The 57,671-nt window shown below is 68.1% G+C and carries 40 protein-coding genes and 1 pseudogene (2 of these 41 only partly in view); 25 read left to right on the top strand and 16 right to left on the bottom strand.

All coding sequences use genetic code 11. The features are described 5' to 3' along the window. On the top strand, nt 1–485 hold the 3' portion of the coding sequence (locus IEV93_RS04380) for an HAD family hydrolase (RefSeq protein ID WP_188487263.1). Its footprint begins 346 nt before the window's first position; the window shows 485 of its 831 coding nt (coding positions 347–831); its start codon lies beyond the left edge, outside the window; the stop codon is at nt 483–485. Nucleotides 486–536: 51 nt separating this feature from the next. Further along, nucleotides 537–929 (top strand): hypothetical protein, encoded by a 393-nt coding sequence (locus IEV93_RS04375; RefSeq protein ID WP_188487261.1) that lies wholly within the window; start codon nt 537–539, stop codon nt 927–929. Nucleotides 930–932: 3 nt separating this feature from the next. On the opposite strand, the gene IEV93_RS04370 is transcribed toward IEV93_RS04375, so the two are convergent. After that, nucleotides 933–3,122: an N-acetylmuramoyl-L-alanine amidase gene (locus IEV93_RS04370; RefSeq protein WP_229704883.1), complete on the bottom strand. Its 2,190-nt coding sequence runs from the start codon at nt 3,120–3,122 to the stop codon at nt 933–935. Nucleotides 3,123–3,331: 209 nt separating this feature from the next. On the opposite strand from IEV93_RS04370, the gene IEV93_RS04365 reads away from it, so the two are divergent. From IEV93_RS04365 to IEV93_RS04300, 14 genes are all read left to right on the top strand, one after another. Continuing rightward, nucleotides 3,332–4,978: a SpoIID/LytB domain-containing protein gene (locus IEV93_RS04365; RefSeq protein WP_188487256.1), complete on the top strand. Its 1,647-nt coding sequence runs from the start codon at nt 3,332–3,334 to the stop codon at nt 4,976–4,978. A 26-nt stretch (nt 4,979–5,004) separates the two neighbouring features. Beyond that, on the top strand, nt 5,005–6,198 hold the full coding sequence (gene glf / locus IEV93_RS04360; RefSeq protein ID WP_188487254.1) for a UDP-galactopyranose mutase: 1,194 nt from the start codon (nt 5,005–5,007) through the stop codon (nt 6,196–6,198). A gap of 2 nt (nt 6,199–6,200) precedes the next feature. Next, on the top strand, nt 6,201–8,093 hold the full coding sequence (locus IEV93_RS04355; protein WP_188487252.1) for a glycosyltransferase: 1,893 nt from the start codon (nt 6,201–6,203) through the stop codon (nt 8,091–8,093). Beyond that, entirely contained in the window at nt 8,074–8,709 is a 636-nt protein-coding gene (locus tag IEV93_RS04350; RefSeq protein WP_188487249.1) for a phosphatase PAP2 family protein, read from the top strand. The genes IEV93_RS04355 and IEV93_RS04350 overlap by 20 nt, the downstream gene beginning before the upstream one ends. Beyond that, nucleotides 8,706–9,626: a decaprenyl-phosphate phosphoribosyltransferase gene (locus IEV93_RS04345; RefSeq protein ID WP_188487247.1), complete on the top strand. Its 921-nt coding sequence runs from the start codon at nt 8,706–8,708 to the stop codon at nt 9,624–9,626. The genes IEV93_RS04350 and IEV93_RS04345 overlap by 4 nt, the downstream gene beginning before the upstream one ends. 25 nt (nt 9,627–9,651) lie before the next feature. Continuing rightward, a complete protein-coding gene (locus IEV93_RS04340; protein WP_229704882.1) occupies nt 9,652–11,562 on the top strand; it encodes an arabinofuranosyltransferase AftB family protein in 1,911 nt (636 codons plus the stop codon). A 238-nt stretch (nt 11,563–11,800) separates the two neighbouring features. Further along, a complete protein-coding gene (locus tag IEV93_RS04335; protein ID WP_188487245.1) occupies nt 11,801–12,811 on the top strand; it encodes an alpha/beta hydrolase in 1,011 nt (336 codons plus the stop codon). A gap of 204 nt (nt 12,812–13,015) precedes the next feature. Beyond that, a complete protein-coding gene (locus tag IEV93_RS04330; RefSeq protein WP_188487243.1) occupies nt 13,016–14,884 on the top strand; it encodes an alpha/beta hydrolase-fold protein in 1,869 nt (622 codons plus the stop codon). Between the two features lie 149 nt (nt 14,885–15,033). Then, nucleotides 15,034–15,555 (top strand): DUF732 domain-containing protein, encoded by a 522-nt coding sequence (locus IEV93_RS04325; protein ID WP_188487241.1) that lies wholly within the window; start codon nt 15,034–15,036, stop codon nt 15,553–15,555. A gap of 7 nt (nt 15,556–15,562) precedes the next feature. Beyond that, the gene (locus IEV93_RS04320) at nt 15,563–16,576 is read left to right on the top strand and encodes a cutinase family protein (protein ID WP_188487238.1); all 1,014 of its coding nucleotides are present in this window, start codon (nt 15,563–15,565) and stop codon (nt 16,574–16,576) included. A 181-nt stretch (nt 16,577–16,757) separates the two neighbouring features. After that, nucleotides 16,758–17,759, top strand: coding sequence for an LLM class F420-dependent oxidoreductase (locus IEV93_RS04315; RefSeq protein ID WP_188487236.1), 1,002 nt, complete (start codon nt 16,758–16,760; stop codon nt 17,757–17,759). Nucleotides 17,760–18,042: 283 nt separating this feature from the next. Then, nucleotides 18,043–19,938, top strand: a complete 1,896-nt coding sequence (fadD32, locus tag IEV93_RS04310) for a long-chain-fatty-acid--AMP ligase FadD32 (protein ID WP_188487233.1) — start codon at nt 18,043–18,045, stop codon at nt 19,936–19,938. Between the two features lie 14 nt (nt 19,939–19,952). After that, on the top strand, nt 19,953–25,304 hold the full coding sequence (pks13, locus tag IEV93_RS04305) for a polyketide synthase Pks13 (protein ID WP_188487231.1): 5,352 nt from the start codon (nt 19,953–19,955) through the stop codon (nt 25,302–25,304). 7 nt (nt 25,305–25,311) lie between these two features. Further along, the gene (locus IEV93_RS04300; protein ID WP_188487229.1) at nt 25,312–26,862 is read left to right on the top strand and encodes an acyl-CoA carboxylase subunit beta; all 1,551 of its coding nucleotides are present in this window, start codon (nt 25,312–25,314) and stop codon (nt 26,860–26,862) included. Nucleotides 26,863–26,865: 3 nt separating this feature from the next. On the opposite strand, the pseudogene IEV93_RS22480 reads toward IEV93_RS04300, so the two are convergent. Next, nucleotides 26,866–27,069 (bottom strand): annotated as a pseudogene (locus tag IEV93_RS22480) (acyl-CoA desaturase); the annotation flags it as partial. Between the two features lie 184 nt (nt 27,070–27,253). On the opposite strand from IEV93_RS22480, the gene IEV93_RS04295 reads away from it, so the two are divergent. Together IEV93_RS04295 and IEV93_RS04290 are read left to right on the top strand one after the other, a co-directional pair. Beyond that, nucleotides 27,254–28,207: a ferritin-like domain-containing protein gene (locus tag IEV93_RS04295; protein ID WP_188487226.1), complete on the top strand. Its 954-nt coding sequence runs from the start codon at nt 27,254–27,256 to the stop codon at nt 28,205–28,207. Nucleotides 28,208–28,325: 118 nt separating this feature from the next. Next, a complete protein-coding gene (locus IEV93_RS04290) occupies nt 28,326–30,086 on the top strand; it encodes a cytochrome c biogenesis protein CcdA (protein WP_188487224.1) in 1,761 nt (586 codons plus the stop codon). On the opposite strand, the gene IEV93_RS04285 is transcribed toward IEV93_RS04290, so the two are convergent. The 4 genes from IEV93_RS04285 to IEV93_RS04270 form a co-directional block, all read right to left on the bottom strand. Beyond that, a complete protein-coding gene (locus IEV93_RS04285; protein WP_188487223.1) occupies nt 30,065–30,529 on the bottom strand; it encodes a hypothetical protein in 465 nt (154 codons plus the stop codon). The genes IEV93_RS04290 and IEV93_RS04285 overlap by 22 nt on opposite strands. After that, nucleotides 30,526–31,209 carry a molybdopterin-dependent oxidoreductase gene (locus IEV93_RS04280; RefSeq protein ID WP_188487220.1) on the bottom strand — a complete coding sequence of 228 codons (684 nt, stop codon included), beginning with the start codon at nt 31,207–31,209 and terminating at the stop codon, nt 30,526–30,528. Before IEV93_RS04280 ends, IEV93_RS04285 begins: the two co-directional genes overlap by 4 nt. Further along, nucleotides 31,206–31,892: a cytochrome b/b6 domain-containing protein gene (locus IEV93_RS22645; RefSeq protein ID WP_188487218.1), complete on the bottom strand. Its 687-nt coding sequence runs from the start codon at nt 31,890–31,892 to the stop codon at nt 31,206–31,208. The genes IEV93_RS04280 and IEV93_RS22645 overlap by 4 nt, the downstream gene beginning before the upstream one ends. A 124-nt stretch (nt 31,893–32,016) precedes the next feature. After that, complete coding sequence (locus IEV93_RS04270; protein WP_188487216.1) at nt 32,017–33,099, bottom strand: glycosyltransferase family 4 protein; 1,083 nt, start codon at nt 33,097–33,099, stop codon at nt 32,017–32,019. Between the two features lie 139 nt (nt 33,100–33,238). On the opposite strand from IEV93_RS04270, the gene IEV93_RS22710 reads away from it, so the two are divergent. Both IEV93_RS22710 and IEV93_RS04260 read left to right on the top strand, forming a co-directional pair. After that, nucleotides 33,239–34,171, top strand: a complete 933-nt coding sequence (locus IEV93_RS22710) for a glycosyltransferase family 2 protein (RefSeq protein WP_188487214.1) — start codon at nt 33,239–33,241, stop codon at nt 34,169–34,171. Continuing rightward, entirely contained in the window at nt 34,168–34,968 is an 801-nt protein-coding gene (locus tag IEV93_RS04260) for a glycosyltransferase family protein (RefSeq protein WP_188487212.1), read from the top strand. Before IEV93_RS22710 ends, IEV93_RS04260 begins: the two co-directional genes overlap by 4 nt. 6 nt (nt 34,969–34,974) lie before the next feature. Here IEV93_RS04260 and IEV93_RS04255 read toward each other — a convergent pair whose 3' ends face one another. From IEV93_RS04255 to IEV93_RS04235, 5 genes are all read right to left on the bottom strand, one after another. Beyond that, complete coding sequence (locus IEV93_RS04255) at nt 34,975–36,801, bottom strand: ABC transporter ATP-binding protein (RefSeq protein WP_188487210.1); 1,827 nt, start codon at nt 36,799–36,801, stop codon at nt 34,975–34,977. A 63-nt stretch (nt 36,802–36,864) separates the two neighbouring features. After that, nucleotides 36,865–37,836, bottom strand: a complete 972-nt coding sequence (locus tag IEV93_RS04250) for a cytochrome c oxidase assembly protein (RefSeq protein WP_229704880.1) — start codon at nt 37,834–37,836, stop codon at nt 36,865–36,867. Between the two features lie 120 nt (nt 37,837–37,956). Beyond that, nucleotides 37,957–41,337 (bottom strand): arabinosyltransferase domain-containing protein, encoded by a 3,381-nt coding sequence (locus IEV93_RS04245; RefSeq protein ID WP_371873792.1) that lies wholly within the window; start codon nt 41,335–41,337, stop codon nt 37,957–37,959. Continuing rightward, nucleotides 41,330–44,641 carry an arabinosyltransferase domain-containing protein gene (locus IEV93_RS04240; RefSeq protein ID WP_188490363.1) on the bottom strand — a complete coding sequence of 1,104 codons (3,312 nt, stop codon included), beginning with the start codon at nt 44,639–44,641 and terminating at the stop codon, nt 41,330–41,332. Before IEV93_RS04240 ends, IEV93_RS04245 begins: the two co-directional genes overlap by 8 nt. Nucleotides 44,642–44,709: 68 nt before the next feature. Next, on the bottom strand, nt 44,710–48,090 hold the full coding sequence (locus tag IEV93_RS04235; RefSeq protein ID WP_371873828.1) for an arabinosyltransferase domain-containing protein: 3,381 nt from the start codon (nt 48,088–48,090) through the stop codon (nt 44,710–44,712). A gap of 108 nt (nt 48,091–48,198) precedes the next feature. On the opposite strand from IEV93_RS04235, the gene aroQ reads away from it, so the two are divergent. The 4 genes from aroQ (at nt 48,199) to IEV93_RS04215 (ending at nt 51,812) form a co-directional block, all read left to right on the top strand. After that, a complete protein-coding gene (gene aroQ / locus IEV93_RS04230; protein ID WP_188487208.1) occupies nt 48,199–48,645 on the top strand; it encodes a type II 3-dehydroquinate dehydratase in 447 nt (148 codons plus the stop codon). Nucleotides 48,646–48,904: 259 nt separating this feature from the next. Next, the gene (locus IEV93_RS04225) at nt 48,905–49,807 is read left to right on the top strand and encodes a phosphatase PAP2 family protein (protein WP_188487206.1); all 903 of its coding nucleotides are present in this window, start codon (nt 48,905–48,907) and stop codon (nt 49,805–49,807) included. Beyond that, nucleotides 49,804–51,378 carry a hypothetical protein gene (locus IEV93_RS04220; protein ID WP_188487204.1) on the top strand — a complete coding sequence of 525 codons (1,575 nt, stop codon included), beginning with the start codon at nt 49,804–49,806 and terminating at the stop codon, nt 51,376–51,378. Before IEV93_RS04225 ends, IEV93_RS04220 begins: the two co-directional genes overlap by 4 nt. 35 nt (nt 51,379–51,413) lie before the next feature. Next, nucleotides 51,414–51,812: an SRPBCC family protein gene (locus IEV93_RS04215; protein ID WP_188487202.1), complete on the top strand. Its 399-nt coding sequence runs from the start codon at nt 51,414–51,416 to the stop codon at nt 51,810–51,812. Here IEV93_RS04215 and IEV93_RS04210 read toward each other — a convergent pair. From IEV93_RS04210 to IEV93_RS04200, 3 genes are read right to left on the bottom strand one after another with little or no spacing between them, the layout of a single operon-like run. After that, a complete protein-coding gene (locus IEV93_RS04210) occupies nt 51,809–52,327 on the bottom strand; it encodes a hypothetical protein (protein WP_188487200.1) in 519 nt (172 codons plus the stop codon). The genes IEV93_RS04215 and IEV93_RS04210 overlap by 4 nt on opposite strands. Further along, the gene (locus IEV93_RS04205) at nt 52,324–52,716 is read right to left on the bottom strand and encodes a hypothetical protein (protein WP_188487198.1); all 393 of its coding nucleotides are present in this window, start codon (nt 52,714–52,716) and stop codon (nt 52,324–52,326) included. Before IEV93_RS04205 ends, IEV93_RS04210 begins: the two co-directional genes overlap by 4 nt. 34 nt (nt 52,717–52,750) lie before the next feature. Next, complete coding sequence (locus tag IEV93_RS04200) at nt 52,751–53,647, bottom strand: AurF N-oxygenase family protein (RefSeq protein ID WP_371873791.1); 897 nt, start codon at nt 53,645–53,647, stop codon at nt 52,751–52,753. A gap of 136 nt (nt 53,648–53,783) precedes the next feature. Here IEV93_RS04200 and IEV93_RS04195 point away from each other — a divergent pair, with 136 nt between their 5' ends. Then, on the top strand, nt 53,784–55,364 hold the full coding sequence (locus tag IEV93_RS04195) for an adenylate/guanylate cyclase domain-containing protein (RefSeq protein ID WP_188487193.1): 1,581 nt from the start codon (nt 53,784–53,786) through the stop codon (nt 55,362–55,364). On the opposite strand, the gene IEV93_RS04190 is transcribed toward IEV93_RS04195, so the two are convergent. Both IEV93_RS04190 and IEV93_RS04185 read right to left on the bottom strand, forming a co-directional pair. Next, nucleotides 55,319–56,074: an MBL fold metallo-hydrolase gene (locus IEV93_RS04190; protein WP_188487191.1), complete on the bottom strand. Its 756-nt coding sequence runs from the start codon at nt 56,072–56,074 to the stop codon at nt 55,319–55,321. The genes IEV93_RS04195 and IEV93_RS04190 overlap by 46 nt on opposite strands. After that, nucleotides 56,071–57,671 carry the 3' portion of an arabinofuranosyltransferase gene (locus IEV93_RS04185; protein ID WP_188487189.1) on the bottom strand. It continues 340 nt past the right edge of the window, so 1,601 of the gene's 1,941 nt are visible here — the last part of the coding sequence; its start codon lies beyond the right edge, outside the window; it ends in the stop codon at nt 56,071–56,073. Before IEV93_RS04185 ends, IEV93_RS04190 begins: the two co-directional genes overlap by 4 nt.

Here is a 57,671-nt window from a genome sequence, read left to right as displayed (position 1 = left end):
GGGTGGGGGAGAGCGCCCACGACGCCGCGACGCCGCCGTTCGTCGCCTCGACGGGTTACGAGCACGCGTGGCTGAACCCCGACCACATCGAGGTCGGCGACGACGAGGTCGTCTCGGCGCCCGCGGTCAAGCTCCTGGTGCGCAAACCGGACATGGCCAGCGGTGAGATGGCCCGACGACTCTCCGAGGTGGTCGGAGACCTCGCCGCGGTGACGTTCTCCACCGACAACGGGCTCGTCGAACTGGCGCTGCCGGGCATCAACAAGGCGTCGGGACTGAAGAAACTCGCCGACATCGCCTCACTGCCCACCGACGCGGTGATCGCGTTCGGCGACATGCCCAACGACATCGAGATGCTGCGCTGGGCCCACCGCGGGGTCGCGATGGCCAACGCCCACCCGGCGGCCAAGGACGCGGCCGACGAGATCGCCACCAGCAACGACAACGACGGTGTCGGGCGAATCCTGATGCGCTGGTACGGATGATTCATCGGGCGTACGTGGACACGACGTCCGAATTCTTGGGACACTGATCACATGACCACGAACACAAACCGCCGCAATCCTGCCCGTTCCATCGTCCTCGGCCTCACCGCCTCGGCCGCCGTCGTCGGCATCGGGATGGTGGGAGCAGGCGCCGCGTCGGCGGCCCCGACCACCACCGACCCGGGTGCCTCGGCCGCGGTCGCCGGTACCTACGACAAGAAGTTCGTCTCGCGCTACTACCCGACCCCGCAGAGCGCGGTCATCGGCGCGCAGATCAACCTCTACCTCTTCAACTCGGTACGCCTCAACGGCAACCAGGCCTGCTCCGAGCAGCCCAACCCGGTGGTCAAGCCGGACACACCGACCGGTTGGACCGCGATCATCACCGCGACCTGCCTGTCGGACGCGGGCACGTCGCGCTCGACCGCTCCCGTCGGTCAGTAGCCCTCAGCCGACCGGCCCGGTGGTGGGCACCGGGACTGGTGCCCCCGCCGGTGGCGTGGTGGCCGCGGCCGGTGGCGTCGCCGGCCGGGCGGCCGGGCTCAACTGGTCGCGCATGCTGCGGGTGAACTCGTCGACGAACGCCTTGATCACCTTCACCACGACGCCGGTCGTCTTGTTGAACACCAGCGACCCGAACTGGAACGCCTGGGTGATGATGCCGGTGACGGCGTCGGTCTCGCCGGAGACCGGCATGCCCAGCGCACTCTTCTCGAACCCGGCCGCGCCCCACGCCTTCTCGATGGCGCCCTGCACGACCTGCGCGCCGGTCTCCTTCGACCAGTAGATCTTGCCGTCAGAGAAGTTCACGTACTTCGCGGTGCCGTCGGGCGTCGTCATCTCCGGTGTCTGCGCCTGGCCCAGGGTGCCGGTGGCGCCGCCCAGCGACAGCCACTTCTTCGCGATGGCGCCCACGTCGGTCGTCGACAGGACGTCGGCGGCCCCCGGTGAGGTGCTCGGCGCACCCGGCGCGACCGAGGAACTCGGCGCCGTCGGCGCCGCACTCGGGGTGCCCGCGGCGGCGAGGTTGCCCGCGGCCACGTCCCGGATCTGCGGCAGGGCCGCGTATCCAAGGGTCCCGGGGCACTCGGTGTTGTCGTAGTCGCGGTGGCCGCTGATCATCGGCAGGTTCGACGTCTCGCCGGCACCGAACTTCGCGGTGTCGAATCCGATCGACGTCAGCTGTGCGTTGGCCTTGGGGTCGAGTCCGGCGAGCTTGAGTCGCCACCCGAGGAAGCTGCCCACCGACCGGATGGTCTCCGGCGAGGGCGCCACCTCGTTGTAGTTGCCGATCATGGCCACGCCGACGGTGTCGCGGTTGAACCCGCCGGTGTGGGTGCCCTGCACGTTCTTGTCCAGTCCGCCGAACGCGCCCTCGAAGATCTGGCCATACTTGTCGACGAGCGCGTTGTATCCGATGTCGCACCAGCCCAACGTCTGTGCGTGGTACGCGTAGATGCCGCGCACGATCTCGGCCGACTGCTCGGCGGTGTAGTCGTTGTTGCCCGCGGTGTGGTGGACGACCGCGGCCTTGAGGCCGGGATCGTAGGTCGGCTGCTGGCAGCGCTTGGACTCGTCGGCACCCCACTGTGCGCGGGTGATGATCGGCGGCTGCTGTCCCGGTAGGACGGCGGGGAGGCCGAGTCCACCCGGTGCGCCACCGGCACCCGGGTCGATGAGGGCGGCCTTGAGCGTCGAGACGACCTTCTCCAGCGCGTTCGGCGTCGAGGGCGTCGTCATCGGGGCCGGGGCCGAGGCGGTGGTGGTCGGTCCGGGCGGTGCCGGTGTCGCCGCGGGGGCCATCGGGTCGCCCTGCACCGGGGCACGGGGGACGGTGAACGCGCGTGGGGCGATCTCGCCCGGTGCCACGGACATCTCGGGAACGGTCGTGGTGGCCGTCGCGCCCGCCGACGGTGCCGGCTTCGCGCCCTCGACGCCCGGGGTGGCGACGCCGTCCTTGGTGACGACCACCTGGACCGCCTTGGTGTTGCCCACCCAGACCGGCTCGGTGCCCTGGCTGGTCGGCGCACGTCCGGCGCGTACCGCCGGGCCGCCGTCGACGGGGTCGGCGGAATACCACTTGCCCCACGAGCCGTCGGGCTGACGGGCGCGGACGAAAGCGGTCGTGTCGGACAGACCGTCCCAGGTCAGGGCGATCATGCTGAACGGGTCCTTGCGGGTGATCTCCTTGACGACCGCACCTGCGGGCACGGCCGCCGAGGCGGGCGTGCGACCGGCGCTCGGCGCGGGACCAGTGGTGGACGGGGCCGTTGTGGACGGCGCCATGGTGGACGGGGCCGTGGACGGGAGCAGCTCGGGCGGGATCAGGCCGGTGGGCAGCACGCCGGGCGGCAGGGCGCGCGCGATGTCGGGGATCTGCAGCTTGAGCAGGTCGAGCGGCGGGAGCGTCACGCCCACCCCGGCCAGGCCGGAGCGGACGAGGTCGAGCACCGTCGACGGGACCGTGTCGAGGCTCACCTGGCGGATCGTGGTCGAGATGGCGTCGGACGCCGGTGTTCGCTGGTCGACGGCATTGTCGGGGGCGCTGCCGCCCACGAGAACGGCCACCGGGCTCGCGACGACGACCGCCGCGACGGCCGCCATCACGATCGACGGCCTCGGTCGGCGATAGCGCACTGTGGATCTCCCTCGTTCGGCCCGCCGAAATCCGACAGACCGCCACATCGTGTCGGCGGGAGGGTGCGAAGTCCACGACCACCGACGGCGTGGCGTGTAACTCGTGATGCTGTTGTGACATGAGTTCACTGTTGTGACTTCAATTCGGTCACTACAGTCGCTTGAGTCCCACCAGTTACCTGACCCCAACCACAGATGAAGGATCGCCGATGGCACGTCGAGCCACCGACCGCAGAACGCTCACCTCGATCACGTTGGGGTTGGCTCCTGCTCTGGTGGTCTCCGCCATCGGCGTCGGGGCGTTCGTCGCGCACGAGTCGTCCATCGATGAGCCGGTGTCGCTCTCGGTCGGCGCCCAGGTGACCCTGATCGGTCACGGGCTCGGCCACGGACGCGGGATGGGACAGTACGGCGCCTTCGGATACGCGAAGAAGGGCTGGAAGTACGACCAGATCCTCGGCCATTACTACGGCGGCACGACCGCGGGGAAGACGGACAAGGCCGTGACGGTTGCGCTCACACGCAACACCACGGCGAATGTGCGTGCGGACGCCGGGATGAGGGTCGGTGGCCAGACGGTGGCCCCCGGACAGGCAGTTCGTCTGTCCGGGACCACCGCCACCGTCACCGCCGGATGTGGCGGCGCCGTGGTGCGCACCATCCCGGTGACCCCACCGAAGATCGACCCGATCAACATCACCCCCAACCGGCCCGCCAACGAGTGGCTGAAGTTCTGCGGGTCGAACGACGCCTACCGCGGCTCGATCGGCCTCGACGGCGGACGCGCGGTCAACATCCTGGCCGTCGACGACTACGTGAAGGGCGTGACGCCCAAGGAGAGCCCCGCGCGCTGGGCGGATCAGGGCGGCGCCGAGGCACTCAAGGCGCAGGCGGTGGCCGCGCGCACCTACGCACTGGCCGCCACCGACAAGGGCAAGAAGATCGACGACACGATGATGTCGCAGGTCTACGGCGGAGCCGGCGCCGAGGATCCACGTACCAACACCGCAGCCGACGCGACCGCGGGCCAGATCCGTGTCGTCAACGGTGCGCCGGCCTTCACCGAGTTCTCCTCCTCGACCGGCGGTTACACCGCCGGCGTCAACTTCCCGGCCGTCGTCGACGACGGCGACACCGAATCCCCGAACCACAACTGGACCACCACGGTCGGATCGAGCAGTGTCGCCTCCGCCTTCGGCGTGGGGTCGCTGACCGGCATCCAGGTGATCGAGGCCAACGGACTCGGCCCCGACAACGGTCGTGCGACCAAGGTGCGGATCAGCGGCACGTCCCGGACGGTCGAGGCCACCGGCGACGACGTCCGCACGAAGCTCAAGCTCCGCTCGGCGTGGTTCACCGTGCAGGGTCAACCCAAGCCCCGCATCGTCGCGCCACCCGCGGGCGTCGGTCCCGGTTCGCCCTCGGGGACCGGTGTGACCGCCCCCGGTGGCGTCCTGCCCTCGCTGGTCGACTCCCTTCTCGGTGCGGTCGGTGGCGGCAGTGCACCCGCCACGCCGACGACACCCGGCGCCCCCGCGTCCCCGAGCACGACCGTCCCGGGTGAAGGTGCCCTGCCGAGCACCCTGACCGGTCCGCTGGCCGATCTGCTGAAGACCGCGATCGCCGCCATCGACGCGAAGATCGCCGAACTCGGCGGCCCGTCGGGCCTGCTGGGGCAGGTCCTGGGCCCGGTCATCACGATCGCGGGCGGTGCCGTGCAGAAGTTCGCGGGCGGCAACGTCTACTTCAGTCCGACCACCGGGGCGCACGTGCTCGCCGGCGCCGCTCTGAAGGACTTCGTGGCCAAGGGTGCCGAGGGGGCTCTCGGGTTCCCGTCCGCCGACGCCGGACTGTGAGTCCGGTTCGGTTACCCTGAACCCCCGTGGCAGTCGATACGCGGTATGACCTGATAGTCGTCGGTTCCGGTTTCTTCGGACTCACCATCGCCGAGCGGGCGGCCTCCCAGCTGGGCAAGCGGGTCCTGGTCCTCGACCGGCGGCACCATCTCGGCGGCAACGCGTACTCCGAACCCGAGCCGACCACCGGCATCGAGATCCACAAGTACGGCGCGCACCTGTTCCACACCTCGAACACGAAGGTGTGGGACTACGTCAACCAGTTCACCGATTTCACCGGCTACCAGCATCGCGTCTTCGCGCTGCACAAGGGGCAGTCGTACCAGTTCCCCATGGGGCTGGGCCTGATCTCGCAGTTCTTCGGCAAGTTCTTCTCGCCGGAGCAGGCACGCGCGTTGATCGAGGAGCAGTCCGGGGAGTTCGACTCCAAGGACGCGCAGAACTTCGAGGAGAAGGCGATCTCGTTGATCGGCCGCCCGCTGTACGAGGCGTTCATCCGCGATTACACCGCCAAGCAGTGGCAGACCGATCCCAAGGAACTGCCCGCGGGCAACATCACCCGGCTGCCGGTGAGATACACCTTCGACAACCGCTACTTCAACGACACCTACGAGGGCCTGCCGGTCGACGGCTACACCGCGTGGCTCGAGAACATGACGCGCGACGAGAAGATCGAGGTGCGCCTGAACACCGACTGGTTCGACGTCCGTGACGAACTGGTCGCGCAGAACCCGGACGCGCCGATCGTCTACACCGGCCCGCTGGATCGTTACTTCGACTACGCCGAGGGCGAACTAGGCTGGCGCACGATCGATTTCGAGACCGAGGTGCTGCCGGTCGGCGACTTCCAGGGAACGCCGGTGATGAACTACAACGACGGCGACGTGCCGTTCATCCGCATCCACGAGTTCCGCCACTTCCACCCCGAGCGGGACTACCCGACCGACAAGACGGTCATCATGCGCGAGTTCTCGCGCTTCGCCGAGTCCGGCGACGAGCCGTATTACCCGATCAACACCCCCGAGGACCGCACCAAGCTCGCCCGCTACCGCGAACTGGCGAAGTCCGAGACCTCCACGCGCAAGGTGCTCTTCGGCGGACGGCTGGGGACCTACCAGTACCTCGACATGCACATGGCCATCGCGAGCGCACTGACGATGTACGAGAACACCGTGGCGCCGCACCTGGCCGACGGCGCACCGCTCGCCGAGTCGGAGTGACGATGACCGTCACCGCCGACACCCTGCTGCAGCGGGTCATCTTCCCGCGTCCGGGCGAGCCGCTCGACGTGCGGTCGCTCTATCTCGTCGAGGCCGAGACCAACAGTCGCCGGGCGCATTCGCCGAGCCGGACCTCGGTCCTGCTCACCGCGGAGTCCGAGGCCGGGTTCGGCTCGTACTTCAACGCGTTCGCCGCGTCGTACTGGCGTCGCTGGAGCGTCTTGCAGTCCGTGATCCTGCGCGTCGAGGTCATCGGCACCTGCCGGGTCGACCTCTACCGATCGAAGGTCGACGGCGCGCGCATCGGCCTCGGCGGCGACCTGGTGCCCACCGACGACGACGGCCACGGCGTCATCGAGTTCGAGCTCGACCTCGGTCCGTTCGAGGACGGCGGCTGGATCTGGTTCGACGTCACCACCGACACCGACACCGAGATCGTCAGCGCCGGGTGGTACGCCCCCATCCCCGCGCCCGGCGGACGCGAGAAGGCCCGGGTCACCGTCGGCATCCCGACGTTCAACCGACCGACCGACGCCGTGGACGCCCTGCGCGCGCTGACCTCCGACCCGTTGGTCGACGGCGTCATCGACGCGGTGCTGATGCCCGACCAGGGCAACCGCAAGGTCGTCGACGAACCCGGTTACGACGCCGCACGTGACGCCCTCGGCGACCGCCTGCACATCTTCGACCAGCCCAACCTCGGTGGCTCCGGTGGCTACGCCCGCATCATGTACGAGGCGCTGCGACTCACCGACAGCCCGTACGTCCTCTACATGGACGACGACATCGCGATCGAGCCCGACTCGATCCTGCGCGCGCTGGCGCTGTCGCAGTACGCGAAGACCCCCATGCTCGTCGGCGGACAGATGCTCAACCTGCAGGACCGCAGCCACCTGCACTGCATGGGTGAGGTCATCGACCCGCACACCTTCATGTGGACCGCGGCGCCCTACGTCGAGTACGACCACGACTTCGCCAAGTACCCCCTCACCGACCGCGACAACTCCAAGAACCTGCACCGCCGCATCGACGTCGACGGCAACGGCTGGTGGATGTGCATGATCCCGCGGGAGTGCGCCGAGACCATCGGTCTGCCCATGCCGCTGTTCATCAAATGGGACGACTGGGAGTTCGGGCTGCGTGCTGCGAAGGCCGGGTACCCCACCGCGACCGTCCCCGGTATCGCGATCTGGCACATGGCCTGGAGCGACAAGGACGACGCCATCGACTGGCAGGCGTACTTCCACCTGCGCAACCGTCTCGTCGTCGCGGCGATCCACCACGACGGGCCCATCGGCGGGATAGTGCAGTCGATGGCCAAGGCCACGGCGAAACACCTGCTGTGCCTGGAGTACTCGACGGTGGCGATCCAGAACGAGGCCATCCGCGACTTCCTCGCCGGGCCGCACCACATCCGTGAGCTGCTGCCCACGGCGCTGCCCAAGATCGCGGGTATGCGCAAGCAGTACCCCGACGCGGTCGTCCTGCCGTCGGCGACGGTCCTGCCGCGCACCAGCGGCGAGGCCACCGCGCTCGGGATGTTCGAACCACGCAACCCGGTCCGCAAGCTCACGGCCCTCGCCGGCGCGGTCATCAACAACGCCCGCCCCGCCGATCCCCGGCACCACGAGGTGCCGCAGGCGAACTACCCACCGCTGCAGGCGAGATGGTTCAGTCTCGGACGGGTCGACGGTGTCACCGTGACCACCGCCGACGGCCGCGGCGTCGTGTACCGCCAGCGTGATCGCGCGAAGATGATCGCCCTGGCCAAGGAGTCGGCGTCCCTCGTCCGCGAACTCAACAACCGGTTCCCCGAGATGCGCGCAGAGTATCGCGCGGCGCACGCGGAACTCACGAGCAAGGAGAGCTGGGCACGTGTCTTCGGACTCGACTGACCACGCACGCGGCGAGGACGCGGTCCTGGTCGCCATCCAGAACGCGATCGCAGATCGGCCCGGCGTCCTGCCCGCCGCGCGCGGTCTCTCGCACCTCGGCGAGCACGCACTCGGGTGGACGGGGTCGGCCGCGGTCGGTCTGGCCGTCGCCTTCGCCCGCGACGACCTGCCCGCCCAGACACGATGGGTGCAGGCGGGCATCGGCGCGTTCGGCGCCCACGCGGCGTCGGTGATCGTCAAGCGCGTCGTGCGCAGGAAGCGCCCTGCCCACCCCGACATCCGGGTGGGCGTGTCCACTCCGAGTCGGCTGAGCTTCCCCTCGTCGCACGCCACCTCGACCACTGCGGCGGCGATCCTGTTGGGGCGCGCCGCGGGTCTGCCCGCCGGTGTCCTCCCCGCACTGATCGTCCCGCCGATGGTGGCGTCACGCCTGGTCCTGGGCGTCCATTACCCGAGCGACGTCGCCGCCGGAGCCGTGTTGGGTGCAGCCTGTGCGCTGGCGGTCACCCGTGATGACAGACTGTTCGCGCACCTGACGGCCAGATTGTCGCGCGAGGCGAGGACAATGCTGCGGTGTCGCGGGCAGGCGCCGGTGTTGAACTTAGGAGTGCGATGAGCGAGGAACCGATCGAGACCACCGACGTGAAGGGGCCGCCGAAGAACCTGGTGGCGGGCCTGATCAAGGCCGTCCGCCCTCGACAGTGGGTCAAGAACGTCCTCGTGCTCGCCGCGCCACTGGCCGCCGGAGCCGTCGACGACGGTGACGTGCTGGCCCGCGCGGCCATCGCCTTCGTCGCGTTCTGCCTGGTCGCGTCCTGCGTCTACCTCGTCAACGACGCACTCGACGTCGAGGCCGACCGTGCGCACCCCACCAAGCGGTACCGCCCCATCGCCGCGGGCGTGGTCCCCCGAAACCTCGCCTTCGGCCTCGCCGTCGTGCTCGGTGTCGCCTCGCTGGCGATCTCGTTCCTGGCGAACTGGCAACTCGCGCTGGTGATCGGCATCTACCTCGTGATCCAGCTGGGGTACTGCTTCGGGCTCAAGCACCAGGCGGTCGTCGACATCTGCATCGTGTCGTCCGGATTCCTCCTTCGCGCGATCGCCGGCGGCGTCGCGGCGGAGCTGCCCAAGGGTCTGTCGCAGTGGTTCCTGCTGGTGATGGCGTTCGGGTCGCTGTTCATGGCCGCGGGCAAGCGGTACGCCGAGCTGCAGTTGGCCGAGCGCACCGGCGCCAAGATCCGCAAGTCGCTGGAGTACTACACGGCCACCTACCTGCGATTCGTGTGGACACTCTCGGCGACCGCGGTCGTGCTCTCCTACGGACTGTGGGCGTTCTCGCGCGACCACGACACCAACGTCTGGTACGCCATCTCGATGGTTCCGTTCACCATCGCCATCCTCCGATACGCGGTCGACGTCGACGGCGGTGAGGCCGGTGAACCCGAGGAGATCGCGCTCGGGGACCGCGTCCTCCAGTTCTGCGCGGTGGCGTGGCTAATATGCGTTGGTGTCGCGGTCTACTTCGTCAGCTGAGGCTGACCCCACCGATCGCGCAGCGATGACGTCCGATCGGTCCTCCCATGCGGTTCCGCGCGTCAGTCGGATCCGTGCCGGTCTCCCGGCAGCCACCCTCGCCATCAGCGCGCTCGTCGTCGGCATCCTGTTCGCCGGGGGCGCCTGGCAGCGTCGTTGGATCGCCGACGACGGCCTGATCGTCCTGCGGACCGTGCGCAACCTGCTCGCGGGCAACGGCCCGGTGTTCAACAAGGGTGAGCGTGTCGAGGCCAACACCTCCACGGTGTGGACCTACCTGATCTGGTTCTGGACCTGGGTCACCGACGCCGAACCCGAATACGTCGTGCTATGGATCGCGTTGGTGCTGTCGGTGACGGCGCTGCCTCTGGCCATGTACGGCACCTACCGGATGCTCGGCTTGCGCGGCCGCGACGGATGGACGATCCTCGTGCCGCTCGGCGCGCTGGTCTACATCGCGCTGCCGCCCGCCCGTGACTTCGCCACCAGCGGCCTCGAGGTCTCGCTGTGCATCTTCTGGATCGCAGTGCTGTGGTGCCAGGTGATCTCGTGGAGCCGCCGCGATCCCGACCGGCCCGGCGGAACGACGTCGCTGCTGCTGCTCGGGTTCACCGCGGGTCTCTCGCCGCTGATCCGACCGGAACTGGCCCTGCTCGGCGGCCTCGTCCTACTGATGGTCTTCGCCACCCACATGACCTGGCGGCTGCGCGTCGTCTTCGTCCTCGTGGCGGCGATCACGCCGGTGGCCTACCAGATCTTCCGGATGGGGTACTACGGCCTGCTGGTGCCGAACACCGCGGTGGCCAAGGACGCCAGCGGGTCGAAGTGGAAGCAGGGCTTCACCTACCTGGGCAACATGTTCAGCCCGTACATCCTGTTGCTGCCGCTGCTGGTCGCGGCGGTCGCTGCCCTGCTCACCTGGTACCTGCGCCGTCGCGCCGCCGACCGGGTCGCTTTGGCGTCGGTCGGTCGGGTCGAGCGGTTCCGCCGCCGCCTGCGCTCGCCGGGCGCGGTCGTGGTGGTCATCGTGGTCGCCGGGTTCATCGAGTCGGCCTACTGGATCCGCCAGGGCGGCGACTTCATGCACGCCCGTGTGCTCCTCGTCCCGCTGTTCATCCTCATGCTGCCGGTGATGATCATCCCGATCGCGCTGCCGTCGAGCCTGGGCCGCGCATCGGCGGTCCCGATCGTCGGCGCCGTCCTGAGCACCGCGTTCTTCGTCACCACGGTCGTGTGGGCCGTGGCCACGTCGCATTCGCCCGGGATGAACAACGGCACCGACATCGGCCGCAGCGGCATCGTCGACGAACGTCGCTACTACATCCAGAACATCGGGGTCGAGCACCCGATCACCGCCGAGGACTACCTGAACTACCCGCGTATCCGGGCGATGGTCGATGCGATCAACGAGCACTCCGCGCAGGGCGGTGTGCTGCTGCCGTCGGCGAACTACGACGAGTGGTACTTCGATCCGCAGCCGGACACCCTGCCCCCCGGCGTCCCCCGACAGCTGACGGTCTTCTACCTCAACCTCGGTATGACGAGCATGAACTCGTCGCTCGACGTCCGCGTGATCGACCAGGTCGGCCTCGCGTTCCCGATCGCCTCCCACACCGAGCGGCTGCCCGACGCCCGCATCGGCCACGACAAGGACCTCGACTCCGAGTGGGTGATCGCCGAGGCCGGAGCCGTGCCGTTCCCGCCGCTGCTCCCCGGTTACCTCGATCCCGACTGGGTCCGACAGTCGCGCGAGGCGTTGAAGTGCAAGCCGACCCAGGACCTGATCGCGTCCTTCGAGGCGCCCATGAGCTTCTCCCGGTTCCGCAACAACATCCGACAGTCGTTCTCGTTCAACAGTTATCGGATCAACCGAGTGCCGCTGTACGAGCTGCAGCGGTGCAAGCTGCCGATACCGCCGCCGGTGTTCGACCGCTGACCGTCCGGCGATTGCCGATCGCAAACATCTCGGTTGTGTAACGCCACGGGCTCGCCGACCGATAATGTGCGACGAGGCAGAATCGGCAGGTCACGAGCGTGCGACGGACGGTCAACGATCGCAGTCCAACGTTTGTCAGACCGAACGGCATCCAATAGGCTCCGTTCGGCGCTCGCGGACCTTTTCGGTGCGCCATTGGTCGCCCGCGGCCTACCGACGAGAAAGAAGGCAACAGTCGATGCGTGCTAGCAGTCCGAGAAGAACCGGCTCCAGGGTGTCCGACCCGGCCCGGAGTCAGGTCTCCATCGGAAGGCGGCTGCTCGCCGTGTTCCTCGCCACCGCCACGTTCGCCGGCCTGGGCATCGCCGTCGGTTCCGGTGGAACCGCCTCGGCCGCTCCCCGCGTCCAGCAGATCACCCTGCAGGACTCCTGTGGCATGCCCCCGGTGAAGGTCCGCATGTGGACCCGCCCGGGCAACTACAAGACCGTCATCGCGCTCGACGGCCTGCGCGCCACGAACGACGTGAGCGGCTGGGAGAAGAACACCCGGATCCAGGACATGGCCGACTCCGGCGTCAACGTGGTCCAGCCCGTCGGTGGTATCGCGAGCTTCTACAGCGACTGGAACGCGCCCAGCAACTTCAACAACCAGAAGTTCCGTTACCGGTGGAAGTGCCTCATCGACCAGAAGCTGATCCCCGAGCTCGACCGTCGCAAACTCAACGTCGGACCGCGTGGCCAATACGCGATCATGGGCATCTCCATGGGCGGCAACGCGGCCATGGTGCTCGGCGCCAACAACCGTCGTATCTCGCACCTGTTCTCGCTGTCGGGCTACCTGAACCTCTCGGCCCCCGGCATGCGTGAGGCCATCCGCATCGCGCTGCTCGACGCGGGCATCGAGGCCGGCGTCGGACCGTTCAACTCCGACTCGATGTGGGGCCCGCCCACCAGCCCCCGCTGGCTGGAGAACGACCCGTTCGTACAGATCGGCAAGATGCGCAACAAGAAGGTGCGCGTCGCCGCGGGCAGTGGCCTGCAGGGTCGCTTCCCCGTCAGCCCGATCGGTCTGATCCAGGGCTCGCCGCTCGAGGCGCTCTCGCTGGCGCAGTCGCGGGCCTTCCAGGTGCAGGCGCTGATCAACAACGTCCCGATCACCTCGGACTTCCCGTCCACCGGTATCCACGACTGGGGCTACTGGTCGGACATGGTCTTCCGCGCGAAGAACCAGGGCTGGTTCCGCGACTGACCTGATTCACCGCTCGTGAGATCCACGCCACCGAAGGTGGTCACAGAAACCTCACGAGTCACACGAATTCACACACGCCACAGTGTGGCAACGTCACATCGGGACGCCCTACGTGTAGACACACACACGTAGGGCGTTCTGCTGTTCGCCGGGACAAACGTCTCGGGACCGGCAGAACCGTTGGTGGCGAAGGAGATCGGTCAGATGCGGCAGTGGCGGCGTGGGGTTCTATCGGTGACAGCGCCTGCGGCGGCGCTGCTGATGGTGCTCGGCACCGGGGTGGCGGTCGCAGCACCGGACTCGTCCGACGCGCCGGCCGCGTCGGCCGCCCCGGCGGCATCGCCCGCCCCCGCCGTGACGCCGGTGTCGGGGGTCAAGGTGACCAACACCAAGTGGTACTCCGATCGACGCGTGGCGGTGTGGGTCTACTCCCCGTCGATGGGCCGCAACATCCAGGTGCAGATCCTGTTGGCGCGCGACTGGAACCAGTCGCCCGAGGAGCGGTTCCCGCAGCTGTACATGCTGGACGGCCTGCGTGCGCAGGACGACCAGAACGGCTGGATCATCAACACCGATGTCGAGAACTTCTACAAGGACAAGAACGTCAACGTCATCCTGCCGGTGGGCGGCGAGTCCAGCTTCTACACCGACTGGCAGAAGCCGGACAACGGCAAGAACTACCAGTGGGAGACGTTCCTGACCAAGGAACTCCCGCCGGTCCTGCAGGGACAGTGGCGCTCGACCGACGTCCGTGGCGTCCAGGGGTTGTCGATGGGCGGCAGCGCGGCCATGATGCTCGCCGAGCGCATCCCGGGCTTCTTCCGCTACGCGGCCTCGTTCTCCGGGATCCTGCAGCTCAGCTCGTTCGGTATGCCGCAGGCCGTGCAGTTCGCGGTCCGCGATGCGGGCGGATACGACTCGGCCAAGATGTTCGGGCCCCCGTCGGACCCGGCGTGGAAGGAACACGACCCCTTCCTGCACGCCGACAAGCTCAAGGGCATGAGCCTCTACGTGTCCTCGGGCAACGGTCTGCTCGGTCAGTACGACACCCCGTCGACGCTGCCGTACCTGGCCACCAACTACGCCGGCGTCGGACTCGAGGTCCTCTCGCGGGTGACCTCGACCCAGTTCGCCACCAAGCTCAACCAGCTCGGCGTGGCCGCGCAGGTGGTCTACCGCCCGTCGGGTACGCACACCTGGAAGTACTGGGAGTTCGAGATGCACCAGGCGTGGCCGCAGGCCGCCCGCGCCCTGGGAATCGCCGCCGACACCCCGAAGTGCGGCGTGGCGGGCGCGATCAAGCCGGTCGCGGCCAAGCACTCCGAGCTCGGCGAGTGCATGACGCCTGAGTACGGCGTCCCGGGCGGACGCGCGCAGGACTTTCGCGGCGGACGCGTGCTGTGGTCGGGCAAGACCGGCGCCCACGTGGTCGCGGGTGCCATCGGTGGCGCCTACGTCGCCGCGGGCGGTCCCGGCGGATACCTCGGCTTCCCGGTCAGCGACGAGCTCGGCACCCCGGACCGCAAGGGCCGGCTGAACAAGTTCGAGCGCGGCTCCGTCTACTGGACCCAGGGCACCGGTGCGCACGCGGTCGCCGGCGCGATCCTCGCCGACTGGGGCAAGGCCGGCTACGAGCGCGGACCGATGGGCTACCCGACCGGCGACGAGGTCGACACCCCCGACAACAAGGGACGCGTGCAGGGCTTCTCCCTCGGTGCGTACTACTTCTCGGCGGCGACCGGTGCGCACTCGGTGCAGGGGCGGATCTTCGACAAGTACGGAAAAACCGGTTACGAGGGCGGTTACCTCGGGTTCCCGACGTCCAACGAGATCGGCGCGGCCCGTGGCGGACGCTTCAACCGGTTCTCCGGCGGCAACATCTACTGGACCGCGGCCAAGGGTGCGTTCGCGGTCCCGTCCGGACCGATCTTCGACGCCTGGGCGACCGTGGGCTTCGAGGGTGGTCGGCTCGGCTACCCGATCAGTGATCAGTTCCAGATCACCGGAGGCAACAGGATCAACTTCGAGAAGGGCTACATCGAGGTGGTCGACGGCACTGCCGTCATCCACTGACCGATGATGTGTGGTTTCGGCGAGACAACCTGCAGGTGGGTGTCGCCGAAACCACACATTTCCGGGTTCTGACGGTTGCTTCGGTAGCGTGGCCGAGGTCCTGTCGGGGCACATGACGGTTCTTCACGACGATGGCGAGGGAAATGGCAGTGAGCGGACTCTGGGTGCGGATCGTGACGGCGGCGGCGGGATTGACGCTGACCGTCGGGATGGCGACCGCGTGCGGGAGCGGCGACTCCACGGTCAGCGCCCCGTCGAGCAGCGACGCACCGACCAGTTCGAGTGCGCCCGCGTCATCGTCGGCGTCGAGCAGCGCCCCGTCGTCCGGTGCGGCGTCGAGTGACTCGAGCCTGCCCGCCACCGCGCCGCAGGACACCCCCGCGCCCTCGAACTTCCCGGGTGGGGCGGCACCGGCACCGCAGGGCAGCAAGGGCGCCGCGTACCTGGCCGAGCTCAAGCGCCAGAACGTGACGATCCCCAACGACCCGGACAACTCGATCGCGCTGAGTTCCGCGGAGTTCGTCTGCTCCGAGCGGGCCAAGAAGAGCCCGGCGTCCCAGATCAAGACCTTCGTGACGGCCATCGTCGGTTCCGGGACGACCGACCCGACGGCTGCCGCCGCGACCGCCGACAAGGTGATCGCCGCCGCGTCGTCGACCTACTGCAAGTAGCGCAGAGGTGCCCGGAAGCAGACGCTCGGCCCGCGGGCGGACCGCGGCGCGCAAACCCCGCAGGCGCAAGCTGGTGATCGCAGGCATCCTCGGGGTCATCGCCCTCGCGATCCTCGCGATCATCCTGGTCGTGATCCTGGTGATCAGCCTGCTGCGGCCGGGCCCCGTCGGTCCCGGTGGCGGACCGGGGGCGCCGTCGAGCACGTCGCAGCGTCCGACGGCACAACCCGCGGACTGTCCCGACGTGCAGACCATCGTGATCCCCGGGACACTCGAGTCGTCGGCCACCGACGATCCGTACAACCCGACCGCGAACCCGAACTCCTTGATGCTCAAGGTGTCCCGGCCGTTGGGTGAACAGTTCCCGTCGTCGCGGGCCGACGTCTACACCGTCCCCTACGTCGCGCAATTCCGTAATCCGACGAACCTCGCCGACCGCCAGGTCGACTACAACGTCTCGCGCGCACAGGGCAACGCCCGCGCCAAGGGCAAGATGACCGAGGTCAACCGGCGGTGCCCGCTGACCGGATTCGTGCTGATGGGCTTCTCGCAGGGCGCGGTGATCGCCGGCGACATCGCCTCCGACATCGGCAACGGTCGGGGCCCGGTCGCGCAGGATCTCGTGCTCGGGGTCGGGCTGATCGCCGACGGCCGCCGCCAGAAGGGGGAGGCCAACGACGTGGGACCCAGCCCGAACGGTGTCGGTGCGGAGATCGCGCTCGGCGGGTTCGGCACGCTGGTGCCCGGGATCGCGATGACCGGTGCACGTGCGGGCGGGTTCGGTGACGTCAAGGACCGCACCTACGCGATCTGCGCCTCCGGCGACCTGATCTGCGATTCGCCGACCATCCTCAACCCGATCGACGCCATCGGAAAGATCGCCGGGGCACTGAACAACCCCGTCCACGCGCTCTACAACACCACCCGGTACTGGGACGACGACGGCGCCTCGGCGACCCGGTGGATGTTCGGCTGGGCGCGCTCGGTCATCGAGAAGGCCCCTCGTCCGAAACACAACTGAGTTGATGCTGGTGGCCCGCTCTCGCTCCGGGCCTCGCTGCGCTCGATCCTCACTCGGCGACCACCAGGCCACCCTCGTAGATGTGACAGACCACGAATGGTTTGGGTACGTACAGGTGACGCACGTATCGTGTCCACGTTCGCCCGATCCCCGTGCCCCACGACACACCTGAGGAGAGCAGATGACGACCGACGCAGCCGCGACGACGCCGGCCTTGCGCCCGTTCCGATTCGCTGCCGGCGGTGAGGGCAATCGTGACGAGGGCGGGGCCCGCAAGTTCGTGGCCCTGGCGCAGAAGGCCGAGGAGTACGGCTTCGACACCTTCGCCATCCCTGATCACCTGGAGAACCAGGTGGGGCCGCTCGCAGCGCTGGGTGCGCTGAGCCAGGCGACCAGCACGATCCGTCTGGCGACCACGACCCTGGCCGCCGGGTTGCGACATCCCGTGGTGCTCGCGAAGGAGGCCACCACCATCGACGTGCTGTCGAAGGGGCGGCTCGAGTTGGGCATCGGGGCGTCCTGGCTGCGTGAGGACTTCGAGGCCGCAGGCATCCCGTTCGGCACGCCCGGGGAGCGTCTGCGCCAGCTCGACGAGGCGTTGACGATCCTCGACGGCCTCATGCGCGGCCAGGAGGTCACCTTCTCCGGCGAGTTTTACGACGTGAAGGGTGTCGTGGGCACCCCACGCCCGCGGCAGGGACCCCGACCGCCGATCCTGGTCGGCGCGGGCGGCCCGCGGATGCTCGAGCTCGCGGCGAAGCACGCCGACATCATCTCCATCGCCACCGGCAGCACTCCTGACGGCAAGCTGAAGCTCTCGGACATGACCATCGAGAAGACCATCGACCGCGTGGACCGTGTGCGGCGTGCGGCCGGCGATCGTTTCGACCAGATCGAGCTGAACTGGACCATCGCGACCATCCTCGTCACCGACGACCGTGTGTCGACCGCGGAGATGGTGCTCGGCGCGATCGACAGCGGCTTCCCGCCCAACATGGCCAAGGACGCCGATCTGACCGTCGAGGACATCCTGGCCTCGCCGTACATCATGTGCGGCACGTTCGAGGAGATCGCGGAGCAGGTTCGCTCGGTGCGCGAGCGGACCGGTATGTCCTATGTCGGGGTCTTCCCGACGCAGATGGACGCTTTCGCGCCGATCATCCCGATCCTGCGGGGGGAATGAATGATCGTTGACCCAGGTAACCACCCGGCCGTGCAGTTGGGGCCGTTAGGATACTCAGAGTTTGTCCCACCATCGATGACGTCGGCCGCGGGGAACCGAGCGTATCGAGGGCAGGATTCTGCAAGGTGACGTACCGAGCAAGGCACGCTTGGGGGGCGGATCCGGGACCGGGTAGACATATCCGGTCGTCGGATCCCGATCGTCGACGACGGTCGTCGAGCCGCCCAGTCGGAGCGACGAAGCGAATCGACGATCGGGGCTAGCAATGCCAACAGGAGTACGAATGAAGACCGCGTTTGACGAGTTCCTCGACGAGTCCGGGAATCTGCACTTCAGTGAAGAAGACACCCTGGTCGACTACGTCGAGCGCAATGTCCGCGAGAAGGCCGACACGTTGGCCTACCGGTTCATGGATTACAGCCGTGAGCGCGACGGCGAGGCGATCGAGCTCACGTGGGCCCAGTTCGGCAAGCGTCTGCGTGCGATCGCTGCGCGCCTGCAGCAGGTCACCAAGCCCGGTGATCGCGTCGCGATCCTGGCCCCCCAGTCACTCGAATACGTCATCGGCTTCTTCGGCGCCCTGTACGCGGGCAACATCGCCGTCCCGCTCTTCTCACCCGACGAGCCGGGTCACACCGACCGTCTGCACGCCGTCCTCGGCGACTGCACACCCAGCGCGATCCTCACCGCGACCAAGTCGGCCGAGGCCGTCCGCGACTTCTTCAAGCACCTCCCCGCAAAGGAACGTCCCCGCGTCATCGCGGTCGACGCCGTCCCCGACTCGGTCGGCGAGACCTGGCGCAAGCCGCAGCCCAAGCTGCACGATGTGGCATACCTGCAGTACACCTCCGGTTCGACCCGGACCCCGGCCGGCGTCGAGATCACCTATGAGTCGGTCTCGGCCAACGCCCTGCAGATGATCGACGCGATGAACCTCGACGAGTCGTCGCGCGGCGTCACGTGGCTGCCGATGTTCCACGACATGGGGCTGCTGACGATCATCATCCCGGCGCTGGGTGGCAAATACATCACGATCATGAGCCCGGCCGCGTTCGTCCGTCGTCCCGGCCGGTGGATCAACGAGCTGGCCGCCCTGTCCGACGGTGCAGGCACCTTCGCCGCCGCACCGAACTTCGCCTACGAGCACGCCGCTGTCCGCGGTCTGCCCCGCGAGGGCGAGAGCCTCGATCTGAGCAACGTCATCGGACTGATCAACGGCAGCGAGCCGGTCACGGTCAGCTCGATGGAGAAGTTCAACGCCGCGTTCAAGCCCTACGGGCTGAGCCCGACCGCGATCAAGCCGTCCTACGGCATGGCCGAGGCGACGCTGTTCGTCTCCACCTCCCGGCGCGACACCCCGGCGAAGGTCATCTACGTCGACCGCGACGCGTTGAACGCCGGGCGGTTCGAAGAGGTCCCCGAGGATGCCCCGGGCGCGGTCGCCCAGGTCTCGTGTGGCCAGGTGTCGGTGAGCCAGTGGGCCGCCATCGTCGACTCCGAGACCGCCACCGAGCGTCCCGACGGTCACGTCGGTGAGATCTGGCTCAACGGCATCAACCTCGGCCACGGCTACTGGGGCAACGACGCCGAGACCAAGAACACCTTCCGCAACAGCCTGGTGCACCCGCTGGAGTCGGGCAGTCACTCCGTGGGGGCCCCGGACAACGACCGCTGGTTGCGGACCGGTGACTACGGCGTCTGGTACGACGACGAGCTCTACGTGACGGGCCGCGTGAAGGACCTGGTCATCGTCGACGGACGCAACCACTACCCGCAGGATCTCGAGTTCAGCGCCCAGGAGGCGAGCAACGCCCTGCGCCCGGGCTTCGTCGCCGCGTTCGCGGTGCCCGCCAACCAGTTGCCCGCCGAGGTGTTCGCCTCCGCCGCGAGCGGTCTGAAGTTCGACGCCCACGACAGCTCCGAGCAGCTGGTGATCGTCGCCGAGCGGAACGCAGGCAAGCGGGTCGACCCGCAGGACGTCTCCGACACCGTCCGGGCGGCCGTCGCACAGCGTCATGGTGTGATGGTCCGAGACGTGCTGTTGGTCCCGGCCGGGTCCATCCCGCGTACCTCCAGCGGCAAGATCGCCCACACCGCCTGCAAGAACGCCTACATCGACGGGACGCTGCGCGGCGGCCACACACAGACCGCGTTCCCCGATGCACCTGATGCCACGTAACAGTCTGGATATAGATGTCTGAGCACGACCCGACGACCGCACCCACCGCCTCGGACAGTCACATCCCTGCCGCCTCCGACGGGGAGACCGTGGGTGACCTGACCGTCGCCGAACTGCGTGACTGGTTGCGTCAGTGGGTCGCGACGGCGACCGGGATGCCGGTCGATCAGATCTCCGACGACCGTCCGATGGAGGAGCTGGGTCTCGCCTCGCGCGACGCGGTGGCCATGGCCGCCGACATCGAGGACAAGACCGGTGTCCTGCTGACCGCGACGGTGGCCTACCAGCACCCGACGATCGCGTCGCTGGCCAAGCGCATCATCGAGGGCGATCCCGACGAAGGGCTCGTCACCGACGAGGACGCGACGTTCTACCAGCGGGAGCGGGCCGCCGACGACGACATCGCGATCGTCGGTGTGTCGACGCGGTTCCCCAAGGCCGGGCACACCCCGGAGTCGACCTGGGACATGCTCATCAACGGCGGCGACGGCATCACCGACCTGCCCGAGGACCGCTGGACCGAGTTCAAGGACGTACCGCGGATGGCCGAGGTGATCGCCGAGGCCAACGTGCACGGCGGCTACCTCGACGACGTGAAGGGTTTCGACGCCGACTTCTTCCAGATGTCGCCGCGTGAGGTCGAGATGGTCGACCCGCAGCAGCGCCTGGCGCTCGAATTGACCTGGGAGGCGCTCGAACACGCGCACATCCCGCCGAGCGACCTCAAGGGTGGGGAGGTCGGTGTCTTCATCGGCAGCTCCACGAACGACTACCAGATGCTCGCGGTCTCCGACCCCGAGGCGATGGGCGACACCGCGGCTTACGCGCTGACCGGTACCTCGACGTCGATCGTCGCCAACCGCGTCTCCTACTACTACGACTTCCACGGGCCGTCGGTCGCGATCGACACCGCGTGCTCGTCGTCGCTGGTCGCCGTACACCAGGCGGTGCGCAGCCTCCGATCGGGTGAGACCGACGTCTGCCTCGCCGGTGGCGTCAACATGCTCATCACCCCCGCGGCGACGCTCGGCTTCGACAGCATCGGCGTGCAGGCCAAGAACGGTCGTATCAAGGCGTTCTCGGCCGACGCCGACGGCATGATCCGCTCGGAGGGTGGCGGTCTCGTCGTCCTCAAGCGCGTGGCCGACGCCCGTCGCGACGGCGACACGATGCTCGCGATCATCGCCGGGTCGGCCGTCAACTCCGACGGACGGTCCAACGGTCTGCCCGCCCCGAACCCCGAGGCCCAGGTCAAGGTCCTGCGCAGCGCCTACCGCGATGCGGCCATCGACCCCAAGGACGTCGACTACATCGAGGCCCACGGCACCGGCACGATCCTCGGCGACCCGATCGAGGCCGACGCGCTCGGCCGGGTGATCGGTCGTGGACGACCGGTCGACAAGCCGGCCCTGCTCGGTTCGGCGAAGACGAACTTCGGTCACCTCGAGGCCGCAGCCGGCTCAGCCGGGCTCATCAAGCTCGTGCTGTCGATGCAGAACGACAAGCTGCCCGCCTCGCTGAACTACACCGGCCCCAACCCCTACATCCAGTTCGAGGCGACGCGGCTGCGCGTCATCCCCGAGTCGACCGACTGGCCGCGGTACAGCGGCCACGCCGTCGCGGGTGTGTCCGGCAACGGTTTCGGCGGAACCAACGCCCACGTGGTGGTCCGCGAGGTGCTGCCCGGGGACCTCGTCGAACCCGCCGACGCACCCGTCGGCGACGCGCACGACACGCGCGTCGGAGACGCCCACGACACGACCGCGGACTTCGACCGGGCCGATCTGGAGCACTCCTCGCTCGATCGGGCGGACCTGGGCCTCGACTTCGACGACCTCGATGATGACGACGAGTACCTGACCGACGCCGAGAAAGCCGCCGCGGGACTGTTCGCGCACACGGCGCCCGCAGCGGCCGAACCGGTTGTCGCCGAGACGGACCCGCTCGCCGACTACGCGCCCTGCGCCGTCGAGGGCATGGTCGTGCCGCTGGTGATCTCCGGCTTCCTGCCGTCGCGCCGCCGCAAGAGCGCCGCCGACATCGCCGACTGGATCGACTCCGACGCCGGTCGCGCCACCCCGTTGGCCGACATCGGTCGCGCCCTGGCGCACCGCAACCACGGACGCTCACGTGCCGTGGTGATGGCGAACGATCACGACGAGGCCGTGCGCGGAATGCGTGCGGTGGCCGAGGGCAAGAACAGTCCGCTCGTGTTCAGTTGCGACACCCCCGATCCCACGTCCGCGGTGTGGTTGTTGTCCGGCTTCGGCTCGCAGCACCGCAAGATGGCCAAGCAGCTCTACCTCGAGAACCCGGTGTTCGCGAAGACCCTGGACGAGATCGACACCTACGTCCAGAACGAGCTCGGCTACTCGATCGTCGAGATGTTCACCGACGACGAGCAGACCTACGGCATCGAGACCGCGCAGGTCGGCATCTACACGATCCAGGTCGGACTGACCGAGCTGCTGCGCCACCACGGCGCCGAACCCGGTGTGCTGGTACCGCATTCGATGGGTGAGGCCTCGGCCGCCTACATCAGCGGCGGGCTCTCGCTCGAGGACGCCACCCGGGTCATCTGTCAGCGTTCGCGCCTGATGGGTGAGGGCGAGGCGAGCCTGGTCGGTGACGACATCCGTCTCATGGCCCTGGTCGAGTACAGCGCCGACGACATCACCGGCGTCCTGGCCGACTACCCCGATCTCGAGATCTGCGTCTACGCCGCGCCGACCCACACCGTGATCGGCGGACCCGAGGGGCAGGTCGACGCGATCGTCGCCCGTGCCGAATCCGAGGGCAAGCTCGGCCGCAAGCTGCAGACCAAGGGCGCCAGCCACACCGCGCAGATGGATCCGCTGCTCGGCGAACTCGCCTACGAGCTCACCGGCATCGAGCCGCTGCGGCCGACGGTCGGCTTCTACAGCTCCATCGACCGGGAGACGTTCTACCGTCCGGGCAGCGAGCCGGTCCACACCATCGAGTACTTCACCAAGGGGCTCCGTCACAGCGTCTGGTTCTCGCAGGCGATCGCGAAGTCGGTCGAGAACGGGCACCGCACCTTCATCGAGCTCTCGCCCAACCCGGCCGTCCTGATCTCGGTCGCTGCGGTCACCTTCGCCGCCGGCCTGCACGACGCGGAACTCATCGAGACGCTGCGCCGCAAGGAGGACGAGAACCTCGGTGTCGTCACGGCGCTGATGAAGCTCTACGTCCACGGTCACTCCGCCGACATCGCGTCGCTGTTCGGCCCCGGCCCGTTCGCCGACATCCCGCGCACCCGGTTCGAGCGCAAAGAGTTCTGGATGCGGGCGCAGGTCAACGGCGGTTCGGGCACCAACCGGATCCCGGGCGCGCACGTCGCGCTGCCCGACGGCAGGCACGCCTGGGAGGTCGCCGCATCGGTGGTCACCGACCCGCGTGAACTGGTCGCGGCCGCGGCCGCGCAGGTCCTCACCGAGGTCCACGTCGGTGCGGTCGAGGCGCGTGGCGCGGTGCCGTCGGTCGGGACGGTGACCACCACACTCAACCCGCACCCCGGTGGTGCCTCGCTCCAGGTGCACTCCAAGGCGGTCGACGGGTCGTTCGCCCTGCTGCTCGATGCGGTCGTCACCGCGGGTGTCCCGCTCGGCGGCACCGCCGTCGACGGCGAGCCCATCACGACCCCGACTCCCGCCGAGGCCGCGCAGGCGTCCGGGTTCGTCGACACCAAGGTCGTCGTCGAGCCGGAGATCATCGACGACATCGGGGCCCGCTGGGACCCGGAGAGCGGTCAGAGCGTCGACGACCGCGTCGCGCTGATCATCGCCGAGTCGATGGGCTACGAGGCCGAGGACCTGCCGCGGGAGATCCCGCTGATCGAGCTGGGTCTCGACTCGCTGATGGCCATGCGGATCAAGAACCGCGTCGAGTACGAGTTCGACATCCCGCAGCTCCAGTTGCAGGCGATGCGCGAGGCCGACCTGCGTGACGTGACCAAGTTCGTGACGTATGCCGTCGAGCACCGCGAGGAGGTGGCGGCGCTCGCCACCGACGCAGCCGGTGGCGGGGAGATCGACACCGCTGCCATCGCGCAACTGATCGACGCACCGTCCGCACCCACCGAACCGACCACCCCGTCGGAGCCGGAGCCGGAGCCGGAGTCGCAGTCGGCCGCTGTCGCCGAGATCCCGGACCCGACGCCTGCCGAGCCGACGCCTGCCGAACCGGCGGCCCGGCCCGCCGCGGCCCCGGGTGACCTCATCAGCCAGGCGGCCGTCGCCGCGGCCGCCGGGGCCGACGTGCCTCCGCGCGATGCCGCCGAGCGGTTGACGTTCGGCGTGTGGGCCATGGTCACCGGCAAATCCGCGGGTGGCATCTTCACCAAGCTGCCGGTCCTCGACGAGGACACCGCGGAAAAGCTGACCGAGCGACTCTCGGAGCGTGCCGGCGGCGAGATCGACATCGAGGACGTCCTGGACTCGGAGACGATCGAGGACCTGTCGAGCTATGTGCGCGATCAGCTCGAGGGCGGTGCGGTGGATGGTTTCGTCCGTTACCTGCGCACCGTCGAGGGTTCGACCCGTCCGCCGCTACTCCTGTTCCACCCCGCGGGTGGTTCCTCGATGGCGTACGAGGCGCTGCTCAAGCGTCTGCCCGAGGACGTGCCCGTGATCGGTTTCGACCGTGTCGAGGGCACCATCGCCGAGCGCGTCGAGCAGTATTTGCCCAAGCTGCGCGAGGTCGTTCCGCACGGGCCGTACCTGTTGGCGGGCTGGTCGTTGGGCGGCGCACTGGCGTACGGCTGCGCGCAGGGTCTGCGTGCGGCCGGCGAAGAAGTCGCCCTGGTCGCGCTGCTGGATGCGGTCCGCCCCAATGGTTCTCCCGAGGAGAGTCAGGACGAGAAGCGTGCCCGGCTCGAGCGTTACATGACGTTCGCCAAGCGCACCTACGGCGTCGACGACGTCCCGGTGCCGATGGACCGTCTGGTCGAGGCCGACGACGAGGGACAGTTCCGGATCATCATGGAGCTGCTGTCGATGAGCAACGCCAAGATCCCCGGCGGCATCATCGAGCACCAGCGGACGTCGTTCCTCGACAACCGTGCGCTGTCGACCATCACCCCGACCCGCTACGACGGCAAGGTGGTCCTCTACCGCGCCGACAAGATGCAGGACGGCGCCATCGAACTCGAACCGCGCTGGGCCGACATCCCGCGCGACGGACGGTGGGGCGAGGTCGTCGACGACCTCGAGATCGTCCACATCGGCGGCGATCATCTGGCGATGATCGACGAGCCGTACATCGGGCGGATCGGGGCCGACCTCACCCGGCGTCTGACCGATCTGCTCTCCGCGCAGCACAGCGGTGCGGGTGCATCGAAGGAATGAGCACACAGTGACGAATACGACTGCGGGCAAGCTGGCCGACCTCCGGGCGAAGCTGGAGGCGTCGAAGGAGCCCGGCGGCGACAAGGCTGTCGCCAAGCGTGCCGCGAAGGGGATCTGTTCTCCGCGTGAGCGTTTGACGATGCTGTTCGACCCGGGGACGTTCGTCGAGATCGGCGCGCTGGCCAAGATGCCCGGCACCGATTCCAGCGGGTACGGCGACGGTGTCGTCACCGGGCACGGCCTGGTCAACGGTCGGCCGGTCGCCGCGTTCAGCCACGACCAGACCGTCTTCGGCGGGACCGTCGGAGAGGTGTTCGGGCGCAAGGTGTCCGGGCTCATGGAGTGGGCGGGCAAGATCGGGTGCCCCATGGTGGGCATCAACGACTCCGCGGGTGCCCGAATCCAGGACGCCGTCACCTCCCTCGCCTGGTACGCCGAGATGGGCCGTCGTAACGATCTGCTCTCCGGTCTGGCGCCGCAGGTGTCGATCATCCTGGGCAAGTGCGCGGGCGGCGCGGTGTACACGCCCGCCAACACCGACATCCTGGTGGCGGTGAAGGATTCGAGCTACATGTTCGTCACCGGCCCGGACGTCATCAAGCAGACCACCGGCGAGGAGATCGACGCCGAGGATCTCGGTGGCGCCCACAACCAGGCGCGCTGGGGCAACATCCACCACATCGCCGACACCGAGGCCGACGTGTTCGCGTGGGTGCGTGATTATCTCGAGTACATGCCGTCGACCTGCCACGAGCAGCCGCCGGTGATCAACCCCGGCCTCGAGCCGGAGGTCACCGCCAACGACCTCAAGCTCGACGACTTCATGCCCGACAACGACAACGCCGGGTACGACATGCACGACATCCTCATCAACATCTTCGATGACGGTGCGTTCCACGAGGTGTCGGAGATCTTCGCGCCCAACATCATCACCGGGTTCGCCCGCGTCGACGGTCACTCCGTCGGCGTCGTCGCCAACCAGCCCAACGTGATGGCCGGCGTGCTCGACACCGACAGCTCGGAGAAGGCGACGCGGTTCGTCCGGATCTGCAACGCCTTCAACATCCCGCTGGTGTTCCTCGTCGACACCCCCGGCATCCTGCCGGGCGTCGTCGAGGAGTCCAAGGGCACCATCCGGCGGTCGGGCAAGTTCCTGTTCGCCTACGTCGAGGCCGACGTGCCCAAGGTGACCGTCGTCCTGCGCAAGGCCTACGGCGGCGCGTACGCGACCATGGGGTGCAAGCAGCTCGGCTGCGACATCAACTTCGCATGGCCGACCGCGAAGATCGCCGTGATGGGTGCCGAATCGGCGGCCGCCGTGTTGACCCGTCGGCAGACCGAGAACGCGACGCCCCAGGAGGCGGACAAGATCCGCACCGACTTCATCAACTTCTACAACACGATGATGGCGACGCCGTATCTCGCGGCCGAGCGCGGTTACATCGACGCGGTGATCGAGCCGTCGTCGACGCGTCTGCACCTGCGCAAGGCGCTCGCGCAGTTGCGGGACAAGAACGTCCACCGCACCCCGCGCAAGCACCTGCTCATCCCGGTGTAGCTCTCAGGCGGCCTCGCCGAGACGCCATCGCGTGCCGACGACGGTGTCGGGAAGCGAGAGGCGATGCAGCGTGCCGAGTACCCGGAGGTATTGCCGCGGAAGCGATCCCGTCGTGTACGGGAGGTCGGGGAACAGGTGGTGCCCGATCTGGTAGCACAGGTGTCAGCTGATGATCGCCAGAATCGGGCCGGCGTGAAAGTTGGCGCTGTCGCGAGACCAACAGCGTCAGACGAGCGAGCCAAATGTTACGGAATCGGGAGCAGTGCCGTCGTTTCCTTTCCGTTATCGGTCCGAGACGCTACTGTCTCCTCAAGATCGGCTAACGAACGCCATCTTGCGATCAGCGATGCTTTGACTTCGCTGTCGTGCCGCAACGCCACGGGGAGTCCGAATGTTCGACAGAGCTTTCATCAGCAATGCCATCGCACGGAGTTCGGAGAACGCCCTGGACCGTCGTCGCTTCATGCGCGCGGCCGCGATCACCGGTGTCGGTGTGGGCGTGGGCGGGGCTGTCGCCGCGGGCACCGCGAACGCCGCACCGTTCCCCCCGGGGGCGGGCAGCTCGATGCCGGAGCCCGCGGGTCAGATCAGCGACGGTGCGATCCTCAACTTCGCCCTCAACCTCGAGTACCTCGAGGCCGAGTTCTACCAGCGCGCCGTCAACGGTGTCGGCCTGCCCGGCAACCTGCTCGGCGGCAAGGGCCGTCCCGGTGGCGTCACGGGTGGCCGCAAGGTCAACTTCACCTCGCCGGCCGTCCGCGCGTACGCCAAGGAGATCGCGGCCGACGAGCTCGACCATGTCGCCTTCCTGCGCAAGGCGCTCGGTGGCGCGGCCGTCGCCCGCCCGGCCATCGATCTCGACGCCAGCTTCACCGCGGCGGCCAAGGCTGCCGGCCTGATCAGTGGAAACCAGAAGTTCGATGTCTTCGCCAACGAGAACAACTTCCTGTTGGGCGCGTTCATCTTCGAGGACGTGGGCGTCACGGCCTACAAGGGTGCCGCTCCGCTGGTGCAGAACAAGACCTACCTCGCCGCCGCCGCGGGCATCCTCGCGGTCGAGGCCTACCACGCAGGCATCGTGCGCTCGAGCCTCTACAACAAGGGCCTGATCAAGGAGGCCAACGCGATCTCCGACGCGCGTGACAGCCTCGATGGCGGTTCGGACCTGGACCAGGGGATCACGCTCGGCGGTGCGGCGAACCTCGTGCCGACCGACCGCAACGCGATCGCCTTCAGCCGTACCCCCGGACAGGTGCTCAACATCGTCTACCTCAACCCGAAGAAGGTCTCGGCGGGCGGCTTCTACCCCGCGGGCGTCAACGGTTCGCTGCGCACCAGCGGCTAGCCGTCGACACCCACCGACCTCGACCCCGGATCAGCCACCATCGATCCGGGGTCGATCGGTGTCCACCGGATGATGGGGACATGACCGCCCTACCCGCGCCTCATCACGAACGGACCTAATGGGAATCCTTGCGCTGATCGGCCTGATCGGTGGGCTCATCACCGGCATCTCGCCCTGCATCCTGCCGGTGTTGCCGGTCATCTTCTTCTCCGGGACCGCCGCCCCCGACGCGGCGTCCGGACGTGCCGGGACCGATGCGCGCACGCCAGGTCGGGTGGCCGTGGAGGAGCGCCCACCCCGGACCGCCTCGCGGCTCACGCTGCGGCCGTTCCTCGTCATCGCCGGGCTGGTGGTGTCGTTCGCGACGTTCACCCTGATCGGCTCGGCCCTGCTGTCCCTGCTGGGCCTACCGCAAGATGCGTTGCGCTGGATCGGACTCGTCGCCCTGGTCCTCATCGGGGTCGGACTGATCGTCCCCCGCTTCGAGCGGATCCTGGAGCGACCGTTCGCGCTCATCCCGCAACGCCGGGTCGGTGGTGACCGCAGCGGCTTCCTGTTGGGTCTCGCGATCGGCGTCGTGTACGTCCCGTGCGCCGGTCCGGTCCTCGCCGCGATCGTGGTCGCCGGTGCGACCGGCGACATCGGGTGGCGGACCGTGGTGTTGACGGTGTGCTTCGCGGTCGGTGCGGCCGTGCCGCTGTTGATCTTCGCCCTGGCCGGACAGCAGATATCCCAGCGCATCAGCGCGTTCCGTGAACGCCAACGTGCCGTGCGGGTCGTCAGCGGTGTCGCGATGATCCTGCTCGCCGTCGCGCTGGTCTTCAACATCCCGCAGGTGCTGCAGCGGGCGATCCCCGACTACACGACCGGGCTGCAGGACGAGGTCGCCGATCCGGGTGACATCCAGAACCGGCTCGACACCGCAGGCACCGGACAGGATGCCGAGATCACCAACTGCACCGACGGCGCGGAGCAGCTGCAGAGCTGCGGTACCGCACCGGACATCGCAGGCATCTCGAGCTGGTTCAACACCCCCGGCGACACTGGTATCGATCTGAAGTCGTTGCGCGGCAAAGTGGTTCTCATCGACTTCTGGGCCTACTCCTGCATCAACTGTCAACGCTCGATCCCGCACACCGTGACGTGGAACGACAAGTACAGGGACCTCGGCCTGCAGGTCATCGGTGTGCACTCCCCGGAGTACGCGTTCGAGAAGGTTCGGGGCAACGTCATGGCGGGGGCGAAGGGTCTGGGCATCACCTACCCGGTGGCCCTCGACAACAAGCTGGCGACCTGGACGAACTTCGCCAACCAGTACTGGCCCGCCGAGTACCTCATCGATTCCGACGGGGTGGTCCGCCACGTGAAGTTCGGCGAGGGCGACTACAACATCACCGAGAGCCTCATCCGCAAACTGCTCCAGAAGGCCAACCCCGCCGTCACGTTGCCCAAGTCCTCGAACGACCTCGACACCTCGCCGCAACAGGGGGTCACACCGGAGACGTACCTGGGGGCCTCGCGCGCCGCCAACTACGAGGGCGTTCCCGAATTACGCTCCGGTGAGCGCGATTACACGGTGCCGGACCGTCAGGACGCCGACACCTTCGCGTTGCGGGGTCGATGGGATGCCGACGACGAGGGCGTCACGGCGACGACGTCGCAGAGTTCGATCGTGCTGAACTACCACGCACGGAAGGTCTACCTGGTCGTCGGCGGGCAGGGGACGGTCACCGTGACCGAGAACGGCCGCAGCCGGGAGATCACGATCGGTGGCGCGCCCACGTTGTACCCGGTCCACGACGGGCAGAGCAGCGATCCCGCGACGCTCGATCTCCGCTTCAGCCCGGGTATGAAGGGCTACTCGTTCACCTTCGGCTGACGCGAGGAGATCGACTCCTGACCGGCGTGGCGGTTCCGGACCACCAACACGACGACCAGAGCCCAGATCACGAGCAGGGCGACGGTCAGGCCTAGGCCGTAGGGGCGGTCGATGATGGTGCCACTCTGCTCGTTGCCCGGGGCGATCTTCGACTCCGGCCGTGGATACATCACCGGGAACGCCAGCAACAGCAGGAGCAGCGTCGCCGAGGCCCCGGCAAGGACCGGCGGCCACCATCGCTGCGGCAGGATCGTCTTCACACCGTGGCCGGCGGCGATGCATGCGGGAGCGAAGATCGCATCGTGCGCGATGAGTCCGCCGATGAGCCACACCACGACCGAGGTCTTGTCGGCGGTGGTCATGTCCCAGATGAGCGACACCCCGTACCAGCCGATGGGCAGTGCCGCGAGGATCAGGACGAGACGTATGGCGCGGACGGTCATGTGATCTCGATCCGGGTCAGCCACTTGGTCTGGAGTACCCCGGGCCGGTTGGGTGTGATCAGCCGACACGGGAACCCATGATCGATCGTGAGGGTCTCGCCGTGGAGCTCGAGTGCGACGAGAGACGACGGGTTCCTCGCGAAGTTGGCGGGCAGGAGGCTGACGCCGTACAGGCCGCGCTCCAGCGAGATGAAGCGGACGTCGCGGTTGGTGTCGCCACCGACCATCTCCACGAGGTCGCGGACCCGCACTCCGCGCCATGTGCCCTGCGCACTCCAGCCCTCGACGCAGGCGATGGGGAGGTCGCTGTCGTGCTGGGGCAGTCGACGCAGCTGATCGAGGGTCAGCTCCATGGTCTTGCCGTTCGCGGCGAGGGTGAGTTTGTAGTCCGGTGCGCTCGCGCTGTCGATGACGCCGGCCGCCTCGGCCGTCCGGTTGATGGGTACGCCCTGCGGACCCTCGCCGGAGCGGGGGGCGAGGAAAGAGATCCATCGTAGGAACGGGACGGTCTGGCCCGCGAACGCCAGCACCGCGATCCCGGCGGCGACGAACGACCCACGCAGGATCGCCCGCCGGGACACCCCGCGGTGCCCACGGGGGGATTCGGGATCGACGAACGGTGCGTACTCGGCCGGCGGTGGATCCCTGGGGACGGCCGGAGGCGGTGACTCGTCGGTCATCGGGTCACCTCCTCGGCGTCGGCGTCGGCGTCGGCGTCGGTGGGCGTCGTCGGGTCGTTGTCGATCGCCTCGGTGGACTCCAGCGGCGTCCGGAACGCGGCCTGGATGATGGGCAGCTTGACCGCGATGTGCACCATCAGCGCGGCGACGATCACGTAGGACATCGCGTAATGCGTTGTGGTGAAGAAGAATTTCCACGGATAGAACTGCGCGGTGTTCATCAGACCCGTGAACAGCTGGAAGATCATCGAGCTGACGAGCACGGCGATGGACAGGCGTTCGAGTGCACGCAGGGGTGTGCCGATGACCGGTCGGGCGAACAACTTGGGGTAGACGAGCTGCAGCTTGATGAGCAGCAACGGGATCGCAGCGGTTCCGGTGATCACGTGGAGACCCTGGCTCAACCGGTAGAGCCACGGCGGATCCGACGGGAAGTAGAACCAACTCGGTGGGTGCTGGATCCAATGGCTGAGGAGCCCCGTCGCGAAGCAGATGACGACGCAGATGCCGAGCATCAGGCCGATGCGGGCGACGATGCGTGGGCTTCGTGAACCGACGTCGTGCTCCGGGGAGGGTGGCTTGGTGAAACCGATCGCGACCAGAACCTTCAGCAGCCCTCGGAATCCACCGGTCGACGGTGACGCAGAGGTCTCGTCGGTGTGGTCGGGCTGCGGAGTGGTCACACCCTATATTCGCACCGAAGTCCGATTCGGCTTGGTGAATGACCGCGACAGGCCCATCCGTCAGGCTTCGGAAACATTTCCCACGTCGGGGGTTGTCGTCGGAACGCCTGCACGATGAGGGGGTTCAGCGAGCGAGAATGTCCAGCAGGGACCGAACGGCATGGGCCGGGGTGTGGGTCGACGCGTACTCCTCGAAATCCGTCACCGCGGTCTGGCAGGCGGCCGGGTCGTCCAGCAGGTCGATCACATTGCGGAGAAGGCCGTCCGCCTCGCCGACCGGGGAGAAACGCGCTATACCGTCGGCGTACTCCCGCACCCCGTCGATGTCGGTCGACGCTGCTGCACTTCCGCAGGCCAGTGCCTCCGCCAACGGGAGATGCCATCCCTCGGCGTCCGCCGCGCAGATGTACACCCGGCTGCGTTGATAGATCGACGTGAGTCGGGCCGGATCGGGTGAGCTGGTGTAGTCGACCCACTCGGGTAGCCCACTCGGACGCGGACAGGTTCCGAAGGTGTGTGCCTCGATCTCCGGGATCCGGAGCTTGAGGCCCTCGAGCACCTCGATGACCAGGTCGGTGCGCTTCCAGGTCGTGTCCGAGAGCAAAGCGCTGACCGCCAGAGGTCGCTCGGCGATCGGAGGACCCGGTGGGAACTCCGTTCGGTCGATGGCGTTGGGGAGGTGGATGGTGTCCACCCCCAATTCATTGCCCTTGCGCTGGAGCCACCGCGCGATGACCACGCGGGTCAGCGGCAGACGCCACGTCTCGTCGACGTAGTCCGATCCGGCGGTCCAGTCCTCGTAATGCTGGATGAAGTAGAACTTCGCGCCCACGGTCGGCGGCAACGCTGCGACGAACGGCGCGGTGGTACATGCGGTGCCGATCGTCGCGTCCGCGGCGCGAATGTCGCTCACGACGAGGCCTGATGAGGTGAACGACTCGACCTTCGGGTCGAGGTCGAACCAGGAGGGTCGTCCGCGCTCGGGGAGGGCGTGTTCGTAGCGAGGTTGTCGACGTAGAAGTCGGATCAGTGCCGCGCGGACGCCGCGCAGTGAGTTGCGCTCGGGGAGCTGAAATGCGTGTTGGTCGCAGTGATAGATCGTCACGTCGTGTCCGAGCGCGGCCATGTCGTTTGCGTATCGGTACACGACTTTGTAACCACCGATCGGCGCGGGCGACAGTCCGATCAGGATGACATTGATTCGCACATCTCTCCCCTCTTGGTACCCGCGCCTGTCCGACGAGCACACACGATAGCGCGCGGGTGTCGTGGTGTGACTGCATGTCTGGATTCATTCGTACGGATGACTGGCACAGTCGACGTCAGATCGGTAACGTCCGCTTGCAATGGGTGAATCGGTAGCGGTGACCATCTGCGTTCCGCTCTACAAGCACGCGGATACGGTCGAGCGCTGTCTTCGTAGCGCTCTCGCACAGGATCACGACGATTACGAGATCCTCGTCATCGACGATGCGTCCGGCGACGACGGCGCCGCGATCGCGCGCGAGATGGTGCGTGCGGGCGACAGGGTCGTGGTCAACGACCCCCGACTCGGCATGGCGGGCAACCACAATCGCTGCATCGAGATGGCGCGCGGCGAACTCATCCAGTTTCTTCACGGCGACGATGAACTCCTGCCAGAGGCGCTGAGCACGTTGACCGAGGCCTTCGCAGAAGGCGATGACGTGGCACTCGCCTTCGCGCCCCGCCACGTGGTGACCGAGGACGAGGACTTTCTCAGCGGGTGTGGCACGCTGCATCACCGCTTCCGAGAACTGAACGCCTGCAACGACGCAGACCATCTCATCAGCGAGTACGTGTTCACCGGTCTGTTCAGCAACTGGATCGGCGAACCGACGTGCGTGATGTTCCGGCGGGACGCCGCGCTCCGAGTCGGCGGATTCCGGGCCGATCTCGCGCAGATCGTCGACCTGGACCTGTGGCTTCAGCTGAGCGCGGGACACCAGATCGCCTTCCTGAACCGCGAACTGTCGGTCCGGCATCACGGCGACGCGACGTTGAGCGAGCTCAACCGACGGGAGCGGCGAGACTGGATAGATCAGCCGCGCGTGTTGTTCGGAGTGCTCGGAAGTCCGTTCATGCCCGCCCGAGCCCGACTCTATGCAGGGCTGTGGCTGGTCAACATGTATCCACGAACGATGTTCGACGCCGTCTTCGTGCGTCACGGTAGTCGGGTCCCTCGGTTCCGAGACGCGGCCGCACTCCCGGCAAGGGAGATCGCGCGTAGCCGCCGGCTGAGGGGACAGCTCGTCGGATGAATGAGTCGCTGTTGGTGGGGATCCCGGTGTACGGCCAGGTCGATCTCACTCACGACCTCGTCGGTGATCTCCGACGAGAACACCTCGATTTCGTGATCATCGACAATCGGGGCGACTACGAGCCACTCGGCGATGAACGTGTCGTGAGTCCCGGTCGCAATCTTGGTTGGGCCGGGGGATCCAACCTCGCCATCCGCACCGCGTTCGCCGACGGCTACGAATGGGCGATGACGCTCAACAACGACGTCCGCCTGTCCCGAGGGTTTGGTCGGGGGCTGTTCGCGCCGGGTCTGCCCGCGGACGCAGGCATCGTCGGACCGGTGTACGACGACCTGGCGCATCCAGAGGTGTTCACCGAGTATGCCGGCGCCGCCGATGAATACGAGCCCCGCGCCCGTTACCGCGTCACGCCCATCGTTGACGGGACCGCGATGATGATCAAACGGGACACCTGGTTCGTCGTCGGCGATTTCGACGAACGAACGTTCGGTGACTACGCGTGGGGAGCCAACCTCGATCTGTGTCTCCGGTCCACCGACGCCGGGTACGGCGTCTATTGCACCGAGATGAGCTTCATCAACCACCTGGGCCGCCGCACCGTGCGTGAAATGGACTCGCGTTACGAGTCTCGCGCGATGCGTGCCATGAGGCGGGGGATGAAGCAGGTGTACGGAAAGCAGTGGCGTGCGCGGGCGTTCGTCGACGAGATCGAGATCCGGGAACTGAGCTCGCACCGCACCGTCGACGCCCTGGTTCGCGCGCCGAGGTCGAGTCGCATGACGTCGCGGGGCGAGTAGCGGGTCTCAGCTCGAGTGTCTGCCGTATCCGGGGACGTCGTCGCCCACCGGTGAGTCGGTCGGGATGCGCAACGCGGACAACAGATCCTTGTAGAGCGGGCTGGTGGCGAGCAGCTCGTCGTGGCTGCCCTGCGCGATCAAACGTCCGTCCTGCAGCACCACGATCATGTCGGCGTCGACGACCGTCGACAGGCGGTGGGCGATGGTGATGACCAGGCCGGTCCGGGCGTGGTCGACGATCGCGTCGTGGATCGCCTGCTCGGTCAACGCGTCGACCTGAGCGGTGGCCTCGTCGAGCAGCAGCACCGGTCGGTCGGCGAGCAGTGCCCTGGCGACCGCGACGCGCTGTCGCTGTCCGCCGGACAGCGAGTTGATGGAGATCTCGGCGTCGAGACCGTCCGGAAGGCCGTCGACGACGCTGCGCAGCGACAGCCGGTCGAGGACCTCGTACATCGCCTCCTCGGTCGCGTGCGTGTTGATGAGTCGCAGATTGTCGCGCAGCGTGCCCGGGATCAGCGGTGACTCCTGCTCCACGTAGGCGAAGTGCGTGCGTGTGCTCGACGCCGAGACCTCGTGGTAGGCGTGGTTTCCCAGCCGGAGTTCGCCGCTGTCGGGCTCGAGGAAGCGCAGGAGCAGTGAGAGCAGGGTCGTCTTGCCCGCGCCGGACGGACCGATCAGGGCGACGTGTCCACGACTCGGCATCCGCAGATCGATCCCCGAGAGCACCGGCTCCCCACCGGGATAGCCGGCGTGTACCCCGCTGAGCAGCATTCCCGAACCGTCGCCGGTCGGGGTGAACGGTCGGATGTCGGTTCGGCTGCCGCCCAACGCCTTCGACACCGTGCTCTCCGGACCGCCCTCGGCAGGCATGTCGTCGACCTGCCGGATCCTTCGCGCGGCCGCCAGGCCTGCCTGCAACCCGGTCAGGCTGTTGCTCAGCTGGCCGATCGGATCGCCGATCTGAAAGGCGTACAGCAGGAACGCCACCAGCGTCGAGACCGTCATCGCACCTTCGGAGACGCGGACTGCGCCGAACGCGAGGATCGCGAGGATCGAGACCTGCACTCCGGTCCACGATGTGGTGATCGCCAGCGCCTGGCGGCGGATCGCGTACATGTTCAGATCGCGTGACCGCTCGGCGATCTCGTCGAGGCGGGTGCGTACGCGTTCCTCGGCGATGGCCGCCTTGATCGACTTGATCGCCCGCAGGTTCCCGTCGAGCTCGCCGCCGAGCTCACCGACCGCGGCCTGTGCCCGCTCCTGAGACTTGGCGATCGACGGGAGGATTCGGCCGAACAGGACCGACAGGATGAGTACCGCGACCAGGGTGACGCCGACGAGCGTGATGTCGAGGATCGCCATCATCACCAGCGCACCGACCAACATGACCACACCGTTGACCCCGCCGACGATGCTCGACGACGCGGCCTCACGCAGCAGCACCGAATCCGACGTCACACGCGTCACCAGTTCGCCGACGGGACTGCGCTGCAACGGCGTCAGACGCGCGTAGAGGAAGCGCAGGTTCATACGACGGCGGGCGTCGTAGACGACGCCCTCCGACAGGTTGCCCAGCGCCACCATCTGCCACCACTGGGCGAACGCCCCGAGGACGACGAGCCCGATGAGAACGAGCAGCGGCATCGTGACGCCCGATCGGCCGTCGACGGAGTCGAGGATCGACTTGGTGGCCAACGGGGTACCCAGGCGCGCGGCCGACCCGAGCAGCCCGGCGAACGTGGCCAACGCGAACAGCGGCAGGCGGGGTCGGATGAGTTCCCACAGCAGTCGCGTGCGAGGTGGCTCGCCCCCCGGCGGAGTTTCTTCGCCCATGGGATCAGTGAACCAGAGTTCCGTACCGATGCACGACAGAGGTGGCGCCACCCCGAGTTGTCGTCAGCGCCTGCGCGAGGCCGGCTCGTCGCCGTACATCTTGGCCAGGCGGGCGTTGTAGGCCGCGAGTGCGGCCTCGTCGCTGTCGATGTCGTCGGACTCGCCGTCCTCACCCATCGTGGCCGACCGTCGAGCGCTGTCGAGCCACGACTGTCGTCGAGGACGGTCGGGGTCGGGATGGGTCTCGGCGCGGATCCACTGGCCCGCGACGAGCACGAGCAGCAGCATCATCAGCCCGTCGCCGCCGAACCACATGATGGCGCCCGCGATGTTCTGGTCGGCGAGCGCGCTGGGGCCCCACCCCATCCGGGACTCGCCGTAGGCCGGCGCGATCGGGCGGTCGGTGAGCATGAGGATGACGCCGACGAGGGTGTCGGGGCCCATGGAGATCAGCAGCGTCACGAACCGCACCGGGTGCGACAGGTCGTGTCCGCTGAACTCGCCGCCGATCGTCGGCAGCAAGAGCAGATATCCGCTCACCAGGTAGACCACGGATTCCGTCTCGTGGATCCACATGTTCTCGCTCATGGCCTGCTGGAACCCGGTCAGGTGGGTGCCGACCAGCACTGCGGCGTACAGCGGCACCGAGAACGCGGGCGAGGTGAAGAAGCGGGTGACGCGATGCGTCATGAACCCGCGCAGTCGCTGCGCACCCGTCGGTCCGAGGGTGTCGAGTCCGAGGCGGATCGGCTGTGCGACCACCAGCAGCAGCGGGATCACCATGATCAGCATCAGGTGCACGAGCATGTGCACCCAGAACAGATGGTGCGAGTACATCGCGACGCCGGAGTTCAGGGCCACCACGAGGATCACCATGGCGCCGAACCAGCTCAGCGTGCGATACACGGGCCACGTCGTGGGACTCCGGTGCGCCGCTCGCCGGACGCCGATCAGATAGAGCGCCGTCGTCACGGCCATGACCGCCCACCAGGCAGGGGTGATCGTCCAGTCGGACAGCAGATCGGGGCGGGTCATCGGGGACATGGATCAGGCTTTCGGTCGGGTGACTTCCACTATCCGCCTGTCCGATTCGCGGTCACGTGTCCACCTGCGCGAATGCGAGCCACGTCACCGCGGGCGAGCACAGCGAGTTCGTCAGTAACCCACCGACCGCATGGGCGCCGGATCCCACAGTCCCGACCGTTTCGCGTCGCCGATGGTCAGCTTCGCCGTGACGGCGGGATCGATCGGGGCGAACCGCTGCAGCGAGCCCCAGTCCATGCCCCAGTCGTTGCGGACATAGGTCGGGAGCAGGGTCGGCCGCAGCATGGCCTCGGTCAGTCCCAGCGGCCCGCCGGCCTTGCCCGACATCCACGTCTGGCTGTTCTGCCGGGTCGCGTTGGCATCGGGCAGGATGCGCCACTTGGGCACCTCCTCGACGCCATGACGCACCGCCATCGGCTGCTGGCACGGGAACACGAACGCGGGCAGCCAATCGATGAAGACCGGGTCGGTGGTCCCGACGACGTCGTTCAGCGTCCGCATCGTGCTGATACGTGGCGGGGTGATGGCGATCCACTGGTCCGACGCCGCGGACGTGTCCTCGGCGAGGATTCGCACCACGGACGCCCCGCGGGGCGACTCGTCCAGCGGGAACCGCAGGTTGCGCCAGGTGGGCGCCTCGCCGACGTCGATGGGCGACATCTGGCCTACGGGCGTCACGACGCCGTTTGCCCCGACCCGACCGAACTGCATGCGCAGCTTCTGGCCGGGATGGATCACGTTGACGCCGTCGACGGCCTCCACCGCACCGGCCACCGACACCGACAGCAACGGCGCCGCGGAGGAACGCTTGGGCATCTGGTACCAGTCCGAGGTCAGCGAGCCGCCGCCACCGCCGAAGCTGCCGAGCACCGGGGTGTTCGCAGGCGAGAGACCGAACGGCAGACGCACCGTGGACCCGTTGACGCCGCGAGCGCCCTGACCGCCACCGGTGCCGCCCTCGACCGAGTCGCCGCTGCCGGTGTCGTCGGAACCCGCACTGTTCTGGGCGGTGTTCTGCGCCGACGCGGTATCGCTGTCCTCCTCGGTGGAGTCCACCGAGAGGTCGTTGGGCACCCCGTTGGGGGTGAACCCGGCCGACCCCTGACCGCCGAGGGCGGTGCTTGCCGACGCGTCCTGCTGGCCGGCGACCCGAGCGGGTGCCAACAGGCCCCGGTTGGGGTCGGGCTCGACCAGGACGTCGTTGGCCAGCCCGCATATGTTTCCGGTGAGCGCGCGGGCGTTGGACGACGCCCACGAGAACGAGTCACGTTGCGTGTACCCGGCCTTGACGAACGACAGGACCTGGAACAGCACGACCAGGCCCACGATGAGCGGCAGCGTCGCGCCACGGAACCACCCGAACCGACCGGTCGAGGTGCCTGCCACGACGTCGTCGTCGACGTAGTCGTCGCGGAAGTGCTGCCAGAGTCCGACGAGGGCCACCACGATGGCGAGCGCCAGGATGAACCAGCCGATCTTGATCCCTGCGATGACCGGGGTGCGGTCCCACCAGGGCACGCCGTAGGGGCCGACGAACCACCAGCCGTTCGACCCCATGAAGGAGATGCCGGTGACGAACAGGACGGCCGCGGCGAACAGCGTGCGGTTACGACGTCGGCGTAGCAGTGCCGGGGCCGCCATGGCTCCGGCCGCGGCGGCCACTCCGCCCGCGATGCCCGCGTAGACGCCGAAGTGGTGCGTCCACTTGGTGGGCGTGAACGCCATGAAGAACATGGTCCCGAACATGACCGCGATGAGACGCCACACCGGCCCCTTGGCGATGCCGTCCGGGCGACGCCTGCGCAGCATGACCAACAGCACCAGGCCGAGGCACAGGATCATCATCAGCACGCCGAAGCGCCGGGTCAGCGAGCCGTCGACGGTCGGCAGCATCAGGTAGTAGAAGCGCACCGGCTCCTGCCACCACTCGAGCGTCGGGCCGACCTCGCTGCTGACGGTCGACGCGGTGATGACCCCCGACAGCGTGTTGTCGGCGAATATCTCGTAGAGCACCGCTGTGCCCGCGGCCAGGATCGGCGCCACCAGCGGCAGGATCCCGTCGCGGTGTCGACGCTTGGACAGGCGGGTGATCAACGGTCGGATCCCGGCCAGCAGGGCCGCGACGGCCATCAGACCGCCAGGCGCCAGCGCGAGGGTGAAGGCCGCGACGACCGAGGCGATCGCCAGCGGTAGGAATCTGCCGGTGGCGATGGACCGGTCCACCGAACACCAGGTGAGCAGCGCGCCGACGGCCATGGCCGGCTCGGGTCGCAACCCGTTGTTCAGCGGCAGCCAGATGGCGAGGAACACCATCGCGGCGGTCCAGAGCGCGGGGGTGCTGTGGCGCACCGTGCGACCCAGGCGCGGGATGACCTCGCGGCTGATCAGCCACCAGCCCAGCAGTCCGAGGAGGAACGCGGGCAGGCGCATCCAGGGGGCGGCGAGACTGACGTGCGTCATCGCGCTGATGACCTGGTAGTGCCACCCGAACGGATCCTGCGGCACACCGAAGTACCGGTAGTAGTTGTCGGCGTATCCGGCCTTGGCGGCGATCCGGCCGACCGAGAAGTTGTAGCCGTCGTCGGAGGTGTTGGTGCCCAGGAACCACCACAGCCCGAGCAGGACGAACACCACGCCGTCGATGGGGCGGACCCGCCACCAGCTCGCGGGCAGGAACCTGCGGAGCTTGCTGCCCCGGCCGTCGCGGGCGTCGAGGATGCCGAGCGCGATCAGCGACAGCACCGTCATCACGATGCCGACGACGATCGCGAGGAACTTGAGCGTGGACGGGGTGGTGACAAATCGGGTGTCGATGGTGGCCCGCAGAGACAGCCCCTGCGAGGACGCGGTGGAGGGCAGCTCGGTGTAGACGCCGACGATCTGCGGACGCAGGTTCGGGTCGGCCACGTCGAAGGTCAGCTGACCGGGCGCGGCCGGCTGTGATGCAGATGCGGGCAACCCGCTGGACAATCCGACGATCTCGCCCTTGGTGCGCTCACCGTCGGACCGCAGCTTGATCACACACGACGAATTCGACTGTGCCGCAGCGCGTGGGGTGTTCAGCAGCACGACGCCGCGGTCGATCACCTGGATGGTGTCGGAGGAGACCTGGACGAACAGGCCGCGCGCGCTGGCGTCGGCGCCGTCGGTGGGGATCGTGGAGAGCAGGTTGCCGCCCGAGGCGGGCAGGCTCGCGGCGAGCGAACAGGGAACCGCGACGTCCATGTCGATCGGGACGAACGACACCAGCGGAGCGGCGACGTTGTTGACCTGGCCCTGCGGCCAGGACAGTTCCGCGGTGGTCTGGTTCACCGGCAGCAGCGGGGTGATCAGTGCCAGCAGGAAACCGAGGAGACCGGTGACCGCGGACGCGATCTTCACGTACCGGTAGCGCTCCGGGGTCATCTGGATCCTCTTCCCGCGCGAACGCGGTTGCGTCGCCACGGAATCGGCGTCATCGGCGTCGGGTTTCGCGGGCGTGGCTTCAGTCATCGGTCGAGACCACCCTTATCGAACCCTCCCGGGACCAACCCCAGCGATCTTGTGTTCCGGTCGAGATCCGGGCGGTCGCGGCGTCGGTCGACAGCGGGGTGAACCGTTCCACCGACCCCCAGTCGCGATACCAGTCGTTGTCTAGATAACTCGGCATGGTGGTCGCGCGTGCGGTCGCGTCGGAGACCGCCAGCAGACCGCCGGCGTCGGCGTCCTGCCATGTCCTCGACTGCGACACCGCGGTGATCCGGTCGGGCAGGATGCGCCAGCGCGGCACCGACATGACGCCGTCGGTGGAGGTGATCGGTTGCTGGCACGGGAACTGCGCCGCGACGGTGAAGTCGATCAGCGTGGGGTCGTCGGTCCCGATCACGCGCTGCAGCGTCTGCAACTGTGCGGCGCGCGGCGGGGTGACGGCGAGCCACTGATCGCTGTTGACGTTGTTGTCCGCGGCGACCAGGCGCATCACGGTGGCGCGCGGCGGGACGACCGACATCGGTACGCGGAGGTTGCGCCACGGACGGTTGGGCTGCTCGGGTCCGGGGTCGATCGGCATGAACGACGCACCGACGGGCTCGAATTCGCCTGCGGGACCGGGCCGACCGAACTCGACGTTCAGCTTCTGGCCGAACACACCGACACCGTCCTCGCCGACCGACGAGATCGCACCCGCGGCGCTGATGACGAGCAGGGGAGTGCTCGTGCGGGCGGGCAGGCTGTACCAGTCGGTGGTCAGCGACGCCTGGCCGGAGTTGTAGCCGAACGACCCGAGTACCGGGGTCGTGTCGGGATCCAGTCCGAACGGCAGGGCGGCGGTCGAGCCGTTGACGGTGCGGGGACCGTTGCCGCCGAGCGTGCCCGCGTAACCGCCACTGATGGTGAACGGCTTGGCCACGCTGCCCGCGACGTTCATCTGTCCCGGCTTCGACGACCCGGGCTCCGGGGAGAGGTCGCCTGCGACACCGCTCGGGGTGAAGCCCACCGCTCCGGAGCCGGCGAGAGCAGCCGAGGCCGACTTGCCGTCTGCGGGGGACAGGGTGCCGCGGTTGGCGTCGGGTTCGACGAGGACCTTGTCGGCCATCGCGCAGGTGTCGCCGGTCAGGGCGCGGGCGTTGGCGCCCAGGACGGTGAACTCGTCACCGCGACTGACCGCGGCCTTCGCGAAGACGGCGAGCTCGCAGATGACCATGAGCGCGGCGATGACCGCGATCGGCGAGGACGCCAGCACCAGGCGACGTCGGTCGCCGGTGTCGGTGACGTGCTCCGCGTCGCTGACCTCGGTCGCCTGGGCGTGCGCGAGACCGCGATTGGTGGAGAAGTCCAGACGCAGGTGCTGAAAGACAGCCAGCGCGCCGGCGAGCACGGCCAGGATGAGGAACAGGGTCGAGACCTGTTGGCCGGCCACGACCGGCGCCCGGTCGAACCAGGAGATCCCGAAGTCGTAAGCCCACGGCCAGGCGTTCTTCCCCGCCATCGCCGCGGCCAGTGCGAACAGCAGGCCGGAGACGAAGACGGAGAGGTTACGCGACGAGCGGGCGGCCGACTGGGCCACGGCGAGGGTGGCCGCGGCCGCGAGTGCGGCGCCGAAGCCGGCGAAGATGCCGAACTGGATGGTCCACTTGCTGGGGGTGAACGACAGCAGGAGCATCGTCAACAGACTGGCTCCGATGACACGCCACACCGGTCCCGGGTCGACGCCGCGGATCCGCTTGCGCCGCAACATCACCGCGAGGACCACGAACAGCCCGGCCACGAGCAGGAGCAGCGGGACGCGGCGCGTGAGAGCGCCGTCCTCGGTGGTGACGGTGATGAAGTAGTACCGCAGGTACTCCTGGTTCCAGGAGATGGTCGGACCGACGGTGTAGCGGATCCGGACCGCGTCGTACACGGTCGCCAGCGTCTGGTCGCGGAACACCACCAGCACGGTGAAGGCCGCCGCGGCCAGCACCGGCGCCAACAGCGCGAGCAGACCGACCTCGCGGCGGCGGGCCAGCAGGATCTTGAGCAGCGGCCGGGCGCCGACGACGAGCAGCGCGACGGCGATGATGCCGTGGGGCGCGAGCGCGAGGGTCAGCCCGGCCGCGCCTGCCGCGAGCGCCGCGGGCAGCAGGCGACGGGTCGCGATCGCCTGCTCGACGCCCCACCAGGTGAGCAGCGATCCGGCCACGATGATCGGCTCGCTGCGCAGACCGCTGTTGAACGGCAGCCAGAACGCCACGAAGACCGTCGCCGCCGCCCAGATGGCCCACCCGCTGCGTCGGACCGCCGCACCCATCCGCGGCAGGAGCACGCGGCTCAGCACGAACCAGGACAGCAGGCCCGCGACGAGGGCCGGGATGTGCATCCAGATGCCTGCCGTGGACACCTGCGACCAGTGCGACAGCAGGCTGTAGTACCAGTCGAACGGCGCCTCGGGGGCGTTGAAGTAGCGGAAGTAGTTCGCCAGGTAACCGCTGGACTCGGCCGCGCGGCCCATCGTGAGGATGTAGCCGTCGTCGGGCGTGCCCGCGCCGAGGAACAGCCAGAGCGCGAGGACGGCGGTGACGGCCATGTCGCTGATGCGGGGAGCCAGGACCCGCGCCCACGAACGCACCCCGATCCGGCGGTGGTAGCCGCCGAGCCAGTCGAGGCGGGCGAGTGCGGCCAGGGACAACACGATCGCGAGGATGCCCAGGATCATCGCGGCGAGCTTGATCGCCGACGGGGTGGTGGCGAAGCGGTTGTCGATGTCGACGTGGACCCGCAGGCCCGTACCGGCCGCGGCCTGAACCTGCGGGGTGCTCAGCGTGGAGTAGATGCCCGCGACCTGCGGGCGTTTGTCGGGCTCGAGCGTCGTCGACGGTCCGAGACCGACGAACTGCGCGCCGGGGCCGGTGCTGCGCGAGAAGACCTCCAGCGAGCGGCACTGCGGTGAGGCGACCTGTGTCCGCGTGGCGGTCGCGGCGACGGAGTTACGGAAGCTGACGGTGACCGTCGAGGCGTTCGCCGAGATGGTCAGCGCCTTCTGCGCGGCGCGGTCGGCGTTGGTCGGCATAGTCGTCAGCAGGACGCCGCCGTCGGTGCCCAGCGAGCTGAACAGCGAACACGGGATCGACGCCTGCAGCGCCTGGGGCGTCTGGGCGGTCAGCGGCGCGACCACTGACGGGGTGTCCGGCGACAACGACTGCCCGGAGGGCCAGTCGAAGCTGGACGTGGTCTGGTTCACCGGCAGCAGCGGGGTCAGCGCACACAGGAAAATGCCGACCAAACCGGCTGTCACGGCCACCAGGCGAGCGGTTGTCGCACTGGACAGTCGGGCAGTCATCGGCACGAGCAACGATGCTATGCGATGGACCTGAGACCGCCGCATCTCCCTGATGCGGCGGCCGACGATCAGTAGCGGATCGGTGACGGGCTCCACAGGCCGGACCTGGTGGCGGTACCCAGTTCCAGCTGCGCAAGCCGGGTCGTGTCGTTGAACGGCTCGTAGCGCAGGAGCGAGCCCCAGTCACGACCGATGTCGTTGGTCAGGTAGCTCGGAACGGTCGTCGAGTCGAGTGCGACCTCGATCCACCCGAGCGGGCCACCGCCGAACGAGTCCTGCCACGCCGAGACCGCTGCGGACAGGTCGGCGCCGGGCATGATCCGCCACTGCGGGATCTCGGCCACGCCGTCGCTGTGGTCGAACGGCCGCTGGCACGGGAACGCCAACCCGGAGGTCCAGTCGATCTGAACCGGCGCGGAACTGCCGACCAGTGACTGCAGGGTCTCCAGCTCGGGCACCCGGGGCGGGCTGACCACGATGAAGCGGTCCGAGGCCAGGTTCTCGTCCTTGGCGACGATGCGCACCGCGGTGGTGTCGGCGGGGAACGAGCTGCGGTAGACCCGCAGGTTGCGCCACGACGGGCTCGGCCCGGGATCGATCATCTCCACGTCACCCGCGGAGGTGAAGTCGGTGTCGCGGCTGGTGCCGTCGGACCGGACGGGGTCGGTGCTGTACTCGAGCTTCAGGTCCTTGCCGTCGTAGTTGCCGGCGACGGCCATCGTCACCAGCGGCGTGTTCGCCGTCTTGGCGGGCAGGCGGTACCAGGACGATGTCAGTCGCGCGGGGACCTGGTCGGTGGTCGAGTAGCTGCCCAGGACGGGGGTGGTCGCCGGGTCGAGCCCGAACGGCAGCTTCGCGGTGCTGCCGTTGATGCCGGGCTGGTCGTTCTCGCCGCCGCCGGTGCCGCCGGTGTTGTTGGTCAGCACGTCGGGGGATGCCGCCACGTTCGAGCTCAGCACGCCCAGGGAGTCGGCGCTCGCCGCGGAATCCAGGGTCATCGGCAGACCGTTGGGGGTGAAGCCGCTGGTCTGGGCCGGGCTCTCCTCGGTCCCGGCGGGGGCCGGTCCGGCGAGAGGGTCGGGACTGCGGCGGTCGATCGGCGTGAGCAGACCGGCGTTCGGGTTCGGTTCGACGAGAACCTTGTCGGCCATCGAGCACGGCTTGCCCGCGAGGGCGTCGAAGTTGGAGGTCGGCACCGAGAACGAACCGCTCTGGTTGATGCCGGACACCGACGCGGTGGAGATCTCGAAGGCCACGAGCAGCAGACCGATCACCAACAACGGGGCGGCGCAGACGCTGCGCCAGCCGGTGGGGGCCGGGCGCTCCGGCGCGGGCGCTCGATAGGGGTCGCGGAGGTGGAACCAGCCGGCCAGGATCAGCGTCAGGACGCTCGCGTAGAGCAGCAGGCTGCCGAGCGCGACGCCGAGGCGTACCGGCTGTGAGCCGTAGGGAACGCCGTAGTTGGAGATGTAGAAGTACGCGTTGGGGCCGGTGAACGACAGGCCGGTCACGAAGAGGATGAGAGCGGTCACCAGGGTGCGGTTGCGGCGTGACCGCATGGCGTGGGCGCTCATCGAGATCACCGCGATGGCGGCCAGTGCGGCGGCCAGTCCGGCGAACACGCCGAAGTGGTGTGTCCACTTGGTGGGCGTGAACATGAGGAAGATCAGCGACGCGAACGTGATGCCGACGATCCGGCGCGTCGGGCCGACAGCGGTACCGGGGATCCGGTTCTTGCGGAACAGCATCGTCGCCGAGACGAGCAGGCCGACGAACATGATCAGCACCGCGAAGCGGCGCCCGACCGATCCGTTGGCCGAGAACTCGAACAGTGCCGAGTATCGGTTGATCTCGTTGTACCAGCTCAGCGACGGTCCGAGCGCGGTCTTCATCTTCGATGCCTGCACGAACGCGGTGAGGGTCAGGTTGGAGAAGACCACGAAGATGACGAAGGTGCCCGCGGCGAGCACCGGGGCGATCATCGCCAGGTAGGCGACGAGCCGTCCCCGGGAGAACGCCCCCGATTCCTTCGGGTCACCCTGGATCACCTTGCTGCGCTTGACGATCGACATCACCATCGGTCGGCCGCCCGCGATGAGCGCGGCGACGGCCATCAGGCCGGTCGGTCCGGCGGCGAGGCTGAATGCGCCCACGGTGCAGGCGATGGCGGCGGGCAGTGTGCGGCCGGTGGCGATGGCGCGTTCGACCGAGCACCAGGTCAGCAGGGCGCCGAGGCAGATGATCGGCTCGGGGCGCAGACCGTTGTTGAACGGGAACCACGAGGCCATGAACACGAACGCCGCGGTCCACGGGACGAGGCGGTTGGTGATCGCCGCGCGTCCGAGGCGGGGGAGGATCTCGTGGGAGATGATGAGCCACACCAGGATCCCGCACAGCAGCGCGGGCAGGCGCATCCACGGGCTGGCGGTGGTGACGTGGGCCAGCCAGCCGAAGACCTGGTAGTACCAGCCGAACGGTGCCTCGGGTGCGCCGTACCAGCGGTAGTAGTTGGCCGTGTAGTGCGCGTGCTCGGCGACCCGCGACATCGTCAGCAGGTAGCCGTCGTCGGAGGTGTTGGCGCCGACGAAGTGCCAGACGATCAGGCCGCCGACGACGACCGCGTCGCGTGGGTTGAACCGCCACCACCGGGCCGGGAGGAAGCGGCGGTGTCGGCGGCCGTCGGTGCCGTCGAGGACGCTCAACGCCGCGAGCGCCACGAGGGTCGCGATGACGCCGACGATGATCGCGGTCCACTTGATGACCGTCGAGCCGGTGGAGTAGCGCGAATCGATGGTGGCGTGTGCCTTCAGCCCGTCGACCTGGCCCGCGGTGGTCGTCAGGTCGGTGTAGATGCCGGTGAGCTGCGGGCGCTGGTCACCGTCGGAGGTCGAGCCGGTCAGCGGGGCGCCGTCGTCATCGGTCATCCCGACGAATGAGGCGGTGACCGCGTCGGAGGTGGCCGTGACGTCGATGCGCTGACAGTTCTGCGACTGGATCTGCGCCAGCGATGCGCTCACCAGCGGGACGTTGCGGACCACGACCTCCACCGACCGCTGCGTCGGCGGGTCGGTGGCCTTGCCGGTGGTCCGGATGAACAGACCGCGCTCGACCGCCTTGGGGGCGTCCTTGGGCGTGGTGGACACCAGGACGGACTGGCCGGTGGTGCCGAGTTGACCGATGGCCGAACACGGCACGGAGATCTCGACGTCGATGGGGACGTAGCTGATGAGCGGCGCGGAGACCGACCCGATCTGCTGCGTCGCCGAGGTGACCTGCGGCCAGTTGATCTGTGCGGTGGTCTGCTTCACGGGCAGCAGCGGGGTGGCCAGGGCCAGGATGAAGCCGAGCAACCCGGCGACGATCGCGACGATCTTGGCGATGCGGATCCGGTCGGCCCGTGACCGTGCTGGACGTTCGGGGGTCTCCGTCGGAACGGATTCGCCCGTCACGGGCCTGCTGAGGTCATCGGGCACAAACGATGATGTTAACTACGAACCCTGTGGGCGGGGGTGCCGAGGTCGTGTTGATCTCGCGGTCGTCGCCCTAAGGTGGGCGTCATGTCCACGCATCGGGTGTTGCTCCTCAACGGGCCCAACCTCAACATGCTCGGGGTTCGGCAGCCCGAGGTCTACGGCGCCGCCTCACTGGCCGACGTGGAGGCGCTGGCGCAGCGCACGGCGTCGGAGCTGGGGCTGACGGTCTCGGCGCGCCAGACCAACCACGAGGGCGAGATGCTCGAGTGGATCCACGCCGCCCGCGGGGAGTTCGACGCGATCGTGATCAACCCGGGTGGGTGGACGCACACGTCGGTGGCCCTGCGCGACGCGTTGGTGATCCCCGACGTGCCGGTGATCGAGGTGCACATCAGCAACGTCGCCGCCCGCGAGGAGTTCCGCCACACCTCCTATGTGTCGGGCATCGCGGCCGCGGTCATCGCCGGCTGCGGGGTGCAGGGCTACGAGTTCGCGCTGCGCCGGGTCGTACATCTGCTCGACGGACAGTGATCTCAGTCACAAGCACGGCGAACGACCGGGGCCCGTTGACCTGCTCCGCGTCTCGTCCTCAAGTATGAAATGTGCACCAATCGGTCCTGTTCAACCGTTGTTTGCCGAGGTGTGATGGGTGGGATACCCCGCATCCTCCGTTAGTATTCCTCGCAATGCTGTCTCCGAAGGACAGTTCTGCGGCGGTGCGAGTGAACCGGCCGCCACCTGGAGCACCAGGTGAACCGGTGATCTGGAGGACCGATGCGGGAGCCACGTCATGTCGACCGCTGATACCTCGCGCGATCTGACGGACCCGTCCTCGGAGTCTGCGAAGACCACCGCGACCACCACCGGAGACGACGCCCGGCTACGCGCCCTCGAGTCAGACCTCGTCCGTTCGCGCTTCAACGTCCTCTCGACCGTCGTGAAGTACATGTCCCAGCCGCGCTGGTGGGTCGAACTGCTCCTCATCGGTGGGCTCTACGCGATCTACTCGGCCATCCGCAACAGCGTCGGCGAGGTCGCCGACAAGGCCTTCGCCAACGGCTACGAGCTCCTGCGCATCGAGGACGCCTGGCACATCGCCCTGGAGCGACCGCTCAACGAGTGGGTGCACAACACCCCGATCGTCGCCGATGTGGTCGCGCTGCAGTACGCGACGCTGCACTTCATCGTGACCCCGGGTGTTCTCATCTGGCTGTTCTTCCGTCGAAAGCCGCACTACCGCAAGGTCAGTGCCGTGCTGATCACCACCACGGTGCTCGCGCTGATCGGGTTCTACTGGTACCCGACGGCACCGCCCCGGCTGCTCACCACCGAGGGCTTCGTCGACATCATGAGCCAGACCGCGTCGTGGGGTTGGTGGCCGGAATCGGGCACCCCGGGCTCCGACGCGATCTCCAACCAGTACGCGGCGATGCCGTCGCTGCACTGCGCGTGGGCCGCGTGGTGCGGACTCACACTGTTCTTCCTCGCGCGCCGCATGTGGGTGCGCATCCTCGGTCTCATCTACCCCTTCACCACGTTCTTCGTCGTGATGGGCTCGGGGAACCACTTCATCCTCGACGTCCTCGCGGGTCTGGCCACGCTGGCCGCGGGCGCGAGTGTCGTGTTCGGCGTCCGATGGTTGTGGATCGCACGGGTCCGACGCCGACGTGCGGGTGCGGCGACGCTCGAATGAGCGTGGGGGTCGCCGCCGAGCAACGCCGCTGGCGGATTGCACTCCCACTGGCGGCGGCGGTGGTCGCGACCGTCGTCCTCTTGGCGCTCAGTCCCACCCTCGGTGATCTCCAGGCGGCCATCGCCCGCGAGGAGGCCGCTCGTTCCGGCGTCGGTCTGGGCTACTGGTTCGGTTGGTACGGCGGGGTCTCGCCCGGCAGCTACTCGCTGATCGTGCCCGCCATCTCCGCGATCACCGGTTCGTTGGCGCTGTTGGCGATCGCGACCCTCGCCATCGCCGTCATGGCGTATCCGTTGTCGCGCAGCGCGGCCCGCCCCACGCTGCTGACCTGGGCGATCGTCATCGCCGCGGTTCTCAACATGATGTCCGGTCGCGTCGCCTTCGCCGTCGGCGCCGCGATCGCCCTGGCCGCGGTACTGCTCTTGATGCACGGACGGCTGACCCTGTGTGCCGTGGTCCTGGTGGTCTCCGGGCTCGCCAGCCCCCTCGCGCCGGCCTTCGTCGGTCTGGCCGCCGTACCGTTCCTGCTGGGCGCGTACCGATCTCGAGCGGTGTGGAGCGTCCTCGTCGGTGCGGGACTCGGGGTCATCGTGCCGTTCGCGTTGTTCGGCGCGCCGGGCGCACAGGGGTTCCCGTGGACGACGCTGTTCTGGACCCTGCTGATCGGTGCCGGTGCCGGTGTCGCGCTGACCTCGCCGCCCGAGCGGTGGATCGCGCCGCTCGCCATGGCCACCGCGATCGTGGTGTTCGCCATCCCGAACGGGGTCGGGTCGAACCTGAGTCGGTTCTTCTGTCTCGTCCTGCCGTGTCTGTGCCTGTACTTCTCGCGGAAGTCGTTGCTCGTGGTGTTGATCGCACTGGTGCCCGCGGTGAGTTACGCCGGGTTCGTGGCCGTCGCCGATCAGGTCGCTGTCGCCGACGCCGGCGACACCGAGAAGAACTACGAACCGCTGCGCCTGGCGTTGCTGCGCGGACCGGGGTTGGTCAACCACCGCGTGGAACTGATCGACGCGGGAACGCACGCCGGGTCGCACGAACTCGGGTCGCTGGTGAAACTGGCCCGTGGGTGGGAGAACCAGTCGGACTCCCGGTTCAACCCGATCTTCTACGACCAGGACGCGTTGACACCGACGTCGTACCGGACGTGGTTGCGCGACAACGCGGTGTCCTACGTCGCCGTCTCCGACACTCCGTTGCGGCAGGCCAAGAAGGAAGCGGCACTCGTCGATTCGGGTCTGCCGTATCTGAGTGAGGTCTGGTCGAACGACGAGTGGACGCTCTATCGGGTCGCGGATCCGGCGACGATCGTCGCGCCGCCGTTGCGGCTGGTGACCGACACCCCGTCGACGATGGTGGTCGATGTCCCAGACACCGTCGCACACCCGATCCAGATCCGCCCCAACCGCTACCTGGTCGCCCGCAGCACCGCCGATCCGACGATCACGGCGTGCATCGCCCAGACCCCGGACGGGTGGATCACCGTGCAGGCACCCACCCCGGGTACCTACACCCTCGAGGGCCCGCTGAGCGTCCGCGGTGTCCTCGCCGAGCAGTCGCCCAGCTGTCGCTGACCGCGCTGACGCACACGACTGACTAGCGTCGGGGTATGCGACTCGGATTCCGTCACCGTATGCCCACCGTCGAACTGGCGATCGCCGCACCGTCGAGCGCGGTGTGGGATGTCCTGGTCGACCTCGACGCCTGGCCGGTGTGGGGCCCGTCGGTGGCGGGGGCGACCCTGGACACCCCGGGACCGTTCGCCTCCGGCACGCGGGGAAAGGTCACCACCGCGGTCGGTGTCCCTCTGCCGTTCGAGATCACCGAGTTCATCGACGGCCGGGTGTGGGCGTGGCGGGTGCTCGGCGTCCCCGCGACCCGGCACGAGGTCATCCCCGTCCGGGACGGGTGCGTGCTCAGTTTCGGTGTCCCGATCTGGGCGCCGGCCTACCTGAGCATCATGGCCCTGGCGCTGCCGCGCATCGAGCGACTCGCGATGGACCGCTAGATCCGTTCGACTCCGCGGGCGTGGGCGGGATCGTCGGGCGTGAACCACGACTCCAACGGCATCAGCTTGAGCCACGCGTCGACCGACCGCGGATCGTAGAACGCCGCCAGGGCAGGCTCGTTCAGCAATCCGCCCACCACCGAGGGCCAGTCGCCGTCGCGGGGATCGCGGTCCAGCAGGGCGACCTCGTCGCCGATCTCGCCGGTGGCGTGTGCCCTCGCGGCGTCTTCGATGATCAGCCGCAGGGCGAGTTGCTCGGCCGTCGTGCGCGGGTGCGGGAGCTCACCGGCCTCGAGGTCGGTGGCAAGGTCTGCGAACGAGCGCGCGACCAGCCGCCGCCAGGCCACGTCCTGGCCGAATGTGCACGGCGGCAACCGGTCGAACAGATACCACCTGCCGCCCACGGCGACCGGATCGCCGCCGCGTTCGTCGATGTCGTCGACGGCGTGCGCGTGATTCGCCCAGGAGTGGTCCAGGAGAAGACGACGCTGCCGATCGGTCAGCGCAGGGTTCATCGACCCGTTCGGGCACGCGGAGGCGTGGACCTCGTGGTGCGCGTACCGGGAATCGGACGGACCGCGGGTCGACCGTACGGGCCGAGTTCGCGAGGCGCGGGCTCGACGGTGCGGCGGACGGCATCCCACGCCTGTTCGACCTGGACCAGCGCCTGATCGAGCCGACCCAGCGCGACGAGATGTCGCGAGGCGACCTCGTCGGTCGTGAACGGTTCGTCTGGCGAGCTCGGGAGCACCGGCGTGCCGGACCCGGTCAACAGACAGTCGCAGGACACCGCGGCGATCTCGCCACGCATCGACGCGATCGCGTCGGCCCAGGACTGATCGAGGATGGTGTCCAACCGGTGGGTGCCGCGGTCGGCCTCGCCGGGCATCGACGGCTGGGTCACAGCGGTCCGCACCCCTCTCGGTGTCGGTGTGCGTTCAGTACAGGTTCGCGCGGCGGTAGAAGAACGCCGCCGGGCGGGTGAGAAGACCGACGCTGCTGAGGAATTCGATGAGGTGCACGCAGCTGCCGCGCATCATCGAGTGGAAGTGCTTGTTGTTCTTCTTCGCCGACAGTGCGCGCTTGCGGTCGAGTCCGGTGTTCGCGTAGACGTCGGGCGAGTGCAGGCTCGAGACGATCACGAAGCCGGCGATCGCGATGATCAGCGCGCTGATCTGGCGGCGGATCCAGCCCACGTTCTTCATCGACTCACGGACCTCTTCGCGCGCGAACTTCATGTGCCGGGACTCTTCGAGCACATGGATCTCGTTGATGGTGCGGACGAACGGGAGGACACGCGGGTCGCTCATGCAGCCGCGCTGCAGGACGTCGAGAACCTCTTCGGCAACGAGGATGCCGCCGTAGGCGACCTCACCGCGCGCGAACATCATGAACCCCTTGCCGAGCAGCCCGACGAACTTCGACGGGCGGTAGGAGGTGCCGACCAACTTGTCGGACCCCTTGGCGAACATCAGCGAGTGGCGGGCCTCGTCGGCGATCTCGATGAGCGACCACTGGAATTCCGGGGTGTGGTACTTGCCGAGGTACTGGTCGCGGATGACCATCTCCTGCAGGATCATCTCGAACCAGATGCCGTTGGTGGCGACCGACGCCGACTCGTGGCGCGTCAGCTCGATGCGCTGCTCGAGGGGCATCTCGTCCCAGAGTTCGGTGCCGTAGAGGGTGCACCACTCGGGGCTGCAGCCGTAGAGATCGGGGTCCATCGGCTGGTCCCAGTCGATCTCGGTCATCGCGTTGCGCGACAGACGAGCGGCCGAGGCGATGAGGCGGTCGGAGACCTCCTGCGGCCCCTGATCGAGCCGGGTCTCTCCCATGCTTTCCGACGTCGCTGTCATCGTGCACCTCCAGAAGATTCGACTATGACCGTTGTCACCATCGTTCATTGTCAAGGTACGCGTCGGGTGAACACTTGTAAACAGTCCGGCGCCGTGGGTGTGTGATCATTCGTCAATGACATCGGAAGGGCCCGTCGGGAGCAGGTGGCGCGGGATCGCAGGCGCGTTCGGCCATCGCCCGGTCCAGCTCTACGCGGTCGGCATGGTGACCGCCAACGTGATCGGGGCCGTCATCGTCTTCGGTCTGATCCGTTTCATCCTCCCGCTCCCGATCGATCCGGCCGCGGTCCTGTCCGCGCGCAACTTCATCACCTTCGGTGCCTACCTCCCGGTCGCGGTCATCATCGGGTTCGCGCTCGGGATCGGAGTGGCCGCACCGGCTTTCGAATGGTTGGGCACCGGCGGAGTACCCGACATACGCGCCTATCAGGCGGTGCTGAGGCTCCCTGCGCGGCAGGTCGTCGTCAACGCCACGCTGTGGACCATCGGACTCCTGGTGTTCGTGACGGTCAACGGGATCGGCGACGGCGGGGTCAATTTGTTGGTGGTCATCGCGCTCGCGGTCGGACTCGGTGGTGCCGCGACGTGTGCGATGGGCTACGTCGTCGCCGAACGGATCCTGCGTCCCATCACCGCGCAGGTGATGATCCGCGGGGTCCCCGGCCGGTACACCGCGCCGGGAGTGACGTCGCGGCTGGTCGCGATGTGGGGGTTGTCGACCGCGGTGCCATTGGTGGGTGCAGGTCTGATCGCGCTCGGACGGTTGCTCGAGATCGTGATCCGGCCCGGCGACGACATCGCCGCCGCGGTGCTCGCGCTCTCACTGATCTCGCTGACCGTCGGAGCGGGCGGGATGTTGTTGGCGGCACGCTCGGTGGCCGACCCGGTCACGCAGATCATCGCCGCGATGCACCGGGTCGAGCGTGGCAGCTACGACACCCGGGTCCCGGTCTACGACGGCTCCGAGATCGGGCGCCTGCAGGTCGGGTTCAACCGGATGGCGGCCACCGTCGGTGAGCGCGAACACATCCGGACGTTGTTCGGCATGCACGTCGGCGACGCAGTCGCCGCACGTGCACTCAAGGAGGAGCCGACCCTGGGCGGCGAGATCCGGGAGGTGGCCGTGCTTTTCATCGACCTCGTCGGCTCGACGTCGCTGGCGCAGACGCATTCCCCCGAGGAGATCGTCACCCTGCTCAACGACTTCTTCGGCACCGTGGTCGAGACGGCCGCACGCCACGACGGTTTCGTGAACAAGTTCGAGGGCGACGCGGCGCTGCTGGTCTACGGAGCGCCGCTGCCGCACGACGACCCCGCCGGCGCCGCACTCCGGACAGCGCGGACCCTGGCGCAGGCCATCCCCTTCGACGGTCGACTCGACGCGGGCATCGGTGTCAGTTTCGGCGCGTGTCTCGCGGGGAACGTCGGCGCCGCGAACCGGTTCGAGTACACCGTGATCGGCGATCCCGTGAACGCGGCCGCGCGACTCAGCGATCTGGCCAAGGACCGGGACAGCCGTGTCGTCGCATCATCGGATGCGTTGGACGCGGCCGCGGTCGACGAGACCCAGCACTGGACGGTCGCCGACGAGGTGACGCTGCGGGGTCGGTCGGAACCGACGTCCCTGGCGATCCCGCGCGGCGCGGGGCGTCAGCGTGACAACGCCGTGTCGACGGCGTCGGCCACCGAACCGTGATGGACCGGGCCGTGTCCCGGGAAGATGACGTCGGCGTCGAGATCACGCAGCGCGAGCAGTGACTCGCGATTGCGGGCGAGGTCGTGGTGGAAGGCGTGGTGCAGGCACTGCGGTCCCATGGTCGACGAGACGCCGTGCCCGGTGATCAGCGCGTCGCCCGAGACCAGGACCTTGCCGTCGGCGAGCAGGTAGCCGCTGTGTCCGTCGGTGTGGCCGGGGATCGCGACGGGAACCGGACGGCCGGGGAGGTCGAGCGGACCGGACGCGCCGAACGCCTGTGACGACGGGATGCCGGTCGTGTCGAGGACGCCGAGCCGGATGACGCCCGACAGCCACCGCAGCACGCGCGGTCGGTAGGAGATCTTCGCGATGTCGAGAGGCGTTGCCTGCTGCAGGATCTCGCGACGGCCGTGGGGGACCTCGGTGGGGTCCATGAACACATCGAACCGGTACCTCTCGGCGAGGACACCGAGTCCGCCGATGTGGTCGACGTGTGCGTGTGTCACCAGGGCGGCACGTATCTGTTCCGGTTCGGCGCCGACGTCGCGGATGGAGGCGAGCACCGCGTCGACCTGCTTGGGGTATCCGCCGTCGATCAGGGTGATGCCCGAGTCATCCTGCAACAGAACCCAGTTCACGTGCTCGGTGTGCACGAGGTGCGCCCGCCCGCCGCGGGGGTCGGTGATGGTCGTGATGTCGACATCGCTCATTTTCGGACCACCAGGACGAAGGGGCCGAGCTCGGTGACCGTGAAACGGGGGTCGTCGAACAGGGCGGTGGGGAACGTGACGGTGTAGCGGGTGACGTTGGGGTCGTTGGGGTAGACGTCGGCGGCCAGGCGCAGCGAGTAGCCGTCGGCGCTGTAGCGGAAGAGGAACACCGTCGGCGGACGCCACGGCGTGGAGTCCAGTGCGGCGACGAGCTGGTCCGGGGTCTGCAATCCCGCCCAGTTCTCGATGGCGGTGGCCCGCTTGTCGAACTCCGCCAACGGGTTCGCGTAGTGCGAGGTGAGTCCCTGGAAGCCGTAGTACGGGTAGACCGACAGGAATCCGTAGTCGGCGGTGAGCACGACGGTGTCGTTGCGGGGGCGTTGTGTCTCGGCGCGGATCGCCTGGTCGATCTGCGGGAAGAACGATTCCGCGCCGGCCGGTCGCTTGTCGGCGCGGACCCCGTCGCCGTCGGTGTCGGTGTAGGCGACGGTGATCTCCGCGGACAGGTGGTCGGGGATGTTCTGCGCGACCGCGACGGTGCCGATGATCGACGCCACGACGATCAGGAACCGGATGTCGCCGAACCGTCGGATGGCGGCCATCGCGACCTCGGCGAGGCCGAGGACTCCCGCGGCGGAGAGGATCAGCGCCAACAGTGGCTCGAGTCGGAACGACAGCAGCGTGGTCCCCGCGGCGGTCAGCGCCATCGACAGCAGGCAGAACGCGTAGATCGCGACGACCGAGATCCCCAGGGCCAGTGAGACGGTGCGGGTCCGGTGGCGCAGGAGCAGCCAGATCAACCCGACCAGGCAGAGCAGACCGACCAGGGAGAACTCGAGCATCGGCGCGGGTAGTTGCGCCCCGCTCGAGGGCAGGTAGTGCTCGGCGGTCCCGCCACTGGCCGGCTGACTGCGCAGACGCGCCAGCAGATAGGGCGCCCACACCACCAGGGCGATCAGGCCGGAGACGACGCCCATGGCGATCAGGCGCGCGGCGAGCACTCCCACCCCGCGGACACGGGCGGTCCGGACCGCCTTCGGGTCGACGGCGTTGTTGCCTGCACCACGGACCACCTCGACCGCGAGGTACAGCGTCATCAGCACCGCGATCAAGGCGAACAATCCGGTGAACAGGGTGTAGAACGTCGCACTCACGCCGATGAAGACGCCTCCGGCGAGCAACGCTGCGCCACTTCCTGATCGGAGTGCGTGCAGCACCGTGACGAGCATCGGGGCACCGACGAGGATGAGGATCGCCGCGTACGGTTCCGGGCCCGCGTACATGATGGCGACCGCGGTGGTCGCGATGGTGATCGCGATGGCGCGGTCGGTCGGCAGCATCCGCTTCCACAGGACCATCGCGATGGTCGCCGCGACGGCGATGGAGATGATCGCCCACGGCTTGTAGGCCTCCCACGCCGGTTGACCGACCGCGTTGGCGTACCGGCCCCCGAGCCAGAACCAGCCCGCGGGGTAGTACGGCGCCAGGTTGAAGTACGTCATGTCGTGCAGACCGGAGGTGTCGGTCAGACGGGTCAGGTACTCGGTACGGAACTGCTGGTCGACCGAGATGCCGAACAGGTAGAGCTTCGTGGCAC

It is taken from the genome of Williamsia phyllosphaerae (assembly GCF_014635305.1).
GTDB lineage: Bacteria > Actinomycetota > Actinomycetes > Mycobacteriales > Mycobacteriaceae > Williamsia_A > Williamsia_A phyllosphaerae.
This window is presented reverse-complemented; position numbering and strand designations above follow the sequence as displayed.

Bases quoted from the DNA above. Each gene is read 5' to 3' on its own strand.
- IEV93_RS04225 (WP_188487206.1), top strand. From the start codon at position 48,905: ATGTCGACCGCTGATACCTCGCGCGATCTGACGGACCCGTCCTCGGAG.
- IEV93_RS04240 (WP_188490363.1), bottom strand. From the start codon at position 44,641: ATGACTGCCCGACTGTCCAGTGCGACAACCGCTCGCCTGGTGGCCGTG.
- IEV93_RS04255 (WP_188487210.1), bottom strand. From the start codon at position 36,801: ATGGGCGAAGAAACTCCGCCGGGGGGCGAGCCACCTCGCACGCGACTG.
- IEV93_RS04210 (WP_188487200.1), bottom strand. From the start codon at position 52,327: ATGAACCCTGCGCTGACCGATCGGCAGCGTCGTCTTCTCCTGGACCAC.
- IEV93_RS22710 (WP_188487214.1), top strand. From the start codon at position 33,239: ATGGGTGAATCGGTAGCGGTGACCATCTGCGTTCCGCTCTACAAGCAC.
- IEV93_RS04315 (WP_188487236.1), top strand. From the start codon at position 16,758: ATGACGACCGACGCAGCCGCGACGACGCCGGCCTTGCGCCCGTTCCGA.
- IEV93_RS04285 (WP_188487223.1), bottom strand. From the start codon at position 30,529: ATGACCGTCCGCGCCATACGTCTCGTCCTGATCCTCGCGGCACTGCCC.
- IEV93_RS04250 (WP_229704880.1), bottom strand. From the start codon at position 37,836: ATGACCCGCCCCGATCTGCTGTCCGACTGGACGATCACCCCTGCCTGG.
- IEV93_RS04280 (WP_188487220.1), bottom strand. From the start codon at position 31,209: ATGACCGACGAGTCACCGCCTCCGGCCGTCCCCAGGGATCCACCGCCG.
- pks13 (WP_188487231.1), top strand. From the start codon at position 19,953: ATGTCTGAGCACGACCCGACGACCGCACCCACCGCCTCGGACAGTCAC.
- IEV93_RS04335 (WP_188487245.1), top strand. From the start codon at position 11,801: ATGCGTGCTAGCAGTCCGAGAAGAACCGGCTCCAGGGTGTCCGACCCG.
- aroQ (WP_188487208.1), top strand. From the start codon at position 48,199: ATGTCCACGCATCGGGTGTTGCTCCTCAACGGGCCCAACCTCAACATG.
- fadD32 (WP_188487233.1), top strand. From the start codon at position 18,043: ATGAAGACCGCGTTTGACGAGTTCCTCGACGAGTCCGGGAATCTGCAC.
- IEV93_RS04345 (WP_188487247.1), top strand. From the start codon at position 8,706: ATGAGCGAGGAACCGATCGAGACCACCGACGTGAAGGGGCCGCCGAAG.
- IEV93_RS04365 (WP_188487256.1), top strand. From the start codon at position 3,332: ATGGCACGTCGAGCCACCGACCGCAGAACGCTCACCTCGATCACGTTG.
- IEV93_RS04215 (WP_188487202.1), top strand. From the start codon at position 51,414: ATGCGACTCGGATTCCGTCACCGTATGCCCACCGTCGAACTGGCGATC.
- IEV93_RS04330 (WP_188487243.1), top strand. From the start codon at position 13,016: ATGCGGCAGTGGCGGCGTGGGGTTCTATCGGTGACAGCGCCTGCGGCG.
- IEV93_RS04260 (WP_188487212.1), top strand. From the start codon at position 34,168: ATGAATGAGTCGCTGTTGGTGGGGATCCCGGTGTACGGCCAGGTCGAT.
- IEV93_RS04340 (WP_229704882.1), top strand. From the start codon at position 9,652: ATGACGTCCGATCGGTCCTCCCATGCGGTTCCGCGCGTCAGTCGGATC.
- IEV93_RS04290 (WP_188487224.1), top strand. From the start codon at position 28,326: ATGGGAATCCTTGCGCTGATCGGCCTGATCGGTGGGCTCATCACCGGC.
- IEV93_RS04190 (WP_188487191.1), bottom strand. From the start codon at position 56,074: ATGAGCGATGTCGACATCACGACCATCACCGACCCCCGCGGCGGGCGG.
- IEV93_RS04355 (WP_188487252.1), top strand. From the start codon at position 6,201: ATGACCGTCACCGCCGACACCCTGCTGCAGCGGGTCATCTTCCCGCGT.
- IEV93_RS04200 (WP_371873791.1), bottom strand. From the start codon at position 53,647: ATGGGAGAGACCCGGCTCGATCAGGGGCCGCAGGAGGTCTCCGACCGC.
- IEV93_RS04245 (WP_371873792.1), bottom strand. From the start codon at position 41,337: ATGACTGAAGCCACGCCCGCGAAACCCGACGCCGATGACGCCGATTCC.
- IEV93_RS04195 (WP_188487193.1), top strand. From the start codon at position 53,784: ATGACATCGGAAGGGCCCGTCGGGAGCAGGTGGCGCGGGATCGCAGGC.
- IEV93_RS04375 (WP_188487261.1), top strand. From the start codon at position 537: ATGACCACGAACACAAACCGCCGCAATCCTGCCCGTTCCATCGTCCTC.
- IEV93_RS04220 (WP_188487204.1), top strand. From the start codon at position 49,804: ATGAGCGTGGGGGTCGCCGCCGAGCAACGCCGCTGGCGGATTGCACTC.
- IEV93_RS04295 (WP_188487226.1), top strand. From the start codon at position 27,254: ATGTTCGACAGAGCTTTCATCAGCAATGCCATCGCACGGAGTTCGGAG.